At 47.9% G+C, this 57,671-nt stretch carries 44 protein-coding genes (2 of these 44 only partly in view); 23 read left to right on the top strand and 21 right to left on the bottom strand.

Annotation, left to right across the window (positions count from 1 at the left end; all coding sequences use genetic code 11):
- The 3 genes from BC343_RS05360 to BC343_RS05370 form a co-directional block, all read right to left on the bottom strand.
- Nucleotides 1-343, bottom strand: partial view of a hypothetical protein gene (locus BC343_RS05360; protein WP_143822069.1) — the 5' portion only. It extends 308 nt beyond the left edge of the window; only the first 343 of its 651 coding nucleotides appear in the window; its start codon is at nt 341-343; its stop codon lies beyond the left edge, outside the window.
- A gap of 17 nt (nt 344-360) precedes the next feature.
- A complete protein-coding gene (locus BC343_RS05365) occupies nt 361-3,972 on the bottom strand; it encodes an ABC transporter permease (protein WP_078346703.1) in 3,612 nt (1,203 codons plus the stop codon).
- Nucleotides 3,973-4,151: 179 nt separating this feature from the next.
- On the bottom strand, nt 4,152-4,559 hold the full coding sequence (locus BC343_RS05370; RefSeq protein ID WP_162276826.1) for a BLUF domain-containing protein: 408 nt from the start codon (nt 4,557-4,559) through the stop codon (nt 4,152-4,154).
- Nucleotides 4,560-4,778: 219 nt separating this feature from the next.
- Here BC343_RS05370 and BC343_RS05375 point away from each other — a divergent pair, with 219 nt between their 5' ends.
- Genes BC343_RS05375 through BC343_RS05385 form a run of 3 tightly spaced genes read left to right on the top strand, consistent with a single transcriptional unit; the run spans nt 4,779 to nt 9,734 of the window.
- On the top strand, nt 4,779-7,790 hold the full coding sequence (locus tag BC343_RS05375) for a hybrid sensor histidine kinase/response regulator (protein WP_078346705.1): 3,012 nt from the start codon (nt 4,779-4,781) through the stop codon (nt 7,788-7,790).
- A 1-nt stretch (nt 7,791) separates the two neighbouring features.
- Nucleotides 7,792-8,619 (top strand): CheR family methyltransferase, encoded by an 828-nt coding sequence (locus BC343_RS05380; protein WP_078346706.1) that lies wholly within the window; start codon nt 7,792-7,794, stop codon nt 8,617-8,619.
- A gap of 2 nt (nt 8,620-8,621) precedes the next feature.
- A complete protein-coding gene (locus tag BC343_RS05385; RefSeq protein WP_078346707.1) occupies nt 8,622-9,734 on the top strand; it encodes a sensor histidine kinase in 1,113 nt (370 codons plus the stop codon).
- Between the two features lie 4 nt (nt 9,735-9,738).
- Here BC343_RS05385 and BC343_RS05390 read toward each other — a convergent pair whose 3' ends face one another.
- Nucleotides 9,739-10,782 carry an NAD(P)H-dependent flavin oxidoreductase gene (locus tag BC343_RS05390; RefSeq protein ID WP_078346780.1) on the bottom strand — a complete coding sequence of 348 codons (1,044 nt, stop codon included), beginning with the start codon at nt 10,780-10,782 and terminating at the stop codon, nt 9,739-9,741.
- A gap of 155 nt (nt 10,783-10,937) precedes the next feature.
- Here BC343_RS05390 and BC343_RS05395 point away from each other — a divergent pair, with 155 nt between their 5' ends.
- Complete coding sequence (locus tag BC343_RS05395) at nt 10,938-12,479, top strand: M81 family metallopeptidase (RefSeq protein WP_078346708.1); 1,542 nt, start codon at nt 10,938-10,940, stop codon at nt 12,477-12,479.
- Between the two features lie 72 nt (nt 12,480-12,551).
- Nucleotides 12,552-13,121, top strand: coding sequence for a hypothetical protein (locus BC343_RS05400; protein ID WP_143822071.1), 570 nt, complete (start codon nt 12,552-12,554; stop codon nt 13,119-13,121).
- Between the two features lie 87 nt (nt 13,122-13,208).
- Here the strand turns inward: BC343_RS05400 and BC343_RS05405 are convergent, their stop codons facing one another.
- Both BC343_RS05405 and BC343_RS05410 read right to left on the bottom strand, forming a co-directional pair.
- A complete protein-coding gene (locus BC343_RS05405; protein ID WP_078346710.1) occupies nt 13,209-14,171 on the bottom strand; it encodes a sugar phosphate isomerase/epimerase family protein in 963 nt (320 codons plus the stop codon).
- A 19-nt stretch (nt 14,172-14,190) separates the two neighbouring features.
- On the bottom strand, nt 14,191-17,076 hold the full coding sequence (locus BC343_RS05410) for a PQQ-dependent sugar dehydrogenase (protein ID WP_078346711.1): 2,886 nt from the start codon (nt 17,074-17,076) through the stop codon (nt 14,191-14,193).
- Between the two features lie 147 nt (nt 17,077-17,223).
- Here BC343_RS05410 and BC343_RS05415 point away from each other — a divergent pair, with 147 nt between their 5' ends.
- Nucleotides 17,224-18,003, top strand: coding sequence for an NUDIX hydrolase (locus tag BC343_RS05415; protein WP_078346712.1), 780 nt, complete (start codon nt 17,224-17,226; stop codon nt 18,001-18,003).
- A gap of 3 nt (nt 18,004-18,006) precedes the next feature.
- On the opposite strand, the gene BC343_RS05420 is transcribed toward BC343_RS05415, so the two are convergent.
- The 3 genes from BC343_RS05420 to BC343_RS05430 all read right to left on the bottom strand — a co-directional run bounded on the left by BC343_RS05420 (nt 18,007) and on the right by BC343_RS05430 (nt 19,664).
- Nucleotides 18,007-18,621 carry a PAS domain-containing protein gene (locus BC343_RS05420; protein ID WP_078346713.1) on the bottom strand — a complete coding sequence of 205 codons (615 nt, stop codon included), beginning with the start codon at nt 18,619-18,621 and terminating at the stop codon, nt 18,007-18,009.
- 99 nt (nt 18,622-18,720) lie between these two features.
- Entirely contained in the window at nt 18,721-19,296 is a 576-nt protein-coding gene (locus BC343_RS05425; RefSeq protein ID WP_078346714.1) for a Crp/Fnr family transcriptional regulator, read from the bottom strand.
- Nucleotides 19,297-19,307: 11 nt separating this feature from the next.
- Nucleotides 19,308-19,664 (bottom strand): nuclear transport factor 2 family protein, encoded by a 357-nt coding sequence (locus BC343_RS05430; RefSeq protein WP_078346715.1) that lies wholly within the window; start codon nt 19,662-19,664, stop codon nt 19,308-19,310.
- A 181-nt stretch (nt 19,665-19,845) separates the two neighbouring features.
- Here BC343_RS05430 and BC343_RS05435 point away from each other — a divergent pair, with 181 nt between their 5' ends.
- A complete protein-coding gene (locus BC343_RS05435) occupies nt 19,846-20,076 on the top strand; it encodes a hypothetical protein (RefSeq protein ID WP_078346716.1) in 231 nt (76 codons plus the stop codon).
- An 85-nt stretch (nt 20,077-20,161) separates the two neighbouring features.
- Here BC343_RS05435 and BC343_RS05440 read toward each other — a convergent pair whose 3' ends face one another.
- The gene (locus tag BC343_RS05440; protein WP_078346717.1) at nt 20,162-21,052 is read right to left on the bottom strand and encodes a dienelactone hydrolase family protein; all 891 of its coding nucleotides are present in this window, start codon (nt 21,050-21,052) and stop codon (nt 20,162-20,164) included.
- 190 nt (nt 21,053-21,242) lie between these two features.
- Between BC343_RS05440 and BC343_RS05445 the strand changes: the two genes are divergently transcribed.
- A complete protein-coding gene (locus BC343_RS05445) occupies nt 21,243-21,926 on the top strand; it encodes a hypothetical protein (RefSeq protein WP_143822072.1) in 684 nt (227 codons plus the stop codon).
- A gap of 37 nt (nt 21,927-21,963) precedes the next feature.
- Here BC343_RS05445 and BC343_RS05450 read toward each other — a convergent pair whose 3' ends face one another.
- From BC343_RS05450 to xth, 3 genes are all read right to left on the bottom strand, one after another.
- Nucleotides 21,964-23,043 carry an acyltransferase family protein gene (locus BC343_RS05450; RefSeq protein ID WP_078346719.1) on the bottom strand — a complete coding sequence of 360 codons (1,080 nt, stop codon included), beginning with the start codon at nt 23,041-23,043 and terminating at the stop codon, nt 21,964-21,966.
- A 104-nt stretch (nt 23,044-23,147) separates the two neighbouring features.
- Nucleotides 23,148-23,627 (bottom strand): cupin domain-containing protein, encoded by a 480-nt coding sequence (locus BC343_RS05455; RefSeq protein ID WP_078346720.1) that lies wholly within the window; start codon nt 23,625-23,627, stop codon nt 23,148-23,150.
- A 70-nt stretch (nt 23,628-23,697) separates the two neighbouring features.
- A complete protein-coding gene (xth, locus tag BC343_RS05460; RefSeq protein ID WP_078346721.1) occupies nt 23,698-24,474 on the bottom strand; it encodes an exodeoxyribonuclease III in 777 nt (258 codons plus the stop codon).
- A 140-nt stretch (nt 24,475-24,614) separates the two neighbouring features.
- Between xth and BC343_RS31520 the strand changes: the two genes are divergently transcribed.
- The gene (locus tag BC343_RS31520) at nt 24,615-25,607 is read left to right on the top strand and encodes a tetratricopeptide repeat protein (protein WP_078346722.1); all 993 of its coding nucleotides are present in this window, start codon (nt 24,615-24,617) and stop codon (nt 25,605-25,607) included.
- Between the two features lie 467 nt (nt 25,608-26,074).
- Nucleotides 26,075-26,554, top strand: coding sequence for a sensor histidine kinase (locus tag BC343_RS31525; RefSeq protein WP_238381709.1), 480 nt, complete (start codon nt 26,075-26,077; stop codon nt 26,552-26,554).
- Between the two features lie 95 nt (nt 26,555-26,649).
- On the opposite strand, the gene BC343_RS30935 is transcribed toward BC343_RS31525, so the two are convergent.
- Nucleotides 26,650-26,796: a hypothetical protein gene (locus BC343_RS30935; protein WP_156088735.1), complete on the bottom strand. Its 147-nt coding sequence runs from the start codon at nt 26,794-26,796 to the stop codon at nt 26,650-26,652.
- 214 nt (nt 26,797-27,010) lie between these two features.
- Here BC343_RS30935 and BC343_RS05475 point away from each other — a divergent pair, with 214 nt between their 5' ends.
- On the top strand, nt 27,011-27,307 hold the full coding sequence (locus tag BC343_RS05475; protein ID WP_078346782.1) for a PH domain-containing protein: 297 nt from the start codon (nt 27,011-27,013) through the stop codon (nt 27,305-27,307).
- Between the two features lie 8 nt (nt 27,308-27,315).
- Here the strand turns inward: BC343_RS05475 and BC343_RS05480 are convergent, their stop codons facing one another.
- Nucleotides 27,316-27,990, bottom strand: coding sequence for a GNAT family N-acetyltransferase (locus tag BC343_RS05480; RefSeq protein ID WP_078346724.1), 675 nt, complete (start codon nt 27,988-27,990; stop codon nt 27,316-27,318).
- A gap of 153 nt (nt 27,991-28,143) precedes the next feature.
- Between BC343_RS05480 and BC343_RS05485 the strand changes: the two genes are divergently transcribed.
- Entirely contained in the window at nt 28,144-30,252 is a 2,109-nt protein-coding gene (locus BC343_RS05485; RefSeq protein WP_078346725.1) for an alpha-amylase family protein, read from the top strand.
- A gap of 179 nt (nt 30,253-30,431) precedes the next feature.
- Here BC343_RS05485 and BC343_RS05490 read toward each other — a convergent pair whose 3' ends face one another.
- Entirely contained in the window at nt 30,432-32,381 is a 1,950-nt protein-coding gene (locus BC343_RS05490) for an amylosucrase (RefSeq protein ID WP_078346726.1), read from the bottom strand.
- Between the two features lie 28 nt (nt 32,382-32,409).
- Nucleotides 32,410-33,768, bottom strand: a complete 1,359-nt coding sequence (locus BC343_RS05495; RefSeq protein ID WP_078346783.1) for an MFS transporter — start codon at nt 33,766-33,768, stop codon at nt 32,410-32,412.
- Nucleotides 33,769-34,027: 259 nt separating this feature from the next.
- On the opposite strand from BC343_RS05495, the gene BC343_RS05500 reads away from it, so the two are divergent.
- From BC343_RS05500 to BC343_RS05510, 3 genes are all read left to right on the top strand, one after another.
- Nucleotides 34,028-35,764: a glycoside hydrolase family 13 protein gene (locus BC343_RS05500; RefSeq protein WP_078346727.1), complete on the top strand. Its 1,737-nt coding sequence runs from the start codon at nt 34,028-34,030 to the stop codon at nt 35,762-35,764.
- Nucleotides 35,765-35,944: 180 nt separating this feature from the next.
- Nucleotides 35,945-36,265 carry a hypothetical protein gene (locus tag BC343_RS05505; RefSeq protein ID WP_078346728.1) on the top strand — a complete coding sequence of 107 codons (321 nt, stop codon included), beginning with the start codon at nt 35,945-35,947 and terminating at the stop codon, nt 36,263-36,265.
- 5 nt (nt 36,266-36,270) lie between these two features.
- On the top strand, nt 36,271-36,666 hold the full coding sequence (locus BC343_RS05510; protein WP_078346729.1) for an ACT domain-containing protein: 396 nt from the start codon (nt 36,271-36,273) through the stop codon (nt 36,664-36,666).
- 51 nt (nt 36,667-36,717) lie between these two features.
- Here BC343_RS05510 and BC343_RS05515 read toward each other — a convergent pair whose 3' ends face one another.
- From BC343_RS05515 to BC343_RS05525, 3 genes are all read right to left on the bottom strand, one after another.
- Nucleotides 36,718-38,145 carry a glucoamylase family protein gene (locus BC343_RS05515; protein WP_078346730.1) on the bottom strand — a complete coding sequence of 476 codons (1,428 nt, stop codon included), beginning with the start codon at nt 38,143-38,145 and terminating at the stop codon, nt 36,718-36,720.
- 68 nt (nt 38,146-38,213) lie between these two features.
- Nucleotides 38,214-39,818 (bottom strand): Na+/H+ antiporter, encoded by a 1,605-nt coding sequence (locus BC343_RS05520; protein WP_078346731.1) that lies wholly within the window; start codon nt 39,816-39,818, stop codon nt 38,214-38,216.
- A gap of 135 nt (nt 39,819-39,953) precedes the next feature.
- Complete coding sequence (locus BC343_RS05525) at nt 39,954-40,832, bottom strand: NAD(P)H-binding protein (RefSeq protein ID WP_078346732.1); 879 nt, start codon at nt 40,830-40,832, stop codon at nt 39,954-39,956.
- An 85-nt stretch (nt 40,833-40,917) separates the two neighbouring features.
- Between BC343_RS05525 and BC343_RS05530 the strand changes: the two genes are divergently transcribed.
- Together BC343_RS05530 and BC343_RS05535 are read left to right on the top strand one after the other, a co-directional pair.
- Entirely contained in the window at nt 40,918-41,319 is a 402-nt protein-coding gene (locus tag BC343_RS05530) for a winged helix-turn-helix transcriptional regulator (protein ID WP_078346785.1), read from the top strand.
- 121 nt (nt 41,320-41,440) lie between these two features.
- Entirely contained in the window at nt 41,441-42,289 is an 849-nt protein-coding gene (locus BC343_RS05535; protein WP_078346733.1) for a 3-keto-disaccharide hydrolase, read from the top strand.
- On the opposite strand, the gene BC343_RS05540 is transcribed toward BC343_RS05535, so the two are convergent.
- Nucleotides 42,279-44,879, bottom strand: coding sequence for a DUF3857 domain-containing protein (locus BC343_RS05540; protein WP_078346734.1), 2,601 nt, complete (start codon nt 44,877-44,879; stop codon nt 42,279-42,281). The genes BC343_RS05535 and BC343_RS05540 overlap by 11 nt on opposite strands.
- Nucleotides 44,880-45,083: 204 nt before the next feature.
- On the opposite strand from BC343_RS05540, the gene BC343_RS05545 reads away from it, so the two are divergent.
- The 6 genes from BC343_RS05545 to tkt form a co-directional block, all read left to right on the top strand.
- Complete coding sequence (locus BC343_RS05545; protein ID WP_078346735.1) at nt 45,084-47,300, top strand: ATP-binding protein; 2,217 nt, start codon at nt 45,084-45,086, stop codon at nt 47,298-47,300.
- Nucleotides 47,301-47,811: 511 nt separating this feature from the next.
- Nucleotides 47,812-50,142 (top strand): glycoside hydrolase family 3 protein, encoded by a 2,331-nt coding sequence (locus tag BC343_RS05550; protein ID WP_078346786.1) that lies wholly within the window; start codon nt 47,812-47,814, stop codon nt 50,140-50,142.
- A 171-nt stretch (nt 50,143-50,313) separates the two neighbouring features.
- Complete coding sequence (locus BC343_RS05555; RefSeq protein WP_078346736.1) at nt 50,314-51,846, top strand: carboxylesterase/lipase family protein; 1,533 nt, start codon at nt 50,314-50,316, stop codon at nt 51,844-51,846.
- A 182-nt stretch (nt 51,847-52,028) separates the two neighbouring features.
- The gene (locus BC343_RS05560) at nt 52,029-54,389 is read left to right on the top strand and encodes an alpha-L-rhamnosidase-related protein (protein WP_078346737.1); all 2,361 of its coding nucleotides are present in this window, start codon (nt 52,029-52,031) and stop codon (nt 54,387-54,389) included.
- Between the two features lie 542 nt (nt 54,390-54,931).
- Nucleotides 54,932-55,687, top strand: a complete 756-nt coding sequence (locus tag BC343_RS05565) for an ROK family protein (RefSeq protein WP_078346738.1) — start codon at nt 54,932-54,934, stop codon at nt 55,685-55,687.
- A gap of 30 nt (nt 55,688-55,717) precedes the next feature.
- Nucleotides 55,718-57,671, top strand: the 5' portion of a protein-coding gene (tkt, locus tag BC343_RS05570) for a transketolase (protein ID WP_078346739.1). 53 nt of this gene lie beyond the right edge of the window; the window shows 1,954 of its 2,007 coding nt (coding positions 1-1,954); its start codon is at nt 55,718-55,720; its stop codon lies beyond the right edge, outside the window.

The following is a 57,671-nucleotide window of genomic DNA, read 5'->3' on the forward strand; positions in this document are numbered from 1 at the left end:
TAGCCAAACGGGTAAAATAGCCCGTGCCCGGTTTTACGGTAATATCTATTTCGAACTCCCTGTTTTTTTTACTGAACAGGTTCATCACGCCTATGGGTACCACGGGTACGAACGGTGGACCCATCCACAAGGGCACCCCGATACCGTTGGCGGTAATTACCGAACCTATTTTACTCCCCGTGCTGTCGGTTAGGCCTATCTCGTTTTGTATGGTTTGCGCGCCCTTTGCTTTATCTGCCACGGCCACATGAGCCGCGGATGGTTCGTAATAATATTGCTTACTTACTACAGAGCAAGCCGAAAACAAAACCATAACTACTAAAAACAGAAAGCACTTTTTCATGGTGTCATTTTTAAGTTTTACTCACTCTTCAAACTCTTCACAGGGTTGGCTAATGCCGATTTTATTGCCTGGAAGCTGATAGTAGCCAATGCAATAATGATGGCGGCCAACCCTGCCGCAACGAATAGCCACCAGCTGATATTGATGCGATAAGCATAATCTTGCAGCCATTGGTGCATGTAGTACCAGGCAATGGGCGTTGCAATGGCAAAGGCGATACCGATGAGCACCACAAACTCCCGTGAAAACAAATAAACAATGCTCCCCGCCGAAGCGCCAAGCACTTTGCGTATGCCTACCTCTTTCACGCGTTGTACGGCCATGAACGATGCCAACCCGTATAGCCCGAGGCAACTCAGGAATATGGCAACGGCTGAGAATATCTTGTACAACTGCGATAGCTGGTTCTCCTGTTTGTAGAAGTTGCCTATCTTTTCATCCAGGAACTTGTACTCGAATACCATATCGGGGAAGGTTTGTTCCCACACTTCTTTTACCGCCTGCACCGTAGCGGGGAAGTTGCCTGTAGCCAGTTTGATGGCCGCCTGGTTGTACATGGTGTTGTTAGTGGTAATAAGCAGTGGGGCAAGCTTATCGCGAAAGGAGCGGTCGTTAAAATCTTTCACCACGCCAACTACCGGGCAGGTTATTTGTCCGTTCCAAATACTTATTTCTTTGTTCAATATATCTTCAGGCTTTTTAATGCCCAGGCTTTTCAGCAGGGCCTCGTTCACCAAAAACTCGCGCGTCATGCCCGAGGGTTTTAAGTCGCGACCGGCTATCAGTTTCAGTTGGTAGGTGCGTGCGTAATCGTCGTCGGCAAATTTGGTAATCGCTTTAAAGCCCGATTCTTTCTGTGCATGGTCGTACTTTAGGGCGCTCCAGGTATCGTCGCCATTCTCGATGGGGGTATTGGAACTAAAGGTTGCCGACTTCACATTATTCAGCGCCAGCAGCCTGTTCTTCACATATTCCATTTTACTCATGCTGGCGCTATCAACCCGGAAAGGGGCAGTAATGATGGCTTCCTTATCAAAACCAAGCGGCTGCTCCATAAAATAATTCATCTGCCTAACGATGATGAACGTGCCGATAATAAGCGCCTGCGCTATAATGAACTGAAATACTACCAATCCGCGTCGCAACGAAATTCCACCCGAGGGGCTGGCGCTGAGTTTACTTTTTAGCGCATTGACCGGGTTAAAACGCGAAAGAACAACCGACGGGTAAAAACCCGCCAGCGCAGTTACGATAACCACTACAGCGAACAAGAACAGGGCAATGGCTGGGTCGGTAAATAGGTTGAATGATAATGAAAGTTCCAGCAAGTTGCTAATTGAGGGCAGCGCAAAAAGGGTAATTAATACGGCCAGTAATACGGCACCGCTTACTATTAAAAAGGTTTCTGCAATAAACTGAGCTTGCAATTGCCCGCGGCTACTGCCCAATACTTTACGCACGCCAACTTCTTTGGCGCGTTTAACGGCCTGCGCGGTAGATAGATTGATAAAGTTTACGCAGGCGATTAGCAGGATGAACGCAGCAATAAGCCACAGCACATTAAGCAATTGCCGGCTGATGGTTTTATTACCGTAATTGCCCACCTGCGTATCGTAATGTACCGCGTTCAGGGGCTGTATCATGTGGCTATCGTTGTTGCCCGGCGATTCTACTTTTCGGGAATAGGCTTGCAATTGTTGATTAAAACTATCGGCATTGGTGCCCTCTGGAAGCATCACATAACATCCGTAATCTATCACAGTGCCATCCCAATCGGTGTTTTTAGATAAGTATTCGCCGGTGAAACCCGTGCCGTAACTCATTACTACTTTTAGCTGGAAATCGGAATTTACGGGAGGGTTTGCCAAAATGCCCGATACCTTCACTATATCCATCCCATGCTCGAACATGTAGCCGCCTATTTGCACCTTCAGCGTTTTGCCTATGGCGTTTTGCCAACCGCCAAAGTATTTCTCGGCGGTTTCTTTGCTTAGTAAAACGTTGTTAGGGTCTTGCAGCGAAGCATATGAACCTGCCAGCAGCGGAAAGTTGAACATTTTGAAGAAGGCCAGCGAGGTGATAAATACACCTCTCGTTTCCTTGAAAATTTTGGTGGGAGTGCCATTGCCATCCAGTACCGTCAGGTGGTCGTTCTTGCTGGCAAAAATAGGGGCTACCTCTGCCTGCGGAAACTCCGTTTGCAAGCCTTTTGGGAAGGGGAAGGCAACATCTTTGCCGTAAGTTACCGTCCCCGTTTCGGAGTGGTGATACTCGGTAAGTAAGCGGTATACGCGGTTTTTATTCGGGTGGAAATTATCAAAACTGCTTTGATATTGGATGATGATGAATATGGCCAAACAAACGGCAATGCCAACGGCCAGACCGGTAATATTAATAGCAGTGTACCCTTTATTGCGCATCAAATTGCGGCGGGCTATCTTGAAATAGTTCTTAAACATATAGTTTCGGTTGGTTTTTTCTTGCGCCCAATTGCTGCGGGCATTATGGTCCGAAACTACAGTGGTAAGCAATGGCGAACGCTCCATCTTATAAGTTGGGCGCTCTTTTTTCAGTAACTCTTTATATTCGGCAGGGTTGATGCCCGCCATTTGTTTAAAAATACGGTTGAAGGTGGTTTTTGAATTAAAGCCCGATTCGTAGGCTATGCCCAGCAGGGTAAGGTGAATATAGGCGGGGTCCTGCATTTTGCGGGCCACTTCCTGCACCCGGTACTCGTTCACAAAGTCGTTAAAGCTTTTCTTGAGCACAGTGTTCAGTACACGCGATAGCTCATGCGTATGCATCCCAAGCTTTTGGGCAAGTGAGGCAAGGCTCAATTCGGGGTCCTGGTAATAGCGGTTCTCTTTTACTTCTTTTTTCAGTAGCGTTGCCTTCTGTCGAAGTTCGGGTGATAGGAGCGGTTTTAAAACCGTTGCCATAGCCGGCGACACACCAATGTCTGGTGTCAACAAAGCGCGTGCAGCTAAGCGGATAAGCCAAGAGGTAAACATCAAGGGCATCATGAAACGGGCATCAGCAGATAACCGATGGGACAAATAAAATTCGTCAGCAATAACAACCATCAGGTAAAACGCCCACAACACACACCATCCCGCTAAAAAGTGTTGCAGCCAGCGCAATTTGTTCCGCCGGCGGTCGCCATCGTTGAATTTTTGTTGGTGGTAATAAGCTTCAGTTAGGCGATAACTCCAATACAAATACGCCAAAGCCACCGCAGATACCGGTGCAAAAAGCAGCCAGCCCGGTAATTGCGGAAATGCTGTCACTATGGCTGAAACACCCCAAAGGGGAATTAGATGCAAAACATCCTTCCAGCATAACGCATATTCGGGTTGTGTAACCTGCCGCGTATAAAAAAGGATAATTGGGCCCTGAGAAGCTAAAGCAAAAGCCAACAATACATTCGAAAGCGGAAATGTATAGACATCAGATACCAGTACGCTCCCCATCCACAAAGCGATAATACCAAGTAATACCGCCAAATACCGGTTCGCGTTTCTATTAGCCTTTGGTGCCAACCATAGCAACGCAGCAAGCGTAAGCCCAACGCAAATGGCGGCCAGCATAACAAGCCCGTAAAAGCCTATATGGATGGTATCGGGGTTCACTTAAAAATGAGGTCAATTGGTTTATCTCACTAAGTTAGCATTTTAACCAAATCCAAAAGCAACAAAAAAGCCTTCCCGGTTTCTCCGAAAAGGCTTATATATAAAGTCTGAGAAAGCCGCATGCAAAGCTCTCTGCGAACCTCCGCGTAACCTCTGTGTTCTCCGTGGTTAAATAGCCACTAACCTAAATTCGTTTTCACAAATGTTTTCAGGATAGAAAGCGCCGGGTGGCTGCCGCTTGCCTGCTCCAACTTTTGCGGGTCGGTGTAAGCTTCTATATCAGCCAACTCTTTAGCGGTTGCTTTTTGATACCCCATAGACCATGCACCAAAATTTCTTTCGTCCAGGTCTCCCTCATCTATTACAATAATGTTTTTGTGCGATGGGTCGCCGGCTATACGCTCCAGTGTTTCGTCAACTTTGGCTTGTTCGCCCTCCAGCAATTGTATAAAGTTGCCTTCGTGGTAAAGCAGTATACCGGTAATATCGTTAGAGGCATTGCGCGCGCGGCTTTTGGCCAATAGGTTGTGTATCTCCTGCTCATCAAGCAGGTCAACAGCGGTGCTTAGATAGATGAGGTATTTCATAGTATCACGAATATACATGGAGTAAATTAGGGATAAAAGGATTTTCTCACAACCAAAAGTTGTTCTTTTTTTAGGACAGGATTAGAAACCTTTAGCTGTAATCTGCGTATTTTCATCACTTTAGAAATGCCCGTTGTTAAAGTCGGGTTTTGGCTTTACAACACTGCTCCCCCCTAATAATACCCGATCTAATATCGGTGCTATTTCTATTGATATACGATGGCATTACACCCAATAGCCGGGGAATGCGCCGTTAATTATTTGCAGCTACTTTATTACAACATAGTACCGATCACCATGATCAACAAACGTTTTTTACCCTGGTTCGCCCTTGCCATTATCTTGGTTGCCGTTGTTGGCATTACCGCATATTCATCTTTAAAACAACAAGCTGCTCGGGATTTGCTGGCATCAAGCCAGTCGATCTTTACCGTTGGCATAGGTACTATTCTCATTCTGCTGGTGGTTATCGGACTCATGAGGGTGGTAATTGTTGAATCGCGCAATCGTGCTAAAGCCGAACAGGAATTAAACGAAAAGTACGATGAACTGAATCGGATAAACGATATCACCAGCGCTACCAATTGGCAGCTCGACGGCATCAGGCAGATAAAAAACAGCCTGATGGGTAACGATACTTTAGAAGAGCTGGTAAAAAGCACCCTGGATGCTTTGGCTGCCTATTTAGGTTTACCTTGCGCGGTTTGCTATACGCTGGATACAGAGCACCACACGCTGGTTTGCGCAGGAACAGTTGGTGTACCTATGGCTAACGTTCATAAAGTAAAGTTGGGCGAGGGGCTTGTTGGTGCCGCGGCCAACCGCAGGCAGCTTAGCGTGGTTGATAATGTGCCCGCCGGCTATTGGCAAATGGCATCGGGAAGCGGTGCGGCCCTGCCCGATACGCTGATATTTTTACCGCTCTGGAAAAAGGACGAATTGATAGGCCTTATTGAATTCGGCGGCTTTGGTGGCGAGGTGAAACGGGTAACCACGCTGCTGCAGGATATGGCCGTAAATATAGCATTGGGTATTTCAGCAGCCAGGTTGCAGGACATAACCGAAAGCCAGCGTAACGTATTGGAAGCGCAGCAGGAAGAATTGCGCCAAAGCAACGAAGAACTGGGCCTGCAGGCCGAGGAGCTAATGGCCTCGGAAGAGGACCTGAAAATTAAAGAGGAAGAACTTACCCGCATAAACCAGGTACTGGAAGAAAAGACCGAATCGTTAGAGGTTGCCGGTGTTGAAATGCAGCGCAAGAACGACGATTTGGAACGTTCGGGCAAATATAAATCAGAGTTTTTGGCCAATATGAGCCACGAATTGCGCACCCCGCTCAATAGCGTGCTGATACTAACTGCCCTAATGCAGGAGAATAAGGATAAAAACCTTACCGACCGCCAGTTGGATAACCTGCGCATCGTATACCAATCGGGCGCCGACCTGTTGAACCTTATTAATGATGTGCTCGACCTCTCGAAGATCGAGGCTGGTAAGGTAGAATTTAATATACTGGAAGTTGGCATTGAGACCATGGCTGCCGATATGAAGCAGGCCTTTACTGCCGTAGCGGCCAAAAAACACATCAATTTTGTTATAAATAATTCCACGCCGGCTCAGTTCAGCATACAAACCGATAAACAGCGTTTAGGCCAGGTGGTGAAGAACCTGCTTTCGAATGCGTTCAAATTCACGCCGGATAAGGGTAGGGTAGAGCTAAGTTTCTCTGCCACCGAAAATGCCCTGCAAATAAGCGTGAGCGATACAGGCGTAGGTATACCGCAAGAGAAACAACAACTGATATTCGAGGCCTTCCAGCAGGCCGACGGTGCCACTACACGCCGTTATGGCGGCACAGGGTTGGGGCTATCTATCAGTAAAGAACTGGTTGCCCGGTTGGGTGGCCGTATTGGTGTGGCAAGCACCCCCGGCAGCGGTAGTACCTTTACCGTTACATTGCCGCTGGTACAGCCCGATGGCGCTACCGGAACCATTGAACCGGAAGAAGGCATACACGAGCAAACTCAGTTAAAAGACGACCGCGAGGCCTTGTTACCCAGCCAGCGCAGTTTGCTTATTATAGAAGACGATGTGAACTTCGCCCGCACCGTAAGCGATTACGCAGCGGATAGGGGCTTTAAGACCATCATTGCCCTCACCGGTGACGAGGGGCTTTTTTATGCCCGTAAGTACCTGCCATCGGCCATCATCATTGATCTTAACCTGCCGGTGATAAGTGGCCAGCACATTCTGCGTACATTAAAGGCCGACTCCGAGCTGCAGCATATTCCCGTGCATGTGATATCGGCGCTTGATGGGTTGGATCTGCCCGCCCGCCATATCGAAGCTTTTGTGCAAAAGCCCGTGAGTGCCCAGGAACTTGCCTTTACCTTTAGCGGTATAGAAACTTACATACGCCAGCATTATAAAAAAGTGCTGCTGTTTAGTGCCGACGGTTCGGCCTTGCAGCCTTTTATGAAAACACTTTCGCAAACAAAATTTGCGGGCACCATATACGATGTTACGGCAGATATACAACAAGCATTGAAGCAGTTGGCCGCGGCCGATGTGGATTGCCTGATAGTAGATATAAATGCCGATCAGCAACTGGCCTTAGCGCAATTGCAGCAACTGCGCGCAGCGGCAAAACAGACGCACATCATCGCCTGCTTTGGGCAACAGTTGAGCGCTGCTGATACCAAGCAGTTTCAACCATATGCCGACGCACTCATTAGCCCTTCGGCGCAGGCAGGCAAGCGCTTGCTTGATGAGGTGGAACTTTTCCTGAACCATATGGCCGATAATAAGAAAGTGCAAGTGCCCGGCAAATTTGTGGGCGAGTCGGATTCGGTACTGATGGGCAAAACCATTTTGCTGGCCGATGATGATATGCGCAATATATACGCCCTCTCGGCACTATTGGAAGAGTATGGCATGCATGTGCTGACAGCAGAGCACGGGCGCGAGGCATTGGAACTTCTTGATAAGCACCGCGAAGTAAGCCTGGTATTAATGGATGTAATGATGCCCGAGATGGATGGTTACGAGGCCATGCAGGCCATCAGGGCAATACCCGCATTAGAAGAACTGCCGGTAATTGCATTAACCGCCAAAGCCATGCTCGGCGACCGCGAGAAATGCCTCGCCGCCGGTGCGTCAGATTACATTACCAAACCCGTAAACAATCAGCAACTGCTTTCCCTTCTAAGGGTTTGGCTATCGGCAAAATAATATGGAGAGCGAACTGGCAATAAGCGAAATGGCAGAGATCCTTGATGTGATCAGGGCTCGCTACAGCTACGATCTTGGCGGTTATGCCGAGGGTTCGTTGCGGCGCCGTTTTGTGCGCTTTGCCCAGATAGCTAACGTGCCGTTGGCCGACCTCAAATACCATATTACGAATGATGCTGCCTTTTTTTCGTGGCTGCTCGATTCGCTTACCGTTAACGTTACCGAGATGTTTCGCGACCCCGGCTTTTTCCGCGCCTTCCGCGAAACGGTTTTACCCGAGCTGGACAAGCATGCCGTGATACGCATTTGGCACGCGGGCTGCTCTACCGGCGAGGAAGCATTTTCGATGGCGATATTACTGCACGAGAACGGTTTGCTGCCCCGTTGCCGCATTTACGCTACCGATCTGAATGCAAGCAATGTGGAGAAAGCGGCTCAGGGTATACTGCCGCTTGCCAAAATGAAGCAATACACTACCAATTACCAGCAGGCCGGCGGTGCGCATGATTTTTCGGGCTATTATACTGCCCGGTACGATGGTGCCATAATAGACCGCGAATTGCGCCGCAACATCTATTGCTCGGTGCACAACCTGGCTACCGATGCCTCATTCAACCATTTCCAGTTGATATTGTGCCGCAATGTGCTTATCTACTTTAAACGGGCTCTACAAAACCGTGCGTTAGGCCTGTTCGCCGATAGCTTGGATGCAGGCGGCTACCTGGTGCTGGGTAATAACGAATCGATAAGTACATCGGCATTCGCTAAAAAATTTGCCGCTGTGGATAAACCATGGCGCATATATAAAACAGAACCCCTTCCCTCATAGATATGATAAATTCTGAAAAACAACCATTCACCATTTTATTGGTTGACGACCGCGACGAGAACCTGGTGTCGCTCGAGAACATCCTCGAAGCGCCCAACCGCATATTCCTTAAAGCACGCTCGGGTAACGAGGCACTTAAAGTAGCCCTTCGCAACGAGGATATTGGGTTGATAATGCTCGATGTGCAGATGCCAGATATCGATGGTTTCGAGGTAGCTAACATCCTGAAATCGAACCCCAAAACGCGCGATATATCCATCATTTTCGTGACCGCTATTAATACCGAGTTGGAGCATGTGCTGAAAGGTTACGCCGAAGGGGCGGTAGATTATTTGCAGAAACCGCTGCATATAGCGGTAACACAATCAAAGGTGAGGGTTTTTGAAGACCTGTACCTTTACCAGCGCGAACTAAGGAACACCATTGAACTGAAAGACAAGATAAATAAGCAACTGGAGCGCTTTATGTTCGTGGTGGCGCACGATCTGAAATCGCCCCTCGCCGGTGTGGTGAGCCTTTTACAATTCATGAAAGATGATGAACGTATCACTTCATCAGAAGAATTGCTCGATTACTTTAAGCTGATGCTGGATGCATCTACCCACTTGGTGCAAATGATAGGTTCGATATTGGAGTACAGCCGCGATTCGCATAGCAAACATAGCCTCGAGGAGTTCGACGTGGATGACCTGGTGCGTGAGATGGCTAAGTTGCTTTTCCCACCAAGCCACATATCTATCGAGGTAGATAACAAGCTGCCGACCATACAGACGCACAAACTGAAATTACAGCAGGTGTTTCAAAACCTGCTCACCAATGCCATAAAGTATAACGATAAGCCAAAAGGTGAAATTGCCGTTGGCCACCAGGAAGATGGTGAATTTTATAAGTTTTACGTGAAAGATAACGGTGCCGGCATAGCCAAAGAAGACCAGGAGCGTATCTTCAACCTGTTCGAAACCACTACCAACGCTTCCTCGCGCGATTCGAGCACGGGCGTGGGCCTCAACATCATGAAGATGCACGTGGAAGAGCAGGGCGGTAAGATCAGCGTAGATTCTGTTCCCGGCGAAGGCAGCACGTTCTATTTCCAGTGGTTGAAGCGGATGGTGTAACGCATTAAAGCATAGCTATCAATTCGGTAATGATCTGATAGGTGCATGCACGTTTACTTTTGCCCGCCGCTTGCCCGGCCCACAGGGCAATAAAATCTTTAATGCTGTGTTGTTGCGCATACGCACGAATGCCACTCATCAGTTGGTTTTGAATGGTGTAGTAGGGGATAGAAAGTCCCGATGCTTCCATCCTTGCCATAAACTCATTTTGTATACCTCGCGCCCACCTGCCCGAAAAGGCACGGGTGAGCGCAGTAGATGCATCCGTTGCGCTAAGCACCGCGTTTTTATAAGCTTCGCTGGCGGCACTCTCGTCGGCGGTGATGAACAAACTGCCCACCTGTATACCCGATGCACCGAGGGCAAAAGCCGCTTTTACGGTTGCTGCATTATAGATGCCGCCTGCTGCCAGTAATTGCAAGCTTACCGCATCTGCTATTTGAGGCAGTAGCGAGAACAAGCCAACCTGCGGTAACGGTTGGTCGGGCAAAAAACTACCCCGATGCCCGCCTGCCTCGATGCCCTGCACAGTAATGATATCTATGCCCGAATTTGTCAGTGCCACTGCTTCTGCAACACTGGTAGCTGTGCCGATGAGTATGGTGCCCTTCGCTTTTAAGGTACCGATAACTTCGGGCTTCAGGTTGCCGAATGTGAAGCTTACCATGCGGATGTTTTCTTCTAATAGAACCTCTACCAGGTCCTCGTAATAATAAAAACGAAAACTATCCGGATCCTGAGGCTGAAAGGGAATGCCAAATTCCTTGCATAATTCCGCCAAAAAAGCCTGCATCTTATCGATCTGCTGCTTATTAACTTCCGGTGCCGGTTGGTGTGCGAACAAGTTAACGGAGAAAGATTTGTTGGTTAGTGCTTTAGTGGCACGGATAAGCTCGCGGGTGCGATCGGGCGAAAGGCCGCCAACGGGTAACGAACCCAACGCACCGGTATTGACCGCGGCGGCTACCATGGCGGGCGTGGTTACTCCTAACATGGGTGCTTGTACAATAGGGTAGTCGATGTTAAGCAGTGTTTTTAGATCACGCATGGTTGTTTCGGGCTTGATGTGTTGCAAGGTAGCAATTGTTGGCCAAGCGCATGCGCCTTACCTAACTAAGCTGCATTTTGTTATATTTGAGCATCGCCCCTCGTTCGCCTGTGCAGAGCGGGCATTTACACATCGTTACCCCCACAAATATCTTTATGAAGAAAATTATTTTTGCTGCTGTATTTTCTCTTACTATTAGCACAGTTTTGGCCCAAAAGCTTCCCAAAATTGCCATAGCCGGTTTGGGCATCGAATCGAGCACCTTCTCGCCCGCGCTTACTGAGGAAGAAGCTTTTCACGCTACTTATGCCGCGGATGTTTTTTCGAGATACCCTTTTCTCGCTGCTGATTCTGCTTTGCGGAAACAGGCTAACTGGGTGCCTACGGTAGTTGGTAAATCGCTGCCCGGCGGTGCAGTTACCCGCGCGGCTTATGAGTCGCTGGTGGGTAAAACCCTCGATTCGCTTAAAAAGCACCTGCCTTACGATGGCTTGTATTTTGATATCCACGGCGCCATGAGCGTGGTGGGGTTGGACGACCCCGAGGGCGACATGATCCAACGCATACGCAAAGTGGTGGGTTTTAAAACCATCATCTCCACCTCAATGGATCTGCATGGCAATGTATCCGAACGCCTTGCCCAAAACTCCGATTTGATCACCTGCTACCGTATGGCCCCACACGAGGATGCCATGCAAACCAAAGCCAGGGCGGTAAAGAACCTGATCGACCGTATTAACAGCGGCAAGGGCAAACCGCTTTACAAAGCCTGGATACCCGTACCCGTATTGCTGCCCGGCGAAAAAACCAGTACCCGTATAGAACCCGGGAAGAGCATTTATGCTCAGGTGGCACCTGCATCGGTACAGCCCGGTATTGTTGATGCTGCTATTTGGATAGGCTATGCCTGGGCCGACGAACCGCGCAATCGTGCCGTAGTAATGGTTACCGGTGATGATAAACAAAAAGTAAAAATCACTGCCGAAAAACTGGCGCACTATTTTTGGGATAAACGCAACGAGTTCGCCTTTGTAGCGCCAACCGGAGACTTGAAATATTGTTTGGAAAAAGCATTGGCCAGCGCTAAACATCCTTTCTACATCAGCGACTCGGGCGATAACCCAACCGCCGGTGGTGCAGGTGATGCTACATGGACGCTGACCGAAATATTGAAACGCCCGGAGTTTAAAAGCGAAAGCGGCCCATCGTTGCTTTATGCCTCTATCCCCGGCCCCGAATTGGTTGCCAAAGCAATTGCCGCAGGTGTAGGCAAACCCGTTAGCGGAACAGCGGGTGCCGCAGTTGACGCAAGGTTCGCGCCGCCGGTGCAACTGAACGGAACGGTTGAATCTATTGTTTATGGCGATAAAGATGCCGAGGTGGAAGTTGTGGTGAAAGTGGGTAGCGTGCACGTCATCGTTACAAAAAAACGCAAGCCATACCATAAAGAGATCGATTTTACCCGCCTGGGCCTCAACCCCCGCACTGCTGACATTGTAGTAGTAAAAATTGGCTACCTTGAACCCGAACTATACGCCATGCGTGCCGACTGGCTGCTGGCCCTAACCCCCGGCGGCGTAGATCAGGATATTGAGCACCTGCCTTACAAGCGCATCGTTCGTCCCATGTTCCCCTTCGATAAAAACATGGCAGAACCCGATCTGTCGGCGAGGTTTATACCGTTGTCGGGGAAGTAAGGTTAGGTAAACTATCGTTTTGGGGCTGGTTAATAGCGAAATTATGTAACTTGCCCCAAAAACACCTAAACTATGCGCAAGTTCGTCCCTTTTTTAATTTTAATGCTTAGTGCAGCCATATCGCAAGCACAATATTTAAATTCCGGCTGGAAGCCCGGTAGCTATTATGACCTGGCCGGAAATAAAGTTTCGGGGCTGATCTCGTGGCAGCCGCCCGGTATGGGCACAACATGGGGCGACGATCACATTATCAGCTTCAAAAAAGAGAAAGCGGACAAAAAGATCAAGATAAGTACGTATGAGCTGAAGGCTTTTACAGTAGCTGCAGATAGCTTTGTAGTATCAAACGATACTACTTTGGATGAGAATGTTTTAAGGGTAGAGCTAAACACCCCGCTCAAAATTTACCGCTTATTTCAGGGCTATCCCGGAGGACCGCAACAGGGCCCTTCTACATCATCACACTATTACTATGGGGTTAACCCGGATTATGTAACCCGGCTAACCCGTAAAAATTTTATGGAAGTGATGGAAAACGTATTAGTAGATAAACCGGAGCTTTGGGCGCAGGTAAAAAATAAGGATTTGCGTTACGGCGATATGGAGGAGATTATACAAGCTTACCACGAAAAGCCTAAATAACCGTGGAGTGTAATTCCACCATGTATAAACACAAACGCCCCAGCCTTTCGGCCGGGGCGTTGTGCTTTTGAGAGATGGAACGGTTGATTATGCTAATAGTTTCTTTAAATAATTGTAGCTATTGGTAACGTTTTGCAGGGGCTGCGGGGCCTGGTCCTGCTCTACGAAGAAGTACTTCATGCCCGAATCTTTTGCATGGTCGAAGGCGTCTTTAAAATCAACAATGCCGGTGCCTACTTCGGCTGGGGCTTTGTTCACCTTATCCATATCCTTCGCATGCCATAGCGGGAAACGGCCCGGGTGCTGTTTGAACAACGCTTTAGGATCTTGCCCGGCTTTGGTTGCCCAGCCCAGGTCAAGCTCCATTTTTACCAGGTTCTTGTCGGTATTGGTCAGGATGTAATCGAACGGACGGTGCCCTTCAACCATATCAAACTCGGTGGCGTGATTGTGATAGGCAAACTGTACGCCATTCTTTTTGCAGGCCTCGCCGGCTTTATTGAATATCTCCACCGCTGCTTTCATTTGGTCCATAGTGTCCACAGGGATGCTGGCGCAAACCAGGTAACTTAAACCGCCTTCGGCTGCTTCATCAGCTAACTTTTGATAGTCGCTTTTCAGCGTAGGTATGGTACCGAAGAATTTGAAACGCTCCATCATTTGTTTGGCCTTGGCATCATCACCACCAAGGTTCTTCTTGATCATCTCCTCCAGCTTGGCCATATCAAAAGGCGCGCCCATTACGTGGTGCGAACGCCAGTGCATGCCCATATCTTTGGCCATGGCAGCAAACTCTTTCGGTTTCATGCCATAGTAGTAGCCTTTGGGCGTAGCCGCGGTTTCCAGCTCTTTAAAACCAATGCCGGCCACTTTCTCTAAAGTACCTTTGGTATCTGCCACCATCAGGTCTGATAGGGTGTAGAGTTGTATGCCAATATCGTCCCGGTATTTTGGTGCGGCCAAAAGGACCGCCTGGCTTAGTTTCGGTAAAAGCAGGCTGCCTAATGCAAGCGCGCCGGTATTTTTTAAAAACGATCTTCTGTTAGTCATTATCAGTTTTATTTAGTTTTTATTGTTTTACATCATTGAATTTCACGCTCGAAACCGACATCAGCGGCTCCAATGGTTTGGCCTTGGCATTCTTAAACACAAAATAAATATCGTGCTGGCCCGATGCCCCGTTGATATTGATCTTGGTGGCCATGCCGCCCATCAGTTTGGCAAAATCGGCCATGCTTGGTCCCTTTGTTTTTTTGGCGGGGCCTTTGGCCGTAGGGGCTGCCACTTTAGAGCCGCCCTTGGTTTGCGCCGCATTAGCTGCATTCATTAGGGCCGCGAATGGATTCACCGGCGCTACGTTAGCGGTGCCTAACAGTTGCCCGTCGGGTTTATCAAGGTGTATCTCTATGTTGCCACCTACAAAGCCTTGCGAGGGGTTGGCCGTTGCCATTAGTGCCACTTGCTGTACGCCGGTAAGATCGATGTTTTTGTAGGCGAAATAGCCGTCGTTTTTAGGGCGGATATTGGTGCTCACGGTAAACATCGCCTCGACTATCTTCTCGGCATTGTGCAGAATATTGGCATCGCCGCTGCTGTATTGCGAACTGTGTAGCTGGATAGTTTTTTCGGTAGTTAAAGCTGGTACCGCGCCTGCGCCTTTATCGGTATACGCCGCGCGGATGATCATGGTGCCGGTGCCGGCATCGCCTGCAGGCAATTGCTCGGTATAGCTGCCGGCCAGCGGCAGGGTGCTTATGTTTTTATCGTTAGAGCCAAGTATGTAGGCCGTAATAGTGCGTGCATCGGCAAGGCTCATGGCCGGGTGTGCAGGCATATTCACTTCGCCCCAAACACCACCACCGCCGCCGCGGATCTTTTTAGGCAGGCTATCAAGCGCCCAGGCGTATTTGGCTTTATATTTATCGGCTATAGCAGTAAACATTGGCCCAACCGACTTGCTGTTAACGTTATGGCATACTTTGCAATCGCTTTTGGCAATTAATGCAGCAGCCACCGCAAAACGCGTAGAGGCATCAACACTGCGTTGCTGTTGGTTCACTACCGCCATATCAAAGCCTTCAGATACATAGTCAACACTCACGGCAACTTGTTTAGGGTCAACCTTGCCGTCTTCTTTATCGGCAACCTTTACATCGTAAACTACCGGCTTGCCGGGGAAGAACATGGTTTTGTTGCTGCTCAGCGTTAGTGCAACTGCCGGTGGCTCGTTACCCGCTACAATTTTAAGCGATTTGCTGTTTTTAGCGCCCGATGGATCGGTAACGGTAAGCGATACGTTATAAACACCGGCTTTATCAAGCGTAAGATTTGAAGTTGAATCTTTCAGCGTTTCTACGGTTTTGCCCGAGGCATCTTTCACCGCCCACTCGTATTTCAATTCGTCGCCATCAAAATCTTTTGTACCGGCCGATGATAGGGTTACTTTCAAAGGCACAACACCGCCGCTAACATTTGCCGATGCATTTACTACCGGAACACGGTTGCCGCTGTTGTAAGTGATGCGCACCAGCTTGGCGTTCTCGCTTTTGCGGAACCAGTTGCTGCCATATTCCAGTACATATAAGTCGCCGTTCGAGGCAAATTTGATATCGATAGGCTCCACAGGGTGATAATCGGGCAGGAATTGCTCCATGCTATCGTAATCGCCATTCTCCTTCATTTTTATCGACATGATCCAGCCGCGTGTTAGGTCGGCAGCTATCCATTTGCCTTCGTAGTAAGATGGGAAAGTAGTTTTTGCATTCTTGAAATTATCCTTATGGAATACTGGCCCGCCCACAGCGCAGCGGCCGCCCGTACCCACTTTAGGGAATTTTTCGGATACGCCGTAAGGGTATGATATAAATGCCGGTTGCGCGGTAGGTAATTCGGTTAGCCCTGTATTGTTTACCGACTTGTTAACGGGGTGCGCGGGGTCTTGCGGAGCACCCACTTTATCGGTTTTATAATCGTACATGGGGTAGCCCACATTCTCGCCAATAAAATATGGCCAGCCGAAGAAACCTGCTTTTCGTGCCTGGTTCAGTTCATCCCTACCTGCCCGGGTAGTTTTGCTGTCCTCGCTGGCATCGGGGCCAACTTCGCCCCAGTATAAAAAGCCGGTTTTACTATCAACGGATGGCCGCCATGGGTTACGGTCGCCCATTACATAAATTTCGGGGCGGGTTTTTGGTGTACCTTTCGGGAACAGGTTACCTTCGGGGATGGTGTAAGTACCATTTTCTTCGGGGTGGATGCGGAGAATTTTACCGCGCAGGTCGTTGGTGTTGCCGGCTCCGCGCTGGTCGTCCCAGCTGGTACGGTTAGGGCGCTCATCGGTTTGCGATTTATCAGCCACGTTGCCCGTGTTGTTACCAACGGTAATATACAGGTTGTAGCTCGCGTCCCAGGTCATGCCGCCACCGGTGTGGCAGCAAACTTCGCGTTGCTTGGGTATCTCCAGCAGTACCTTTTCTGAACCTTCTATCAGTTTATCATCGCGCAGTTCCCAGCGGCTCAATACATCTTTCTTTTCGGTTGGGTGCGAGTAGAAGAGGTATGCCCAGTGGTTTTTGTCGAAATTAGGGTCGATGGTGAAACCGATGAAGCCCTCTTCGGCTTCGGTAACTACGCCCTCGGCACTGGTGTATTTTGTATTTACGGGGATGGTTGAAACAAGGGTGATGGAGTTGGTTGATGGGTCGAACAGTTTCAAACCGCCTTTGCGTTCGTTGATATAAACACGGCCATCGTTCAGTACCTCAAAGTTCATGGGCTCGTCTAAATCACCTGTTTTGGTGAGGGCGATGGGGGTAAAGCGGTTGTCGTCGGGTTTTTTGCCATCGTCGGCAGCCTGGTTGGGGGAGCAGGAGTACATGAGCAAACAAGCAGCCGAAACCATCAGCGCCTGCACGTACCCGCCGCGAAAGCGCAGCTTGCGTAAAAAATGTTGCATATGTTTGGTTAAATTGGTTTATTGGTACGCCGCCCGGGTGCTGAACAGGCTGGGCATCAACCGAATTTCATTTGTTGAAATTCAATTAATGAACGAATGTATAAAATTGTAATTACATTTGTTGAAATTCAATAAATAATTTTTTGCGTGCAGAGTATAGAAGATATCCGCAACTTCTTTTTAAAGGGGTATATCGACTACCGGCCCAACCTGGTGGTTGATTGCGCCATATTTGGCTACGATGGCGAACAGTTGCTGGTGCTGTTGGTGAAAGACAAGATCGTGACCAAATGGTGCCTTCCCGGCGGCTACATCCGTAAAGATGAAAGCCTGGAGCAAGCCGCTGCACGCGTAACCGCCGACCGCACGGGCATTGCCAATTTATTTCTGCAGCAGTTTAAAACCTTTGGCGATGTGGGGCGCAACTGCAACAAAGGATCGTGGGATGAAGATAAACTGGCCGAATTGATAGGTGTGAAAATAGATAACGATAACTGGCTGAGCGGCGAAACTGCATCGGTTGGTTATTACGCCGTAACCGATATGCTGAATGCCCAACCCAGCACCGATTTCCTTTCGAGCGAGTGTAAATGGTTCCCGGTAACCGAAGTACCCAGCCTGGGTTTCGACCATGATGAGATGTTTCGCGAAGCCCTGCTGGCCATGCGTATGCACCTTTACCATTACCCTATAGGCAAGGCGCTGCTGCAACAAAAATTTACGTTGAAAGAGATAAGGTTTTTATACGAAGCATTATCGGGTAAAAAGCTGAATGCAACCAATTTTCCTATCAAGCTACAATCGCTTGGCCTACTAACCAAGCTCGAGGAAAAGAAAAGCATAGGCGGGCACCGCTCGCCCACCTATTATAAATTCAATAGCGAGACTTATGAGAAGGCGCTGGATGAAGGGTTAGTGTTGGTATAGTAATCATTTTTCCCTCGCTTCATCATTTATCTCGCGGATAACATCATCAAGCTTAATAATGGTTTCTTTCAGGAATTGTAATATCTGCCGGTTATGCTCGCCGGTAATGGCCTGCTCTTCTACCAGACTTATTAAACCCATTATGCTGGCTACGGGGCTGCGTAGCAAGTGCGAATTTTTGAAGGATACCACGTTCAACTGCCGTACTTTTTCTTTTAACTCATTTTCCAAAGCTACCAGTTTGGTAACATCTTCTACCTCGCGGATGATGGTACAGGTTCCGCAGCCGGGTGTACGCTCGTATATCATCTGCCGCGAATGCAGCCAAATGTAGTCGCCATTTTTTTTGCGCAGGCGCAGCGTCATTTCAAATATCTGACCGTTCTCCGCAGCAAGTATTTGCTCAACCGTATGTTGCACTTTCTCAAAATCATCGGGGTGGATGATGCTTTGGTAGAAATTGGTGCTCAGCGCATCGTATTCTTCCTGCGAATAGCCCAACAAGCGGCGCACTACGCCGCTGGAAAAAACTACTTTTTGGGTAGAAAGGTCGAACGTTTGAAATTCGACGTGTGCAACTTCGAAAAGAGAGTGTAAGAATTTAGGCCCGGTTTCCATAACCTAAATATAATGAGGTTTTTAGGATATCGCACAAAAGGCAAGTTATTTATTGCGGCTATCGCCTGATAAGGGGAGTGCTTGACGATAAAGGCTTTTTCAGCGTACCGCCCTGTTACGCAGCATGCTTAAAAACACAGGTGTAATACCAAGGTAAGACGCGATGTGCTTTTGGGCAATGCGTTGCTCTAACCCTGGGTATTGTTTTTGGAAAAGCGCATATCGTTCTTCGGCTGTTTTAGATAGGTTGGCATTGAGGCGGTATTGGAACAGGCTAAGCCCGTTTTGCGACAGGATGCGAAAAAAGCGCTCGAGCTTAGGTACATCAACGTACAATTGCTCGAGCGCCTGGTAGGTAATGGCAAATACTTCGGTGGTTTCTAATGCGCTGATTCCATAATAGGCAGGCGCATGGTTGCTGAAACTGGCCATATCGCTGGCCCACCAATTTTCGGGGCAAAACAATACGTTGTGTTCTTCGCCATCCTTATCGCGGTTGAATACCCGCAGGCAGCCTTTGTTCACAAACCAAACGTGGCGGCAAACGCTACCCGGCTGTAGCAGGCTGTCGTTCTTCTCTACCACGTGGTGCTGCAAAACCGATACCAGCCGTGCTGTTTCGGCATCGTTCAGTTGCACGTGTATGGCAAAGTTGGCAAGGATGTAATGGAACATGAACGATGTTACTACAATGCAGGCAGAAATCCTACAATCTCCACTATTTTGTTTTCTTCGTTATACACCATATAATCTCTGCCCGCTACATCGCCGGTGCCGGGTAAGAACATCCCCCATGTATAATAGCAATTGCCCTCAAAGTATTCAGGGGAGGTTAGTACCGAAAACCCGATGCCCGGGAATTTTTCATGTGCGCTCAGTATAAGTGCCACTAAATCGTCTATCCCTGTAAACTTGGGTGTGTTTTTGTCGGTATAAGTTACCTGCGGATGGCAGCATGATGTTATTGCGGCTTTTATTTCATCAGCTGTTGTGGTGTTCCAGGCGCTTATGTAGCGCGTAATGGTTTCTGTCATGTTTTTCATAAACCAAAGGTCCGGGTATGCAGCGCCAAAAACGTTAAAGTAGTTTAATAAATGGCGGTTGGGAGCTAAAATTCATGGCTAATTAACCCATCGGTAAATTCGCGTAGAAATACGTGATTGCAAAATATTTCATAAAGGTTAACTGCATCGTATGTAATTTTATGATCTACATCCACAGGTTATGAATACGAACACCCCACAGTTGAACAACGCCGGGCATTTTTATATGGCCGATGTCGACACATTGCTGCACGGCCCCTACAACTCGGCGCGCATGGCTGAAGAACTAAAAAAGATAGATGCGCATGTTGTTGAAGACGATGCTTTGATGAAGAACGCGATAACTTCAATTGCTGTAACGCTTGTGCTGGCGGTTGTAGCCTACATGTTTTATTTCCCTGTGATGTTTTAAAACGCTGCACTCGCTGTGAACTTAAATAAAAAAGCCTCGGGTCCTGGCTGGGACCTGGGGCTTTGTTGTGTTCGGGAGGGGCTAATTACCCTTTCAAATTCTCGGTGAAGAACTCAATTGTGCGCTGCCAGGCCAAATCGGCGGCGGGTTTATCATACCTCGGCGTGGTGTTGTTATGAAAGCCATGGTTCACATTCTCGTAAATAAAAGCCCGGTATGTTTTGTTGTTGGCCTTTAAAGCTTCCTCGTAAGCGGGCCAGCCTCCGGTAATACGGGTATCTAACGATGCATAATGCAGCATCAGCGGTGCGTTAATTTTAGGAACATCGGCAGCTGCAGGTTGCCCGCCGTAGAACGGAACAGCGGCGGCCAGATCGGGCACGCGGGTGGCCATCATATTGGCAATGCCACCCCCGAAGCAAAAGCCAACTACACCTACTTTGCCATTACAATCTTTATGTTTTTTCAGGTATTCAAAGGCGGCAATAAAATCTTCTTCCATCTGGCCTTTATCGCGTTTGCTTTGCATTTCGCGGCCGGCATCGTCGTTGCCGGGGTAACCACCCAGTGGAGTAAGTGCATCTGGCGCCAGCGAAATAAAGCCAGCTAAAGCCGCACGGCGGCCAACATCTTCAATATATGGGTTCAGTCCGCGGTTCTCATGTACCACTATAATACCGCCCAGTTTCTTTTTGGCATCCTTTGGTTTAGATAGCAGGCCTTTAATAGTACCGCCACCTTTGGGTGATGAGTAGTTGATATAACCCGAGCTTAAAGCCGGATCATCAGCTTTAACTTCTGCCGTTGTCTTATAATCGGGCATTAAAAAACTCATTATTGCCGGCACGGTCAGCCCGCCCACAGCGTATAGCGAAAGTTTTTGAACGAAAGAGCGGCGATCCAGCCGGTTGTGCGCATAATCGTCGTACAGGTCAAATACTTCTTGTTTAATGTCTTCTTTATTTATCTGGCTCATAGTTAAGTGGTTTATTCAAATGTAACTAAATGCGGCGCGCGCATACAAGCACAAACTGTAACAGTATCGCTACGCTAATAGTTTGATAGCCCGGGTACTTAGCGCCATAAATTTTAATTTAATTTTTAGGCAATATGCTGTTACAGTTCAGGTACTTAATTCGTAATAGATACAAAACACCACCAACACTATGAAACGACTATTACCTATTCTATCTTTATTGATATTATCATTGGCGGCCTGCATAAAAGAAAACGGTCCGAAAAATGAAACCGGAGGGCCGGACCCTATTCCACCTAAAATACTATCGAGGGATACTCTTACAACAGGCGGGCTTTGGGGGATAAACATTGGCCAAAACAGTGCCGATATTTATACTAATTTGCAAGCCATGCGGGTTGACCGTAGCCTGGGCGGCATGGGTATAGTAAACAATGTTTACAGCAGCCTGGAAGGTCTGGAGAATACGCTACCCTTATATACTTCTGTTTTTTTGGATGAGGCAAAAGGTACCTCTACCGGCGTGCAGATAGGTTTTGCCGATGATAAAGTAAAAACGATATTTAACAACAATGGTGTTCAGTTTAGCCAGTGGCCACAAGGGAATAGTGCTGATGCGAGGGTTACGGTAGGAGACCCGGTGACTGCTGTATACCAAAAATTAGTGAAAATTAAAGCGCAAGGCACCTATGCCAACAAATTCGAGAGGATATCTATCTTTTTTAAAGATATGGCAAAGGCTTACGATCCGCAAATGAGTGCTTCGCCGCAGTGGTATTTCGTTTCTGCCATATCAGAAAAACGCCACCAGCAGTTAACGCTTAATTTTACGGCGGGCAAGCTGGTGTCTATCTATTCGGTAGTTTACGAGTAACAGCCGGTTATTCTAAAATAATGGGAGCGGGGAGGTGCTAAGCACTTGCCCGTTTTTTGTTTAGGTACCTCCTAACAGGCGTATCGTATGCCACCATTACCAGCCAGGCAATGCCAAGTAACAGCAACATACTTATGGGGATGATGTAGCTTAGTTGCGCTATTGTTGGTTTGAATTTGGCGTTGTAGTTGGCAAACATCCAGATAAAGGTGTAATGCGTCATGTAAAGCGGGTACGAAATATCGCCCGAGAAAATGCATATGTTGGTAAGCTTCGGGCTAAGTACAGCACCGGCTCCCAGGGCAACAATTAAAGGGAAATAGATGATTACGATAAATGGTTCGGTAAGCCAGTTCCAAGTGCTGAAGGGGGAAATAAATGCCAGCATCAACAATGCCGCCACGCCAATAAAACCCAGCTTGTTTTTGATGATGATATTATAGCGGAAGATAAGCATACCCGCCAAAAACGAATAAGCGATGCGGATACCGCCATCCCAAAAGGTGCCGCCGCTCCAGCCGCCCATTACATTGCCCGATACTTTGGCCATATAGCAGATACCCACAGCTGCCAGCAGGGTAGGGATGATAAGCCATTTGCGGTTTATCCGGTACAACACCAACGCGTAAATAATATTGGCAATATACTCCCAAAACAGCGACCATGCCGGCGCGTTCAAATTGAACAGGTTGAACCAGCGTTCTGCCACCACCGGGTAAGGTATCATCAAAATACCGCACAGAAATATCAATGCCGTTTTTCCGGCACCGTATACCCCGCCCAACGGTGCAATAGGATCGAAGATGAAACCGATAATGGCCAATACCGAACCCATTACCACCATAGGGTGCAGGCGAATAAGCCTTGCCTTAATGAAACTGCCGAGGCTCATTTTGCCAATGCGGCTATCATAGGCATATGCAATTACAAAGCCGGAGAGGCAAAAGAAAAAATCGACCGCCAAAAAACCATGGCCAATAAAATCCTTACTATAATCGCTATACACCACTTCCATAAAGTGGAAGCAAACCACCGACAGTGCGGCCACGCCACGTAAGCCATCGAGAATGTGAAAATGTTGTTTTGCGGTAGGTACTTGCGGGCTTAATGTGCTCATGTTTGGTTTTTGGGTGCAAAACCAAAAGTATCATTAAAAATTAAAACCCCCACAAGCTAAACGTTGCGAGGGTTTTAAAACTGCAAAATGCCTCCGGCTTCTGCCTAAACAAACATTACATTGTAACGGCTTTTTAAACGCGCGGCCATATACTCAATTGCTTCGGCAGGCGGCGGGCCTTGTGGCGGGGTAATTTGCGGCGCACCTTCTACCGGTGCGCTAAACTCCTTGAAGAAGTTAACGAAATCACCGGGCGTAATGGTAATTATTATTCGTGCTTCCGGGGTTAATACTTCAAAAGCGTGTTCGAGGCCTTTGGGGCCAAAGGCCGCCTGGCCGGCTTTTAAGTACGTCTGTTTGCCGGCAACGGTAACCACTACTTCGCCTTCCAGTATATAAAATGTTTCATCCTCGTGCAGGTGTATGTGAGGCGGTGGTTCCGAACCTTTAGGCAAGCGCATATCTACCATGCCCAGGTTGCCGGCCGACTCTTCGGGGCTTATTAAAATTTCAAAGTATCCGCCGTAATAGCTGCGGAAGGTGGGCACTACGGCCGCTTGGTTCTCTGTTTGAATGTTTTCCATTGTGATGTGTTTTATTTGAACACATGACCAAAGGAGAAACGCTGGTGTTACATCAGAAAAAAATAAATGCCTATTGGCCTTCCAGCTCTATCCACACCGGGCAATGGTCGCTGGTTTTTTCCCAACCACGCACATGGCGGTCAACCGCGGCGGCTTTTAACCTGCCTTCAATACTCGGGCTGAGCAAGAAGTGGTCTATACGCAGGCCGGCATTCCTGCCATAAGCGTTGCGGAAATAATCGAAAAAAGTATAAATAACCTCGTCGGGGTAAAGTTTGCGGATGGCATCTGTCCAGCCTTGGTCTACCAGATTTTTAAAAGCAAGGCGCGTTTCGGGGCGGAAGAGGGCGTCATCCAGCCAGCGTTCGGGTTTGTAAACGTCAAGCTCGGTGGGCATCACGTTGTAGTCGCCCAATAAAACGGCAGGCAAGCCGGATGCTATCAACCCCGATGCATGGCTGGTTAGGCGGTTGAACCAATCGAGCTTGTAATCAAATTTTGGCCCCGGTGCGGGGTTGCCATTGGGTAAATACAGGCAGCCTATTACCACATCATTCACCAAAGCTTCAATATAGCGGCTCTGGATATCCTCCGGGTCGCCGGGCAGGCCTGTACGCAGCTCTTTTATCTCCATGCCGCGCGCCAGTATGGCAACACCGTTCCAGCTTTTTTGGCCGTGCCATATAGCGTTGTAGCCGGCATCGTTAATAGCTTGCAGCGGGAAGTTCTCTTGCGGGGCCTTTAATTCTTGCAGGCAGGCAACATCGGGCTTGGTTTCTTCGAGCCAGCGCAGTAGTACCGGCAGACGGCCGTTTACGCCGTTAACGTTATAGGTGGCAATTTTCATAGGCTTGTTGGCTCCGCTTTGCGGGGACGTTCAAAGCTATCAAAACGTGTTTAAAGATAAAAGCGCCCTGCACAACAGCTATGTAAAAACATTAGGGTATTCTGGCTTTTTTACGCATATTAGGGGTACTCCTAATTGCTATGCGAAAACACCTCACAACATACCGGGTATTGCTGTGCTTTTTTCTTTTATGCCCGTTTGTAACCTTTGGGCAAACCGAAACAACGGCATTGCTTAACAAGCTAAACAAAGCCCGCCTGCAAAGTAATTTTAAAACAGATACCGCCAGCGTAATACTGCTCAACTCCCTTACCGAGAAGTACTTTTACAGCAGTACCGATACCGCACAGTTATTTGTAAAAGAAGCCCTTGCTTTGGCAAAAGCCCAAAAGTTTGAAAAAGGGGTGGCGCTATCATACAACAACACGGCCCGTGTTTATTATATTTTAGGTTCGTATTTCCCTTCGCTTACTGCTGCTGATGATGCCATGGCGGTAAGCCAAAAAATAGGATATAAAACAGGCATTGGCGCTGCCTACAACAACAAAGGGCTTATTTATTTGGCGCAGGATAGGATGCACGATGCTATTTATGAGTTCGGCAAATCATTAAATTATGCGCAACAACTGAAGGATAGCGCCAAATTAGCAGCCAATTATTTCAACATAGGGCTTTGTTACGACGAGATAAAGCAGGTTGATAAAGCCTTCGATTACCTTAAAAAAGGGATGGTAGTTGCCGAAAGAACGAAGAACTGGCATATGTACCAGATGACCCTTAACCGGATGGGCGAAACGTACTATCATGCTAAGAATTACCCGCAGGCATTAAAGCACTACAGCCAGGCCCTCAACTTTAAGCGCTATCAGGACAATTGGGAAAAAGGCTTTGCTTACTCGGGCTGGGGCAAACTTATTACGAATTGGGCCGATACAACGAGGCCATTAATAATACCGAGAAGGGTTTGGCTCTTTCGCTTAGCCTTGATGCCGGCTGGGATGTGCAACGTGCCTACAATATATTGGGGAAAAGCTATGCCGCCATACACGATTATAAAAATGCTTACACAAACCAGGTGCTGTCGAAAAAGTATGCCGATAGTTTGTTCTCTGCATCTAAAGAAATTGAAATAAACTACCTGCATTTACAGGAGAAAAAGGCAGAGAACGTGCAATTGGTTAAGCAGAACCAAATAAGCCGGCAGGCCATTAACCTAAACCGTATGCTTATTGCGCTGATATTGTTAGTGGTGGTATTTTTGGTAGTGGTGTTATTGCTTATCATTCGTAGCAATAAGCATAAATCGGCACTGAACCGCGATTTGCAGGCAAGCAATACTGCCATAGCCCGGCAAGCAGAAGAGATAACCAAACAACGCGAAGCACTTATAGTAACCAATCAGGCCAAAGACCAGGTATTCTCAGTGATAGGGCACGATCTGCGTAGCCCTTTTGCATCAATATTGCAGGCCCTGGAGCTGATCAGATATGGCGGGCTGGAAAAAGAGGAACAGGATATTGTTTTTGAAGGCTTTTATAAACAAGTTACGCTGGTTACCGATATGATAAACAACCTGCTGGTTTGGGCGAATAGCCAGCAAATGGGGCTTAAACTTAGTTTCGAAAAGATCGATCTGACCGAAGCGGTAGCAGAGGTTGTATCGGTGTTTGCCTATTTTTCTAAAAATAAGGATCAGCAAATAAACCACCTGCCGGCAGGCCCGGTATTTATACAGGCAGACCTGAGCCACGTGCGCATTATTTTGCAAAACATTATTGGCAACGCTATTAAATTTACGCAGCACAACGGCACAATAGATGTTTTTTATACCGAAGCAAGCGGTCTATATGCCGTTCATATAAAAGACAACGGCGTTGGGATGTCTGAAGAAAAGCTAAGCAAGTTGTTTAAGGTGAGTGGCAAAGCGATATCGGAACAAGGCACCGATAAAGAAGCCGGTACCGGGCTTGGGCTAATGCTGATAAAACAATTTACAGAAGAGAACGGCGGCCACATGGAAGTGAGAAGCGTGGAGGGCAAGGGCTCGGAATTTATTATTTATTTTAAAGCCGCTTTGTAACAAAAGCAAACACAAAAGCCTCAAATGTAACATCCGAGGCTTGCGTTGGCGGCCATTTGAGGGGGAGACCACCATATATATTGAACCGGTGCTTATTAGGCGGCCAGCAGTTGTTTAATAAACGACAAGTTTTTTTGACGTTGCTGCTCTGCACGGAATTTTTGCAGGTCAGCGTCTATGATCTTTTTCAATTCAAGGTCTAATGCTTTTAGCAGGATGGTGGTTTGTACTGAAGTTTTCATAATTGTTTGTCAGTTTTAGTTTTTCGTAGATACCTAACTATACTAATAACAATGCCAAATTTTAGAGAACGCAAACTACTGTTGAAAATCCCGGTAAGCGTGGACTTTCGTCATTTTAATGTCTGCTAAAACATACACAGGCGCGTGGCGTTTTAGAACAAATGAATATAAATTAAATCAGCCGCCTCCGGCTTTAAACATAGATAACTACATTATGAAATACACAGCATCGCGCCTTTCGGAAGGCAATAAAGTATTCCCTGCCGAGATATATACCGAAGAGAACGGCATCACCATAAAAATACCCGGCTTGTTCAGTGGCGACACTACCACCATTGCTTACGAAAGCATATCGGCCGTGGAGATAGATACGCCCATGATAGGCTATTCCACCATTCGCTTTTACCACAGCGGCAATAAGGTAGAGGCGCACGGCTTTACCAAGCACGATGTAGAAGAAATAAAGGATTACATAGAGAACGGCCGTAGAAGGGCAAGAAGCAACGGTTAAACCAACAGCTACTTTTTTATAATGTGGAAGTATATGAGTTTGCGGGTGGCAAAACCAAGGCTCTCGTAAACGGCTATGGCCCTTGCATTATCGTGCCGTACATGTAATATCGGCACCTCTTCGGCCGCTATAATGCGGTTCACATGGAATTGAAGCAGCTGCTTTGCATAGCCGCGGCCGAGGTAGTCGGGATGGGTGCAAACGGCGCTTATTTCGGCATAATTGAAAATGTGAAGGCGCTGGCCCGCCATGGCTACCAGCTTATCGCCATCGAATATCCCGTAGTAATGCCCGAATTCGATGGTGCGTTCGGCAAAGGGGCCGGGGGCGGTGAGTTTAGTGAGTGCCAGCATCTGCGGGATATCCGCATCGGTAAGTAGCCTAACATTATCCGTCAAAATATCTCCGGGCTTGCCATTGTGTATCATTTGCGGGCATGCTATCGATGCCAGCACCGTCCACGGGGCAGGGATAGCTGTTGCTACATCTGATATATAGCCGAACACCCTGCCTTGGGGTGCTAATTGATACAGCTCATCAAAATCTGCTTCGGCATTATTGCAGAACCCCATGAACGGCGAAACCTCCGGTTGAAAATATTTGATGCGGTTATCTCCTGTTGCCAGATCGCTATTGCCGGATATCAGGGCATTCCAGCCGGGGTTATCTAAAACGTGCTCCATAAAACAAAACTGGCTGCAATACTACCAAAAAGATAGTTAAGCGGGCGGCGTGTAATTAAATGGCGACATAGCGATGACGCGGGCATAAATGATTACATTAGCCACTCTTCGCCCGCTGCCCCCGCAGGCATCAAGAATATCAACCATAAAACCATGAAGAAACTTACCTGCATTATTTTATACCTGGTTTACGCTCTGCAATCGAATGCACAAACAAAAACCCTGCCTGCAAAGCTGGCCTGGTGGAAGCATAACAACCTGCGGGTGATACAAACCAACCTGCCCGATTACGAAGCAGCGACGCTGAACCCCGATTCGCTGGTGGCGGACCTGGTAAATTATTCCGCCAATACGCTTATCATCAATGCAGGTGGCATTATGGCTTTTTATCCTACCAAGCTCGATCTGCAATACACCAACCCCTACATGAAACCCAACACGCTGGGCGATGTAGTGAACAAATGCCACCAAAAAGGTATCAAGGTTATTGTTAGGTTTGATTTTAGCCGCGTGCACGAGAGTATTTTTAAGGCACATCCCGACTGGTGCTATATATCGCCCAAAGGCGAGCGCATCATTAATACCAATATGTATGCGGTATCTATCAATGCACCATACGTACAGGAGGGTGCGTTCCAAATTATGAACGAGGTGATGGATATGTACCCTATCGACGGGATATTTTTAAACATGCCCGGCTACCAGGTAAACAATGCTTACGAGGGCAAATACCTTGGCATCGACCAAAACGAAGCTGATAAAAAACGTTTCTACGAATACAGCAAGGGCCTAACGTTGCCAACAGAAGAAAACCCCGCCGACCCAACCTTTGCGAAGTACCTCGAGTTTAAAAAGTTTACCGGCGATGATTGGTCCAAAAAGCTTTATGACCTTGTGCGGTCGAAACACCGGGATATTGCAATTTGCACTTATACCGAAAAGTATGTGGACATCATCCGCCACGAATCGCAGGCGAATAATGGTGTACCCTATTGGCCGTATACCGCATCGGACAATGTGAATAACGCTACACATTCCTTCCCCAAGCATATCATCAGCAATGCCAGCATCCAGCAGATAGGGTTTCAATCGCGCTATAATGCGGTAGAACCGGGCGAGGTTGCCATTCGTTTGTACGAGAACATTGCCAATGGCTCAGGCTTAGACCTTAGTCTGATGGGCGATATGCGCGGCTACGAAGACGAGCGCAATTTTGAAGTGATAAAAAAGGTTTACGGCTTCCACAAAAAGCACGAAGCTTATTTCGGCAACTACTCGTCCATTGCCAAAGTGGCTTTGATAGCGCCGGGACTTTGGCCGGGTGGGTTAACAGCGCAGGAGTACCGTGGCGTACAACTGATGCTGAAAGAGGCGCATATCCCTTTTGATATTATTGTGAGCGAGCAAATAGAGAACCAGGCCGACAAAATAAAAGGTTATGGCTTGGTTATCCTGCCCGAAACTACCGGGCTTACTCCCGAAGCCTTAAAGGTGCTAAAAGAAGCATTAGCCAATGGCACCAACCTGATAGCTACCAATACCGCCATGAGCGATAACCCGCAAGCCTTGCTGGATATCTTTGGCGCGAAGGTTATTGCTAAAGAATACGATGGAGGCGGCAATTACCTGCAGCCCGATAATGCCGCCATATTTAAAAGGCTGAAACAACAGCGCATGCTGATGTTAAAATTCAACCTCGCGCAATACGACTTTACTGCTGCCGATAGCCATTACCTGCCCATCCTCAGCAAAGGCCGCCCCGGCCCGCCCGAAATTATTGGCGGGCACGAGCCTACGGGTTACTATGCCATGGCACTGAAGAAGACAGGCAAAGGAACGGCTGTGGTGTTACCCTTCAACATTGGCCGCTTGTATTACCAAAACGGTTACCAGGAGCACAAGAACATTTTGTTGGATGTGATAGAGCGCATTTACCCTAAAGCCATGCAGGACGTAGTTACCAACGCCCCAGAAAAGGTTGAAGTAATTGTGCAGCACTACGGCAAAAATACCGCCGGCATGGGCGCTACCAATGATGGTTTAATAACCCACCTCATCAACCTAACCGGTTTTAGTGGTGCCAGTTATTTTGAACCATTGCCGGTGTACGGTATCAAACTAAAAGTTCGCTGCGATTTTAAGCCACGCCAAGTGTTTTCGTTAGCTAACCGCAAGCCTGTAATGTTTAGCTGGCAAAACAGGGTGCTGAGTTTTACGGTTGATAAGCTTGGGGACTATGGAGCGGTTGTGGTGAATAGGTAAACAAAAAACGATGTCATATCGAGGAAAGCGAAGCGACGAGATATCTTGTTGGATGATGCATGAACTCCATGCATTATCGCTTTGCATAATGGCATTGCAAGATTAACAAGTTTTCTCTTCGCCCTCTCGCGCGTTCCTCCCCGCTGCTCATCGAAATGACAATTTTTTATAAACTTCGCTTACACCACCTCCAGCAAATGAAACCCGTAAGGCTTTATAACAAGGTATTCCTCGTTATTGCCAACGGTAAATTCCTGCACAGTCCAATGGTCGTAAAGCTTTTCTAAATCATTGCTGTGTTCTCTAAAGGCATACCATGTTAGAAATGCTTCCCCGGCGCTGAAGTTGAAAACGCAGAATAATTGCTGCCCGTTCAGTTTGCGCAGGTAGCCGGCTACGTGTGTGTTGTAGGGTGTTAGCCAGGTGAGGTTTTTATAGTCGGCAACTACGGGTAGCTTGCGGCGGATGCCGGTGAGTTTTTGCGTGCCGCTGAATATGCGCTGCTCGGGCGTGCCGGGTTTGTCGGCTTTTTTGTTTTTCTTCCAATCTATGACGGGGCGGTGCATCCAGCGGTTGTCGTAGCTTTTGCCGGGGTCGGTTAGGTACGAGTAATCGTTGGTGTAACCCAGTTCATCGCCATAAAAAAGCATCGGCACACCGCCTAAAAAGAAGCTGTGCGCCTGCATCAGCAATATTTTATCAATGGCGGTATCGGTGGCTGTTTTGTCTTTATCGTTAATAGCTTTCTCTAACCCGCAAAGCGAAGCCAGCGAGCCGCTTATCCGAGCATCGCCTGTTTTGGGGTTGATGGAGAATAAAGCGCCAGTGCTCGGGCTTCCCGGAAATTTACCGGAATAGTATTCCCACAAATATTTGCGGTGATGGTAAGGGTCGTAACCACCCGCCTCTATCATATCATTATCATAAGCCAGCCCAATATCATCATGACAGCGGGTGTAGGTTATCCACGATGCCCCTAAGGGTTTTTTAGAAAGCTCGTGTTGAGCCGCCAGCATTACGCGGGTATTGCCCGTTGCCAGCATATCCCATTGCAGCGCCATTTGCGTAGCATTGTAAGCAAAATCGCACTCTTTGGCAGTAAACAGGCCCGTGCCAAAGTATTTCATTATTTCGCGCGGGCCAACAATAGCTTCGCCCAATACCGCCATGCCAGGCGTGGCTACGGTTACGCATTGTTTTATCAGGCGCAACAGGCTGTGGGTTTGCGGAAGGTTTTGGCAACTAGTGCCTATCTGTTTCCACATAAAGGCCGGTGCATCTATACGGATGATATCGACCCCCAAATTGGCGTAGTATAGCACATTGCCCACCATCTCCACCAAAACAGCTGGGTTGGTATAATTCAGGTCCCACTGGTAGCTGTGGAACACATTCATTACCCATTTATCCAATTCGGGCACAAAGGTGAAATTGCCTGGCGAACTTTCGGGGAATATCTCGGGCATGTGCTGTTCAAAAGCCGCGGGGATAGGGCTGTCGGCATCGTACATGTAAAAATAATCCTGGTATTTGGCGTCGCCCTGTTTGGCTTTCTCCGCCCATTGGTGGCGGTGCGAGGTATGGTTCAGCACAATATCCAGCATCAGGTACATGCCGTTATCCATCATTTTTTGCTGCAGGCCCTGCAAATCTTTAGTGGTGCCGAAGCGCTTATCCACCTTGCGGAAATCAGACACAGCATAGCCGCCGTCGCTTTCGCCCTCGGGGCTTTCAAATATGGGCAGCAGGTGCAAAAAGTTTACGCCCAGTTTGTCAAAGTGGCCCAGCTTGTTGCCCAGGTTTTTCAGGGTGCCGCAAAAGCGGTCAACATATAGGCTCATGCCGGTAATATCGTTGCTCAAAAACCAATCGCCCAACGCGGCTTTCTCTTCGTCTTTTTGTTTCAGTTGGGGCGAACGCTCAAGGTGGGTTTTTATTAACCCGTCTATCAGCGCTTCGAACATGCTTTCGCCTGCGGGATGCTTGCTGTATAACTCGCTGTATAGTTCGTAAATGGTATCGGCACTGGTGAGCAGGCGTACGTAAAAGGCATTATCGGTACCGGCTATATCCAGCTTGTTTTTTTGTACGGCGGCGTTAATAAGCCGGTGTAAATGCGCGTTGTACATGGTAACGTATTTTGTTGAACCATTAAAATTAGTGCCCGCCGCCAACCGGTATGGCTACCTCATCGGTATCGTTCACCACATCTTTTTTAATGCGGGTGGTGGCCAGTGCGGCAAGCAGCAGCAATACGCCCGCAAAGCTAATGGCGTTTGCCGGGTTATCGCCAAGCAGGTGTTTGTAAACGTAGCCAAAGCTAAGCGTTTGCAATATCATCGGCACTACTATCATCATATTTATAATGCCCATGTAAACGCCGTAGCGCTCTTTGGGGATGCTGCCCACCACCATAATATAGGGTACACCCATCATGCTGGCCCAGGCAACGCCAAAACCCACCATAGGTGCAAATAAAAGTGTTTTATCGGTAATGTGTACAAAGGTCAACAGTGCCAAACCTGCCATGGTGAGGCAGGCGATGTGTACATATTTGGCGCTGAACTTACGTGCCAGCCACACCAGTGCGAAGGCCGAGCAAAAGGTTACGATATTGTAAAAGCCATTTACTTCTCCTGTTAAAACTACCGCTTGCTCGTACAGTTGCTTATCTCCATCTGGTGTGGTATGGAATACCGATTTGGCTATGCTGAGCGATACGAATTGCCAGTAACAAAACATGGCATACCATTGGAAAAGGTAAACCAGCGCCAGCTTCCACATCACACCGGGCATATCTTTAATAGCCGAGAAAATTTCTTTTGCAGGTTCGAATAACCCACGCTTGTGTGCTTTTAAAACGGCGAGTTCTTCGGCGGTAGGCGGTATCTCGGGCGTGGTTAAAACCGACCATACTACCGAAACAATAGAACAAACCCCACCCACAAAGAACGACCCAAATACCCAATAAGGGATGCCCGATTGACCATCAGCTGTGGTAGTTTCTCCCTTAATAATGCTCTGGAAAAAGCCCAATGACAGGTTAGCCAGTGTAATACCCAAGCCGGTGAAAAAGCTTTGGGTAAGGAAACCCATGGCACGTTGTTTCTCGGGCAGTTTATCCGCAATAAAAGCGCGGTAGGGTTCCATGGCGGTATTGTTGGCAGCATCTAATATCCACAGCAGGCCCGCAGCCATCCAAAGCGTTTTGCTGAAAGGGAAGGCAAACAAACAGAGGCTGCAAAATATAGCGCCTATTAAAAAGAAGGGCTTACGCCTGCCCCAACGCGGGTGCCAGGTTTTATCGCTCAGGGCACCAATAATGGGTTGGATGAGCAGGCCTGTCATCGGTCCCGCCAAATTCAATAGCGGCAGGTCCTCGGGTTTGGCGTGTAAGAAAGTGTAAAGGGGATTAATGGCGCTTTGCTGCAGCCCGAAACTATACTGAATGCCGAAGAAGCCAACATTCATATTGATAATTTGCCAGAAGCTAAGCCTGGGTTTAATAAATGCCATAATAGGGGTATGGTTGGTTTTAATTGGTTGGAACAATATACGAACAGCTTTTACAGGATAAAATATATCGGCATTAAAAAGTATGAATTATCGCAATGGTCAAATTGTGCAGCAAGTCTTTACCGAATAATTAAAAGTGTTTCGGGGAACGCGCGCACAAGCGGAAGAAAGCAGTGTGCAATTTTTGCATGTTGCTAATTCAGATAAATAATTGGCATTTAAATAAGTACATTGGTCATACCAATTTAAGACCAAGTTTATGAAAAAGCTATTCGCGCAAATAAGCTTTTGTGCTGTGACGTTATGCCTTGCGCTTCCCACCACCCACGCCCAACAAGTGGTAAGCAGCAACGATGCTATTGCCAAAAAATGGTGGAAAGAAGCCGTAGTTTACCAGGTTTACCCCCGCAGTTTTATGGATAGCGATGGCGACGGCATTGGCGACCTGAAGGGCATCATCTCTAAACTCGATTACATTAAAAGCCTTGGCGTAAATGTGATATGGCTGAACCCTATTTACAGTTCGCCTAATGATGATAATGGTTACGATGTGAGCGATTACCGCAACATTATGAAGGATTTTGGTACCATGGCCGATTTTGATGACCTGCTTAAAGGCATGCACCAGCGCGGGCTAAAACTGGTGATGGACCTGGTAGTGAACCACAGTAGCGACGAGCACGAATGGTTCAAGCAAAGCCGAAGCTCGCGCAACAGCCCCTACCGCAACTACTACCACTGGTGGAACGCCGAAGACGGCAAGCCGCCTTACCGCTACAGTTTGTTCGATGTGAACCACGATGCCTGGAAATATGATAGCCTCACCAATGCTTATTACCTGCACTACTTTTCGCGCAAACAGCCCGACCTGAACTGGGAGAACCCCAAACTGCGGCAGGAAGTATATGGCATTATGAAGTTTTGGGCAGATAAGGGAATAGATGGTTTCCGGTTAGATGCCTTCCAGTTCGCGGCGAAGGATACTACCTGGCCAATGTTCCCGAAGGGTTTCGAGAAAAACTTTGTTCCTTATTACGCCATGCAGGGCAACTTGCACGGCTACCTGCAGGAAATGAACCGTGAAGTGCTCAGCAAATACGATGTGATGAGCGTTGCTGAAGGCAGCGGCAGCACTTTTGAAGACGGGCATAATTTGGTTGATGCCCGCCGCCGCGAACTGAATATGGCTTACGCCTTTGATGCGGTTGACCTGGCCAAACCCGAAGGCTACAGCGTTTTAAAATTTAAACAAACCTTTACCAAATGGGACAGTGCCTTTGTTGATGATGGCTGGCTATCCATCTTTTTGGCCAATCACGACCAGGCTCGCCTGGTAAACCGGTACGGTAACGATAGCCCCGAGTTCCGCTCAGTATCCGCCAAAATGCTCATGACCTTTTTAATGACCATGCGCGGCACACCCTATTATTATTACGGCGACGAACTGGGCATGACCAACGCCGGCTTCACCAAAATTGAAGATTACCGCGATGTACAAACCCTGAACGAATACCAGCGCCAAAAAAGCATCGGCGGCGACTTACCCGCATACCTCAAACGCATCGGTTTCGAAAGCCGTGACAATGGGCGCACCCCTTTTCAGTGGAACACTAAAGCTAATGGCGGTTTCAGCACGGGCACGCCATGGATAAACGCCAACCCCAATTACAAAACCATTAACGCCGCCGCGCAGGAAAAAGATGCCAACAGTACGCTCAACTACTTCCGCAAAGCGGTAAAGCTGCGTAAAGCCAACGAGGCGTTGATTTATGGGAAGTACACGCTATTGGATGAAGATAACCCCGATGTATATGTCTACACCCGCGAACTAAATGGGAAGAAGCTATTGGTGCTGCTGAACTTTCGCGCTAAGGCGTCTGCCTACAATATTGGTATGGATATAAGCAAAGCTTCGGTTTTATTGAGTAACTATGCTAAGCCATCTGCAAGCGGTACTTTGCAGCCTTATGAGGCGGTGGTTTATGAGGTGAAGTAGCCAAGGCTGTAGACATATACGCTGGTGCGCGCGTGCAGCGCGTTCCATTTAAAGTTGCTATGGGGTATACAAGTCTCTTATCTTAGAGGTTATAGCGGAAATAATATATACTTATAGGGGAACGCGCGGCACGCGCGCACCAACGAAGGTACGGCAAGGCGTTAAGCCTACAAAAAAATTATGCAAATACTTCTTGAAGATATAATCGTTTATACATGGACCGGCAGAAAGCACCTGTATAAACTCAGAGACAATAGCTATGGGCAATGGCTTGTTTTTAAGGATGGTTTACCGGTTTATTACCTTGATGTTTTTGATGAGCTATATGCGGGTCTTGAAGATTCTTTAAGATACGGTGCATTTCGCTATTTAGAAGAAAAATTTAAAAGGTCTAAAGATGGTTATAGTATGGATGCGAATATTAATGGTATATGGTCGTCGACTATTAATGATAAATGGTTCGAATTGGAAATGCTTCCTCTAAGTTTTTTTGAGTACTAAACAGCATGAGCGGAATAACCGATATACAAATCCTCCTGAAAGCCATGACGCCCGAACTGCACGCCGGGGAATATGTGTTTTGCGCTGTGGCTGCTTTGGATGGCATTGCTATGGAAGATATTATCTGCTTTTTTAAAGAGGCAGAAGCGATAACGATCATAGTAAGCAAAACCACCGCCGACACTTTAGACTTGAAGTATGATTACGTGGCTGCGTGGATAACGCTCACGGTACATTCCTCGTTACAGGCAGTTGGTTTGACTGCGGCGTTTTCAGCAGTACTTGCTAAAGCGGGCATTAGCTGTAACGTGATTGCCGGCTATTACCACGACCATATTTTCGTGGCCCATGCAGATGCGGAAAAGGCGATGAAAACGTTATTGGAATTGCAACGGGGGTAAGGAACGCGCGGCACGCGCGCACCAGCCATGAAAATTACTCGTTCCAATAACCTACTCCTTCACCCACTTACTCTTAAACCCCAACTTTTTCAATCCCTTTTGCACATCGGGGTTGCTCATAAATAGTTTCCATAGCAGCCCGCTGCGGTAGTTCTCTATCATTACCACGATCGGCCCCTGGTCTATAGCCAAATGTGTTTTGGCGTACCAGTTGCGCTGTTCGCTGAAGCCATCTGCAAAACCGTATGGCCCCCATATTTTATCCCCCAATTTATAATAAAAATGCCGCAGGGCTTGCATGGAGTATTCGGACGTGTAGGGGAAGGAGGATAGGGCTGCGGTTGGTTGTATTACACCCAGATCTACTTCGGGGCAATGGGCTACGTAGCCTTTATAACTGTCGCCTGCGGTTAAGCCCCAGCACTCGGGGCCGTAGCCTTTGTAGTGTTTTGGGTTTTCGATGCAGTAGGCGCGATTAATGAGGGTATGATTGCGGGTTTGCTCGGCGTAATCGATACCGTTGTCGTCCGTTAGTCCGTTCGGGTCGATGCCCATGTAGGTGTATTGCTCAAAGAAAAGCGGCCCGCCTTTGTCGAAATTGCCCAGCGGCAATACGCTGCCGTAATAGGTTTTGCCATTCTTCCAACTGCTGCTTTTTACCCAGCTGTTTTCGTAAAGCTCTTTAGAGATAGCATGCGTTGGCGATGATGCCGACATGATATAGGTTATCAATGCCTCATCGTACCCGTACACCGGGAAGTTCATGTCAAAGCCATTGCTTGGGCTCCAGTGCCAGTACAAAAACTTGTCGCTGCCGTTGCTGTGCCAGGTCCAGTTGGCAGCATCCCACATTTGCTGCACCCGTTTCTGGAAGTAGCGTTCGGGCAGGCTTTTTCCATTGAAGTATGCCTTGGCCGTAAGCATCCCCATCATCAGGTACGATGTTTCTACAATATCGGCACCGTTATCTACACGGTCGAACGGAATAGTTTTGCCCGTGGCGCCGTTCATAAAATGCGGGTAAATGCCATGGTAGCAATCGGCTTTTATCAGGAAATCGGCAATTTTGATAAGGAGTTTCAGGGCGGTATCGCGCCCTACCCAGCCGCGGTTTACGGCGACTACTGTAGCCATAATGCCCATGCCCGTACCGCCAATGGCGCAGGCCTCGGGGCCGAAGGTATGTTTGCTTAGGTTTGGTTCGTCGTAAGCTTCGTTAATGTAATCCCAATAGTATTCGGCTTTTACCGTGTTATCCCGCTCGCGGGCAAGCCCGCTAACCGGGTGTGCATAATGCCAAAAGAAACGGAAGGTTTGCCGCTGCACCACATCCAGCAACGCCGAGTCGCTAAGTTTGGGGATGATGCCAAAAGGCGCAATAGATGTTTTTTCAGCAACAGCCGCCTTCTTTTTCTGTGCCGAGGCGGTAATAGCCAATAGCACGCAGCAGGCCATTGCGCAGCAAAATATCTTCTTCATGATGTGGGTAGCGGGGCTTGGTTTAAAAGGGCTAAAGTAGCGTTTATAAAACCGAATGCAAATGCCCGTTACTCCCCTTCTTCCTGCAAGCGCTCTTCCTCCAGGTCGAGCCGGTTCTCAATAATGTTTATCACATCATCGTCGTAGTCATCTTTGGCGCGGAAGGTGTGCAGGGCGCAGCGCTCATGTTCGGTTACGGCTATCATCACCTGCTTAAACTCGGCCATCATTTGGTAGGCTTCCTCGCGTTTTTGTTCGTCATCGGGTGTGCCTTCAAATATATCCAGCTTGCATTTCAGCATTTCGTAGCGGCTTTTCAGCATGCGGTTGGCGGCAATTTGGCTTTTGTAATCCTTACCCATTTTGGCTGCGGCCTCTTGGTAAAGTCTTAATTCAATTTCCAATATCTGCTGCTCGTCGGGTTTGGCATCGGGGAGTCCGTAGGGTTTTATCCACCTTATTACAAAGGGCAGTGTAAAACCCTGCACCACAAGGGTGATAATAATGAGCACAAAGGTGATGAACAGTATAAGGTCGCGGTTGGGGAAGGCTTGCCCGTTCAACATGAGGGGAATAGAAAGTGCCGAAGCCAGCGACACCACGCCGCGCATTCCCGCCCAGCCTAATACCACCGGGTTGCGCCAGCCCGGCCTTGCCTGGGCAACGGTAATATACCTGCTGATGAATACCGTAAACACGCCCGAAAACTGTGCAGCAAGCAGGCGAACCACAATAACCACAGCGGTAATTATGAGCGCAATTTTAAAAGCCTCGCCCATGGATATACCGCTAACGCCCTTAATAATATCGGGCAATTGCAAACCGATAAGAAAGAACACCACCGCGTTGAGAATAAACACCACCGACGGCCAAACGGCATTGGCCTTTAGCCGGCTGCTATGGTTGAGCACGTAATGGTTTTTGTAAGATATGAATAAACCGCCGCTCACTACCGCTAATACGCCCGATGAATGCACAGTTTCGGCAGCAAGGTAAATAATGTAGGGTAACACCATCGAAAAGGCAATATCCAGGTTACTATTGGTTGGCAGCCAGCGGTAAATGGCGTAGAGCACCAGCCCTAACAAAAGCCCGATGGCTAAACCTGATATAGTAACCAGCACAAAGCCGCCCACGGCATTATACCAGGTAAAGCTACTGCTAATAATAGCAGCCAAAGCAAAGCGGAATATCACCAAGCTGGAGGCATCGTTCAGCAAGCTTTCGCCCTCGAGGATGGAAACCATGCCTTTGGGAAGTTTTATAAATTGCAATACCGATGTGGCTGCAGCTGCATCGGGCGGGGAAACGATAGCGCCTAATAAAAAGCCCTGCGCTAAAGTAAAACCGGGGATAAGCAAAACGCTTACCCAGGCAACAGCGCCGGCAGTGAGTAGTACAAATCCCAGCGCCAGCACAATAACTATACGCCTCCATTTCCAAAGCGCTTTCCATGAGGTGTTTTGTGCAGCATCATACAAAACGGGAGGGAGGATAACCAGGAAAACCAGGTCGGGGTCGATATGCACTGGCGGGATACCGGGGATGAAACTGATACCCAAACCGGCTATCACCAGGAAAATGGGATATGCAACTTTTAGCTTTTTGGCAAGTACCACTAAAAAAGAAACGCTGAGTATTAGCCCGAGGCAAAGCAATAAAATTTCGTGCATGTGTAGGCGATGTTGATTCGCCTGTAAGATAAAAGTTTATGGGCTGAAAATAAAATAGTGGCCCTTGCGGTGGTTTTTAACCGCAAAGGCCACAAAGAATGCGCGAAGTAACGCAAAGGCAGAGTTGGCTATTTTTTAGAATCTTGATGCAAATTCTTCGGCGAAGGTTTCTAAGCTGATTGCGCTTTTTTGTGCGGGTTTGTGGGCATCAAAATCTTCCCATATAGCGCCGCTGCGTACTGCTGTACCCATCTCTACAAAGTTTTTGCTCATTTCTTCGGGGATGCCCGCCTGTAATAACCCGGCTAAGGCCTGCTCGTCGTTAAATTCTACCCAGGGCAGTTCGGGTTTGCCAATGGCTTGGCCTATGGCTTTGGCGGCACCGGCGGGGGTACTCTCGTCGCTATACAGGTAACGTATGCTTTTGCCCTCGAAGTTGTTTTGTAGTTCTTCAAAAATAACGTCGGCAATATCTTTGGGGTGCACCATTATCAGGCGGGCGTCTGCCGGGTAGTTATTGCCGAGGATACCGGCGTGTTTTATCATATCCACATTGCCGTAAAAGTTGGTGTAAAAGAAAGGCGCACGCACAAATTTGATGTTAACGCCGTCAAGTTTGCTTAGTATACCCTCCACATCGTGTATGCCTTTTATCGGCCCAACGCCTTCGCCAAGGTGCGCGCCAATGCTGCTTAGCTGTACCACCTTTTTAACGTCTGCGTTTTTAATGGCTTGTGCATAGGCCTCACCGGCCTGGTTCATATACGCACGCAGGTTAGTTGCGCCAAAGTTTGGCGGCACCATGGTGTATATGGCATCGGCGCCGCTAAAGGCGGTTGTTAAAAAATCAACATCGGTAATATTACCAATTGCAGGTATAGCGCCAAGGGCTTCTATTTCTGCTGCTTTATCGGCATTGCTGCTTACTACGGTTACGGTGTGCCCTGCGGCTATCAATTTTTGAGTTAGTGGTTTGCTTATGTTCCCGGTTGAACCTTTTACTGTAATTTTCATGGTATTAAATATTTTGTTTTTGTTGATGACAAAGGTATTTTTGTACTTACTTTTTTACAAGTACATACCCCAAAGTAAGTATACCATGACAGCGATAAAAGAAAGCTCGACCATACAGGAGAACAAGCAATTTGCTTTTAACCAATGCCCCGTAACCTATATAATGCAGCGCATAGGCGGGCATTGGAAGCCCATCATTTTATTCCACTTATTAACCGGGAGTAAAAGGTATAACGAATTGAAGCGCGCCATCCCCACCATTACCGAAAAGATGCTAATACAGCACCTGAAGCAGTTAGAGAACGATAACCTGGTAGTGCGGGTGGCCAAGCCCGTAGTGCCGCCTTATGTAACCTACAGCCTCAGCGAATCAGGCGAACGCCTGCGCCCTGTTTTGCATGCCATGGCCAACTGGGCCATTGAAGATGCCGAGGTAAACGCAGGGAATATTTACGCGGATAAACGGATGAGTAATTTTCCGGAGTAATAAGCCTGTTGCAGAAGGGCTCGAATAGCACACTAATTTGTAAAAAATGTTGGAGTGCTTTAAGCCGCGCGCTTGGTTGATATATAATTTAGTATATTAGGTACACTAAATCGCCACAACCATGAAACCCGCAAAGTTGATAGCCCCCATTGTGCTTTGTGTACTCACCCTTGGCTTTTCGCCGCCACCAAAAAACGATAAATGGGAAGTCTTATTCAACGGCAAAGACTTAACCGGCTGGGATACCTACATTGGCCCCGACCTTGACGATAAAGGCAAATTCATCAACCCTAACCCCATCGGTCTCAATACCGACCCTAAGCAGGTTTTCACCGTAATTAAACAAGATGGCGATAAGGTCATCCGCATATCCGGCGAAAAATGGGGAGCTATATCTACCAAAAAAGCGTACAGCAACTACCACCTGCAGCTACAGTTTAAATGGGGCCAGCTTACCTGGGGGCAAAAAAAGGGGCAGAAGATGGATAGCGGGCTACTTTACCATTCGGTTGGTGCCTACGGTGCCGATTATGGCGCCTGGATGCGTTCGCAGGAGTTCCAGATAGAGCAAACCAACTGCGGCGATTATTGGGGCGTTGCCGGCGGCATGGCCGATATACCGGTAATAAAGCGCTACGATAAAGATTACATTTATAACGTTGGCGGTTTAATGAACACCTTTGCCGAGGGCAGCAAAACCGGCCGCCATTGTATAAAAGGTAGCGATGCCGAAAACCCCAAAGGCGAATGGAATACCTTAGACCTTTACTGCAATGGCGACACCAGCATACATGTAATAAACGATAAGGTAATGATGGTTCTGTACCACGGCCGCCAGGCGGATGGCGGTCAAATGAAGCCGCTTACCAAAGGAAAAATTCAGATACAAAGCGAAGGTGCCGAGGTGTTTTATAAAGAGATAATGTTGCAAGCCATCACGCAATTGCCATCAGAACTCATCAGGCAATAGTGTTTTCTTCCGGCTGCCGGCTTTCTACTTTTTCATAGCTGTAATTATGCGGAGGGTAAGGAACTATAAAAGTTTGCTCCACCCTTACCGAACGTTTAAAGTAGGATATCACAATGGCGGCCTTGATAATATCGCGGATCGTGCCCGATACCATATGTTCGCCCACATTGTCGGTTATTGCGCCGATGGAAATGCAGTCGGCAATCGCGAACAGTGCAGCGTAAGCGTAAAAGCCGATGATATATTGGGGTGCGATATCGCGCTTGTTCATCAGCAGAATGAAACAGAAAGCAGCATAAGCTATGAGGAGCACATTGCCCGCGGCCTCGAGGCTGAATAATGTTTTGAAGGCAATATCGTTTACGCCGGCGGTGTGAGTATTCCAGGTCCGCAGGTTAAAGTAATCGCCATCTATCATGGTATAGCCTACTGCAAATGGGGTTAGTGCAAGCCCAAGTGCTACCAGCACCAGCCAGCCACCAATGGGTATAAAGGTTGCCCCCCGTTCAAAAACGATACCACGCGTTTGGGTACGATAAAGTTTTAGCCCTATCAATGCGAGTATGGTTCCGAAACCAACCACAAAGGCCAGCATCCAGTAATTGAACTTAAATGGCAGCTTACTCGCATCGGGCGTGTAGGTAAAACTAAAGCTCAGCTCTTCATCTGCCATGCGCTTGAAATCGGCACGGGCTTCATCCAGCTTATTAACTGCTATAAGATCTTTACGGCTGTTGAAGTTAAAATCGAGCGTAAGCGTATCTGCTAATGCCGATACCTGCGATTTGAAGATATAACTCTCACGGTCAATAGTGGTGCTGGTTTTATCAATATTCCAACCGTTATTCATCACCACGTTTACCTTGTATTCGATATTGGCAGGGAAGTTTAACGATACCGGGAGTTTGGCGTTATTGGCAATATCGGGTAGTTGGTTGTTAATATAAGAGGCAAAAAACGAAGCGTAATAGCGCCCCTGCTCTTCCTTATCGGGCTTAAAATAATTAGGGATGCGGTAATGCTCAATGGTGGTTACCTCGTTATTTTCAGTATCATCCTTCACCGTAACAGAATCTGCTGCGGCCTCTATTTTGGGATATGTTTTGGCGTAATACTCCAGGTAGCTTTTTTCGGTTTCGGCCATACTGCCCGATGCCAGCTTATCGCGTATCCTATCGGCCTCGTTGAGGGTGTAGGTTGATATTACTTCCAGCTGCGCGGTGCCTTTTTCGTCTTCGGGTACTTTAAAATTCTCGGTAAGCAGCATCCTGCCCACTTTAGATGGCGCAATGTTGGTAAGTGCCGTATTACCTGCTTTCAATACTAAGCCTTTAACATAATCCGGGAAGTAAATGTTAGTTCCCGCTCCGCGCTGGTTGGCAATGGTAGCATCAATATAAACGGTTTTGCCGTTCAAAACAGCCTGGCAGGTGGCATGGTCAAAAACGGTAGGCGAGGGGATGTAGTCGCCAAGTGTTTTACCCGCAGTGCTGTTTATGAGTACCATGTGTGCCTCAATATCATTAGCTGTTAAAACTGCGGCCAGCAGCATGGCTTTATCTTTGCAATCGCCATAGCGTTGGTTGTAAACCCGTTCGGGCGTATTGGCGCGGTGCGAATATTCGCCCAGTTCGATACCCATGTACCGCACTTCGTCCTGCACCATTTGCACCGCATTGCGGAAGTATTTTTCTTTATCATTTCCCGCCTCAGCCTTCAGTTTTGCCACACGCGCAGCCAGTTCGCCGTTTAGTTTGGTGGCTATGGGGTTAACGCCCATTGCCCAGTTAATAACTTCCTGCCAGTTGGCATAATCGCTTACCTGTATGTGCTGGTAATTATCGAACCATTCGGGCTGGTTATCGCTGTAGGATGGCACTTTGGTTTGGAGTACATTCCACTCGTAGCATGTAAGCCCGTTTTTTACAGACACGGTTGCCGCCGGCGCGTTGTTGAAAGCTTTAAAATAAAGCTTACGCTGCGGCGAGGCAAACAAAGCTTTGTATAGTTGTGCATAAGGCTGGCCCAATTGCAGGTAAACCTCGTCGGTAAACTTATTGCCGAAGATGGGGTTGCGGCCGGTAATGGTGAATGAGTATTCGATACGGTCGCCTTTGCGGATATCATCCAATATGCAGAAGGCCGAATAGCTGCCCTGGTAAACAAAGCGTGAAAGCTCCTCTTCATCGGCAATTACTTTAAAAGCTTTTGCATTGAGGCGGTTTTGTGGTTTTCCATCGCGCCAAACGGTAATATCGTGTATATCCAACCGCTCGTACGATGGGTCGAACGAGATATTTATTTGCGAGCCGTTTTGTATGCCCGTTGCCGAAACAATTTCGCGCACCACATGGCGGTAGTCGGCTTGTTGCTCAATGTTTATCTGCTGCTCGAACAATTGGTAAAAAAAACCGTTATCAACCTGCCGCAGCGGTATCTTTTTATCAGATAGCTTAATTTGGTTTATCCAATTGGGGCGTGCGGATATATGTACGGCAGGGTTGGCGGCGTTAGCAACAAGGTTGTTGCAAAACAGCAGCAATAAAGCGCCGTAAACGGCAATTAATAAGGGGCTAATTCGTGTACGCATACCAGCCCTGAAAATACTAAAAACCTAAATTATTTACCAATAGTTTAAAAATTATTTTCCTCGCGAAACTTGCAGGATGTATTTCTAACCCGCTTTTAATAAGAGCGGATAAGAGTGAAAAATAAAATGCAGAAAAGGTTGCGCGATGCAAGTAATGTTAAATAAATTTTCATATTTGTTTACACATTTGCCTAAAAATAAAATATGCAGCCAACAAATGCCGATTTAAGCAACTGCGACAAAGAGCCTATACACATCCCCGGTAAGGTTCAGTCGCACGGCTTTTTAATAGTTATTGATAAGCCCGGCGTTGTGCGTTTCCATAGCGATAACCTGGCCGCGTTTATGCCCGATATCCCCGCGAGTATATTAGGCAGCCACATTAATACCGTGGAGCCGTTGATAGGCAAAAACGAACCGCCCGATTTTATAGCGCAACTTATCAACTTCGGTAAGGCTAACGGTTTCGAGCAAACCAATCCCTTTAATACGGATATTAACGGCAAGCCTTTTCACCTCATTGTATCGCCCACGCAGGATTATTATTTGCTGGAGTTTGAGCCCGCACGGTCGGATAGCAATACCGATGTGCAGCGTATGATAGGCCGCTCGATATCAGAGATGCTGGCCGATAAAAACCTGCAAAACCTGCTTAACAACAGCGCCATACAGGTGAAGAACCTTATAGGTTACGATAGGGTGATGATATACCGCTTTGCCGAAGACGGGCACGGCGAGGTAGTTGCAGAAGCCAAAAACGACAACCTGCCCACCTGGCTGGGGCTGCACTACCCGGCATCAGACATACCTAAACAGGCCCGCGACCTCTATAAACTGAACCTGACCCGGCTGATTGCCAATGTGCATACCGAGCCTGCGGCCATAGTGCGCGAAGATAACGGAGACGAAACCCCGCTTGACCTTACGCCCTCGCAACTGCGCGCCGTATCGCCCATCCACATTCAGTATCTGAAGAATATGAAGGTGGATTCGAGTTTCAGTATATCGCTTATCTATAAAAAAGAGCTTTGGGGGCTTATTGCCTGCCATAATTATACCCCGCGCTTTATCGATTTCCGCTCGCGCGAATCGGCAAAGCTTATTGGGCAAATTGTATCGTCGGCACTGGAGTTTAGGCAGGACGAAGAGAACCAGCACCTGCAGGAACGGTATAAAGGCGCGGTTGACCAGCTGAGCCGGCTGATGTTAAAGGATAATGATATCGATTCGGCGCTAACCGCCCATCCCGTAACGCTGCTGAATACTGTTGATGCAGGCGGGGCTGCGCTTTTCTTCGAGAACGGGCTTAAGAAGTTGGGCAAAACCCCGAATGATGAACAACTGAGACAGTTGGCCAGTTGGATAAAAGAGAACGTAAACGAATCGTTATACTACACCAACACCCTCCCGGCAGTATTTGCGGATAGCGAGGCATACAAAAATGTGGCATCGGGGCTGATGGTATTGATACTATCGCGCGAGTTGGGCGAATACGTAATGTGGTTCAAGCCCGAGCAATTGCAAACCATTACCTGGGCCGGCAATCCCGAAAAACCGGTAGAAACAACATCCGACGGAATGCTGCGTATATCGCCGAGAACATCTTTTGAGGAATGGTCGCAGACGGTGGTGGGTACTTCTAAGAACTGGAATGCCGAGGAAGTAAAATCGGCCATACGTTTAAAAAGCGAAATTACCTACGCGCTGAACCAGAAGGCCGGTGCCATACGCCTGCTGAACGAGAAGCTGAAACAGGCCTACGAAGAGCTGGATACCTTTAGCTACACCATTTCGCACGATCTGAAGAACCCCATATCGGCCGTGAAAAGCTATGCGCAAATACTAATGCGCGACCAGGATATGAAGCCTAATGCTATACGCATGCTGGACCGTATCAACGCAGGTGCCGATAAAATGAACGGCATGATACAGGAAGTGCTGGAGTACTCGCGCATAAACCGCTCGGATCTTATCCTTTCGCCCATAGATACCAAAGCCATTATAGACGACCTGGTCGCCGACCTGATAGTTGCCTATAATGCTGATGGTACCAAAATAATAGTAGGCGAAACCCCTGCTATACAAGGCGACAGGGTAATGATATCGCAGGTGTTCGCCAACATCATCAGTAACGCTATCAAGTACTCTATTAAATCCGAACGCCCTGAGGTAAGTATACACGGGGTAGATAACGGGCACGAGGTAACTTACTCCATAACCGATAACGGGCTGGGTATAGATATTAAACAGCTGCCCCGCATATTCGAGCTATTTAAACGGATGGATAACGTGGGCGATATAGAAGGCACCGGCGTTGGACTGGCCATTGTAAAGCGCATTGTTGAGAAACACAACGGCAAAATATGGGTAGACAGCGAACTGGGCCGCGGCACAACTTTTAATATTGCGTTTAGTAAGTAGGCCGGATATTTTATAGCTGCATGCCTTAATTACCCCTTTGTCATCCTGAGCGGTAGCCAAGGATCTATAGCGCCTTGTGCATTACCGCTGTGCTTTGTGGCTATCATTGAATTACGCTCAAAGAAGTTCCCAAACTTCTAAAAACGTATCATTACAGGCGGCTACCTTATCAAAAGCACCACCCACTTTCGCGCCGTCCAAAAATATTTTATCGGTACAGCGTATAGCCCTTGCTATTTAAAAAATTAATATCTACCATTGTGTAGTGTTGACACATAGTCTCTTTTTGTGTTGATAGATAAACCAATAATAAGAACTTGAATTTCATTAAAGTGGTAATTTAACCGCAAAGGGCGCAAAGTTTTCGCAAAGAGCACAAAGCCATGCAAGTGGTACTTTTTTCAAAACTTATAAAGAGCGATGCATATCCTTTGTATGCTTTGCGCTTTTTTCTTTGCGCCCTTTGCGGTTAGATAAACACGATGTTACTAAACCAAATAAACCAACATATATGAACAAAAAATACCTTTTGCTGATGGGGCTTCTCCCGGCCATTGCATCGGCACAAAACAAATACACCGAGAGTAAGAACGGCGATGTGGTGACCGTTACCAATACCGGCGGGCAAAAGCTGGGCTATTCGGCATCATCAGGCGTAAAGGTTTTAACCGTTGACGGCTTAGCTTTTAAGGACTTGAACAAGAACGGCAAGCTGGATAAGTATGAAGACTGGCGCCTGCCCGTAGATGTACGAGCGAAAGATTTAGCCTCGAAAATGAGCGTGGAGCAAATTGCCGGGTTGATGCTGTACAGCCGCCACCAAATGATACCATCTATCCCCGTTGGTCCTTTTGCCGGTACCTACAACGGCAAAACCCTGCAGGAAAGCGGCCTGAACGCCTGGGACCTCTCTGATCAGCAAAAAACATTTTTAAAGAACGATAACGTACGCCACGTGCTCATTACATCGGTACAAAGCCCCGAGGTTGCTGCCAAATGGAACAACAATGCGCAGGCCTATGTAGAAGGCGTTGGGTTGGGTATACCGAACAACAACAGTTCCGATCCGCGCCATGGCACCGTAGCTACTGCCGAGTTTAATGCAGGAGCCGGTGGCACTATTTCCATGTGGCCCGGTTCTTTAGGTATGGCTGCCACCTTCGACCCATCGGCCACGCAAAACTTCGGGCATATCGCCGCGCAGGAATACCGTGCGCTGGGCATTGCTACTGCACTTTCGCCACAGGTTGATATTGCTACCGACCCACGCTGGAATCGCGTTAGCGGCACTTTTGGCGAAGACCCGCAATTGGCTGCTGATATGGCAAGGGCTTACATAGATGGTTTCCAAACCTCAATGGGCGATAAAGAAATCAAGAACGGTTGGGGCTATAATAGCGTTAATGCCATGGTGAAACACTGGCCCGGCGGTGGTGCCGGCGAGGGTGGGCGCGATGCGCATTATGCTTTCGGTAAATATGCCGTATACCCGGGCAACAATTTTCAGCAACATTTTATACCCTTCACCGAGGGCGCCTTCAAGCTGAAAGGCAAAACCGGTATGGCAGCAGCCGTAATGCCTTACTATACCATCAGCTGGAAACAGGATACCAAAAACCACGAGAACGTAGCTAATAATTACAACAAGTACATTATTAACGACCTGCTGCGCACCAAATATAAATACGACGGCGTAGTATGTACCGACTGGCTGGTTACCGGCGACGAAACCGTGCTGAATAGTTTCCTCTCGGGCAAATCCTGGGGGATGGAGAAAGCTACGCTTGCCGAACGCCACTATAAAATTTTGATGGCAGGTGTTGACCAGTTTGGCGGCAATAACGATATGGTGCCCGTGCTGGATGCTTACAAAATGGGCGTGAAAGAACACGGCGAGGCATTTATGCGCGCAAGGTTCGAGCAGTCGGCTGTGCGCTTGTTGAGGGGCAGCTTCCGTACAGGGTTGTTCGAGAATCCTTATTTAGATGTAGAGGCTACTAAAGCAACCGTTGGCAAGGCTGATTTTATGGCGGCAGGTTACGCAGCGCAGTTAAAGTCGATAGTAATGCTGAAGAACAAAGGCGGCGCTTTGCCGTTGCAAACCGGTAAAACTGTTTATGTGCCTAAGCGTTTCACCCCGGCCGGCAAAAACTTTTTGGGCATACCATACCCTGAAAAAAATGAATACCCGGTAAATATGGAGACCGTGAAGAAGTACTTTAAAGTAACCGAAAACCCCGACGAGGCAGATTACGCGCTGGTGTTCATAGCCAGCCCTATAGGCCACGGCGGTTACGATGCTGATGATGCTAAGAATGGCGGCAACGGCTACCTGCCCGTATCATTACAATATGGTAAGTACACTGCCGAAACCGCCCGCGATACCAGTATTGCCGGCGGCGACCCATTGGAGAAATTTACGAACCGTGGCTATAAAGGCAAATCGGAAACATCTTCAAACGTAACCGACCTGGCAATGGTAAACGATACTTATGCCAAAATGAAGGGCAAACCGGTTATTGTATCTATCAACCTGAGCAACCCCATGGTGTTTAGCGAGTTCGAAAAACAGGCAAGCGCCATATTGGTAGATTTTGGCGTACAGGGCCAGGCGAGCCTCGATATCATGACCGGCAAAGCAGAACCATCGGCACTATTGCCGCTGCAAATGCCCGCCGATATGAAAACCGTAGAAGCCCAATACGAAGACGTTCCGCACGATCTGAAAGTATTTACTGACAGTGAAGGCAACGCCTATGATTTTGGTTACGGCTTGAACTGGAAAGGTGTAATAAAAGATGCACGTACAGCGAAGTATGTGAAAGCGGTGGCAAAACCATAAAGCTCTTTAATTAACCACGGAGTAAAAGGAGGCTTCGCGGAGGTTCGCAGAGAGAAATAGCAAACTCATAATATTTTGCAAAGCTCTGTGAACCTCCGCGCCACCTCTGTTAACTCCGTGGTTTATAAGCATCGATGCTTAATCATTATATTTACCTAACCAAAATTATAAATGAAGAACCTCCTAACCTTTCCCTTTGCACTACTATGCACCATTGCATTAGCGCAAGCGCCGTTTAAAACCGTAAAAACCGATGCCGGGCAAATTTCGGGTACCGAAAGCAGCGATGGTGTTGTGCATAGTTACAAGGGCATTCCCTTTGCAGCGCCGCCTCTTGGCAATTTGCGCTGGAAGGCACCGCAGCCTGTTAAACCCTGGACTGGCGTAAAAGTCTGTACCGATTTTTCTAAAATGCCGATGCAGGGTAAGCCCAACGAATTTGGCGTTTACACCCGGGAATTTTTGATAAAGGATGAACCGCTGAGCGAAGACTGCCTTTACCTGAATGTATGGACGGGCGCCAAAACCCCGACAGAAAAACGCCCCGTACTGGTGTGGATATACGGTGGGGGCTTTGTGAGCGGCGGCACCAATGTACCTATTTACGATGGCGAAGCTTTGGCGCGCAAAGGTGTGATATTAGTGAGCTTGAATTACCGCGTGGGTATCTTCGGTTTCTTCGCGCACCCCGAATTAACAAAGGAGTCGCCCAATAAAGCGTCGGGCAATTATGGTTTAATGGATCAGCTGGCTGCCTTAAAATGGGTGAAGAAGAACATAGCCGCCTTTGGCGGCGACCCTAATAATGTTACCATAGCCGGGCAATCGGCAGGTTCGTTCGGCGTAAATTATTTGGTGGCATCCCCGTTGGGCAAAGGTTTGTTCAACAAAGCTATTGCCGAAAGCGGTGCTGCGTTTTTAACCGGTCCCATCAGCGCAAGCGGCTTAAAACAAGCGGAAGAAGCTGGCGTAAAAGCGGCCGAGGCGCTGGGCGCACATTCGCTCGCTGAAATGCGCGCGCTACCAGCCGAAACCTTACTGAAACAAATGAACGCCCGCCCCATTGTGGATGGTTACGTATTACCCGAGCCTGTTGCCGCCATTTTTGCGGCTAATAAAGAGAACCAGGTACCGGTACTAACCGGCTGGAACGAGGATGATGCCTTCATTGGCAAGCTAAAGAACGCTGCAGACTACAAAGCGGATATCGAAAAAAGGTATGCATCAAACGCAGCTGAATTTTTAAAACACTATCCCGGCAATACCGATGCAGAGGCTGAGCGCTCGCAAATAAACATATCGCGCGACATGACCTTCGGCGTGCAGAATTATATCTGGGCCAACGTGCAAAGCGCTAAGAACAAAGCAAAAGTTTACCTCTACCGCTTTACCCGCCGCATGCCCGCTACCGAAGCATTTAAGCAATATGGCGCATTCCACACCGGCGAGGTGGGTTATGCTTTCAACAACTTTAAATTCCTGAACCGCCCCTTTGAGCCGGTAGACCAGCAGTTGGCTGATGCAATGTCGGGCTATTGGGTAAACTTCGCGAAAACGGGCAACCCTAATGGCGCGGGCCTACCCGTGTGGCCGGCGTATAATACCACCGGCAGGGAAACCATGTATTTGGGTGAGAAACCTGTTGCCAAACAATTGCCCGATGCTGCGGCTTTGGACTTTATGGTGATGGAAATGAAGAAGTAATTCTCCCGCCTTGTCATTCTGAGCGATAGCGAAGAATCTAATAACCACAATGCATTAACGCTATGCAAGTCGGCTAACAGATGCTTCGTCCCTCAGCATGACAAAAGCTCGCAACCAGCACAGTAAAGGACAGTATTTCCGAAAGCGAATTATATATTTAAGCCATCCAATTTTTACCTCCTATGAAGTTTTATGCTATTGCCGCTGCGGTGTTGTTAAGCCTTGGCTTATCATTAAGTGCATCTGCCCAAAACAGTAACCCCGACTTGCTATCCCAACCCTGGAAAGCACTTTGGGTAACTGTGCCGAAACAGCCTCAACATGGTTATGGGATTTACCACTTCGCAAAATCTGTCGACCTGCCCACCAAGCCAGCGCGATTTGTGGTGCACGTATCGGCAGATAACAGGTATAAATTATATGTGAACCATACGCTGGTATCGCTTGGCCCGGCCCGTGGTGATATCTATTATTGGAACTACGAAACGATCGATATTGCGCCTTACCTCATCGGCGGAAAAAACACCATCACTGCTTTAGTTTGGAACGATGGCGACGACCGCCCCGAGGCACAGATAAGCCACCGGACCGCATTTATCCTGCAGGGCGATACACCAATAGAAGAGGTTTTTAATACCGGTAATAGCTGGAAGAGTATCCGTAACGATGCTTATCAGCCTACACTTGGTGTTGGCTACGGCACCTACTACGTTGCTGGTCCCGGCGAATTGGTGGATATGCACAAAAGCGTAAAAAACTGGCAGGATAACGATAGCGGCTGGCAAAACGCTCAGCCAATAGATAGAGGTAAACCAAAGGGTATAACAGATGCTTTCGGCTGGATGCTGGTACCATCATCATTGCCGCAAATGGAAATGAAAATGCAGCGCATCGCTTCGGTGCGGAAATCGGCTGGTGTAAATATTCCGGCTGGCTTCCCTGTTACCAAGGCAAGCTTTACTGTGCCTGCCAATACTAAAGCATCCTTCCTGCTCGATCAATCTTTCCTTACCAACGCTTACCTCACCGCCAATTTTAGTGGCGGCGATAACGCCGGCATATCCTTCACTTACTGCGAATCGCCCATGAAGCCCGGCAGCTCCGCCAAACCCAACCGTAACGAGGTAGAGGGCTACCGTTTTGTGGGCCGTAAGGATAGCGTTATTTCCGATGGCTCGGCCAACCAAAGCTTCACCACCCTGGCTTTCCGCAGTTACAGGTATATATTGGTAAATATTTCTACAAAAGACGAACCGCTTACCATTGATGATATTTACGGCACCTTTACAGGCTATCCGTTTAAATTCAACGCCAAACTAACAACAGGCAACCCGGAGTTACAACAGATGCTGGATATCGGTTTCCGTACTGCACGCTCATGTGCTGTGGAAACCTATTTCGATTGCCCGTATTACGAGCAATTGCAATACATAGGCGACGGGCGTATACAAGCGCTGGTATCGTACTTCAACACCGGCGATGACCGCCTTGCCCGCAATGCCCTCAACCAAATGGACCACTCGCGTATAGCAGAAGGGCTTACGCTGAGCAGGCACCCATCATACAGTCCGCAAATTATTTCTACCTTCTCGCTTTGGTACATCAGTATGCTGCACGATTATTGGATGTACCGCAACGATGCCAACTTTGTGAAAGAGAAACTGGACGGGGCACGACAAGTGCTTGCCTTCTTCGCCAAATACCAGCAGGCAGATGGCTCACTGAAAAACACGCCCTACTGGAAGTTTGCCGATTGGGTGAGCACCAAAGGCTGGGATTACGGGCAGCCACCAAAAGATGCGCAGGGTAACAGCGCCCTGCTGGATATGCAATTGCTGTGGACGCTGCAGCAAGCCACAGAAATGGAAACCAAAATGGGCTCTCCTTTTTATGCCGATATGTATCGCGCACGTGCTGCCAAACTCAAAGCAACCATCCAAAAGAAATATTGGGATGCTGCTAAAGGCTTTTATGCTGATGCCGGCGACAAGCAAACGTATTCGCAACATACCAATGCGTTGGCCATACTAAGCGGCGTCGCGGGCACAAATGCAACTGCCCTGGCAAAAAAATTAGAGAAAGATAGTACACTGGTACAATGCACCATCTATTTTAAATACTACCTGCACCAGGCGCTGGTGAAAGGCGGCCTGGGTAACGATTACATCAACTGGCTTGATATCTGGCGCAACAACATCAAAATGGGCCTAACCACCTGGGCTGAAATAAGCGACCTGGAGCACGACCGCAGCGACTGCCACGCCTGGGGAGCCAGCCCCAATATTGAATTCTTCCGTACTGTGCTGGGTATAGATAGCTATGCTCCCGGCTTCAGCAAAATAAAAATAGAACCGCATTTAGGCACCATGGACAAAGCAAGCGGCGAAATACCGCACCCCAACGGCGTAGTAGCCGTAAACTATGCCAAAACCGGCAGCAAGTGGGCCATCAACATCACTCTGCCCATGCGTACCGATGGGGTACTGGTGTGGAAGGGGAAAAGCTACCCGTTAAAGGGCGGGAAGAATACGTTGAATATCTGAACCATCATTCGCTTGATCTGAGGATTTTCAGATGCTGGATTTCCAGTTGCGGCCATAACACGTTAGCAACATAGGAAATCAAAGAATCATTAAATCAAGCGAACAGCGAAGCCCTCTTGAGTGCCGATAAAGAACAATTACCCTACGAAAAATCACGGTTCAGAACTAATCGGTGTGATCATCTTCCAATCGGTGAAATCTCCTACAAAAAAAATCCTGCTTGATCTTTTAATCTTGAAATCCTGTTAAATAGCCCACACTGGTAAATCGTGTCACTTTTTCCACCAACATTCGTGTCTTGTTTACACAATGTCATAATGCCTTGTTAAAATATAGCAAGGCAAACCTTTTTAAAAATAAAGCGGTTAATTAGCCAGCACATTTATTATGCGCGAAAGTTTTGTGCTTTGTAGTATTAATGCAGGGTTAAGATTTAATAAAGTATAGTGTTTTAATATACATTTATACTTATTTATTATTAAAAATGTGATATTTACAAACTCTAAAACCAAATAACGAACTACCGTTAATATTACCTGTTAATGAAAACAACACCCTCGGCTATAAAGATCCTTTCCATCGATATCGGCGGCTCGAGCATCAAAGGAACTATACTGGATAGTAAAGGCAACCTGAAGATGGACTATAAAAAAGTGGTTACGCCATCGCCTGCCAATCCCGAAAATGTTATCAAGTCTATAAAAACACTGGTGCAAAATTTCCCGGCCTATGATAAAGTATCGGTGGGTTTTCCCGGTTATGTGCGTAATGGCATCGTGAAAACAGCCCCGAATTTGGGCAATGAGTTTTGGAAAGATGTAAACTTTTGTTCAAAGCTTGTAGAGGCCCTTGGTAAAGATACGCAAGTAGTGAACGATGCCGATATGCAGGGCCTTGGTGTAGTTAGCGGCAAGGGACTGGAGATGGTGATCACTCTGGGCACCGGTTTCGGCACGGCTTTATTAATGGACGGGCATTTGCTCCCTCACCTGGAAATTGCGCACCACCCGGTATCAAAAGGCCGCGACTATGACGAGTACATAGGCGACCGCGCACTTGACAAAGAGGGCGTAAAAAAATGGAACAGCCGTATTAAGAAGGTTTTCAAGATAATGAAGACCGTTTTCAACTACGACTACCTGTATATAGGTGGCGGCAATTCCGACAAGCTTAATTTTAAGCTGGATAAAAACATGAAAATTGTTACCAATGCCGATGGCATTAAGGGCGGGGCGAGATTGTGGCAGGAAGATAAACACCCGGTTACACACGTTGCCATGGCAACGCCTACTAAATAATTACCTTTTCTCTTTTTTAAATACATTACGATGGAAAAACCAAACGCAGCGCTTGAAACACTAGCGATCGATACCGTAAGGATCCTATCTGCAGATGCAGTACAAAAAGCAAATTCGGGCCACCCCGGCACAGCAATGGCGCTGGCACCTATGGGCCATGTTTTATGGACCAAGTTTTTGAACTATAACCCCAAGAACCCCGATTTTGCTAACCGCGACAGGTTTATCCTTTCGGCCGGCCACGCTTGTATTTTACAGTACAACTTTTTGTATTTAACCGGTTACGATCTTTCGTTAGATGATATCAAGGCTTTCCGTCAGCTAAACAGCAAAACCGCCGGCCACCCCGAATACGGTTTGGCCCCGGGTGTTGATGTTACCACCGGCCCGCTTGGCCAGGGTTTTGCCAACGGTGTTGGTTTTGCTATTGCACAAAAATATTTAGCTGCCCGCTACAACAAACCGGGTTTCGACCTTTTCAATTATAAAGTATACTCTATTGTGAGCGATGGCGACATGATGGAAGGTGTAACTTCTGAAGCAGCTTCTTTAGCAGGCCACTTGGAGTTGGGTAACCTGATCTACTTGTACGATGATAACCACATCTCTATCGAGGGCAGCACCAACATCGCCTTCAACGAAGATGTAAGCGCACGTTTCCGCTCATACGGCTGGCATGTACAGGAAATTGCCGACGTAAACGATACACATGCGTTAGAACTGGCATTGATCAATGCAAAATCTGAAACACAAAAACCATCGCTTATCCGCGTTCGCTCGCTGATAGCTTACGGTAGCCCTAACAAATCGGGTACTGCAGGTTCGCACGGTTCGCCACTGGGTGCCGATGAGATAAAACTGGTAAAAGAGTTCTTCGGTTTCGACCCTGAGAAATCGTTCAATGTGCCTGCCGAAGTATTGGAATATTACCATGCAAAAGGCGCACGCGGCGAAAAAACCGAAGCCAAATGGAACGAGCTTTTTGCTAAATACAAAGAGAAATATCCTGAACTGGCAGCTGAGTACGAAACCGCAGTAGCTGGTGGATTGCCAGAAGGCTGGGCTGATAAATTGCCGGTATTTAAAGGTACCGACCCTAAAATGGCTACCCGCCAGGCATCGGGCAAAGTACTTAACGCCGTTGCAGCAAGCCTGCCAACTTTGTTAGGTGGCGCAGCTGACTTAGCACCATCTACCGAAACCAACCTGAAAGAGTTCGACTCGTTCACATCTGAGAACCGTGCCGGCCGCAACTTCCACTTCGGTATCCGCGAGCATGCTATGGGTTCGGCCCTTAACGGTATGGCCTTAACAAAAGGTTTATTGCCGTTCGGCGCTACCTTCCTGCAGTTTGCTGATTATATGCGCCCGCCGATCCGTTTGGCGGCCATCATGAAGATAAGCCCGATATTTGTTTACACCCACGATAGTATTGGTTTGGGCGAGGATGGTACTACTCACCAGCCTATTGAGCACCTGGCAACCCTTCGCGCTATCCCTAACGTAACTGTTTTACGCCCGGCTGATGCCAACGAAACTTCATACGCCTGGAAAGTGGCCATCGAGAAAAAAGGCGGCCCAACTGTATTGATATTCACCCGCCAAGCATTGCCTATCCTCGATCAGGATAAATACGGTAAAGCAAGCGGTGTGGAAAAAGGTGCTTATGTAGTATCTGAAGCCAGCAAAGCTATCGACCTGATATTATTGGCAACAGGCTCGGAAGTGGCCCTGGCCATGCAGGCGCAAGAAAAACTGGAAGCCGAAGGCATATCTACCCGCGTAGTAAGTATGCCATCTTGGGAGCTTTTCGAAGCACAGGATGCTGCTTACAAAGAATCGGTATTGCCAAAAGCAAGCCGTAAACGTTTGGCCATTGAAATGGCATCGCCGCAAGGCTGGCACAAATACACCACCGACGAAGGCGATGTATTAGCCATGACCACCTTTGGCGAATCGGCCCCTGCAGACGAATTGTACAAAC

The organism is Mucilaginibacter pedocola, from assembly GCF_002013915.1.
Classification (GTDB): domain Bacteria; phylum Bacteroidota; class Bacteroidia; order Sphingobacteriales; family Sphingobacteriaceae; genus Mucilaginibacter; species Mucilaginibacter pedocola.

Bases quoted from the DNA above. Each gene is read 5' to 3' on its own strand.
- BC343_RS05370 (WP_162276826.1), bottom strand. From the start codon at position 4,559: ATGAAATACCTCATCTATCTAAGCACCGCTGTTGACCTGCTTGATGAG.
- BC343_RS05375 (WP_078346705.1), top strand. From the start codon at position 4,779: ATGGCATTACACCCAATAGCCGGGGAATGCGCCGTTAATTATTTGCAG.
- BC343_RS05380 (WP_078346706.1), top strand. From the start codon at position 7,792: ATGGAGAGCGAACTGGCAATAAGCGAAATGGCAGAGATCCTTGATGTG.
- BC343_RS05385 (WP_078346707.1), top strand. From the start codon at position 8,622: ATGATAAATTCTGAAAAACAACCATTCACCATTTTATTGGTTGACGAC.
- BC343_RS05390 (WP_078346780.1), bottom strand. From the start codon at position 10,782: ATGCGTGATCTAAAAACACTGCTTAACATCGACTACCCTATTGTACAA.
- BC343_RS05395 (WP_078346708.1), top strand. From the start codon at position 10,938: ATGAAGAAAATTATTTTTGCTGCTGTATTTTCTCTTACTATTAGCACA.
- BC343_RS05400 (WP_143822071.1), top strand. From the start codon at position 12,552: ATGCGCAAGTTCGTCCCTTTTTTAATTTTAATGCTTAGTGCAGCCATA.
- BC343_RS05405 (WP_078346710.1), bottom strand. From the start codon at position 14,171: ATGACTAACAGAAGATCGTTTTTAAAAAATACCGGCGCGCTTGCATTA.
- BC343_RS05410 (WP_078346711.1), bottom strand. From the start codon at position 17,076: ATGCAACATTTTTTACGCAAGCTGCGCTTTCGCGGCGGGTACGTGCAG.
- BC343_RS05420 (WP_078346713.1), bottom strand. From the start codon at position 18,621: ATGGAAACCGGGCCTAAATTCTTACACTCTCTTTTCGAAGTTGCACAC.
- BC343_RS05425 (WP_078346714.1), bottom strand. From the start codon at position 19,296: ATGTTCCATTACATCCTTGCCAACTTTGCCATACACGTGCAACTGAAC.
- BC343_RS05430 (WP_078346715.1), bottom strand. From the start codon at position 19,664: ATGAAAAACATGACAGAAACCATTACGCGCTACATAAGCGCCTGGAAC.
- BC343_RS05435 (WP_078346716.1), top strand. From the start codon at position 19,846: ATGAATACGAACACCCCACAGTTGAACAACGCCGGGCATTTTTATATG.
- BC343_RS05440 (WP_078346717.1), bottom strand. From the start codon at position 21,052: ATGAGCCAGATAAATAAAGAAGACATTAAACAAGAAGTATTTGACCTG.
- BC343_RS05445 (WP_143822072.1), top strand. From the start codon at position 21,243: ATGAAACGACTATTACCTATTCTATCTTTATTGATATTATCATTGGCG.
- BC343_RS05450 (WP_078346719.1), bottom strand. From the start codon at position 23,043: ATGAGCACATTAAGCCCGCAAGTACCTACCGCAAAACAACATTTTCAC.
- BC343_RS05455 (WP_078346720.1), bottom strand. From the start codon at position 23,627: ATGGAAAACATTCAAACAGAGAACCAAGCGGCCGTAGTGCCCACCTTC.
- xth (WP_078346721.1), bottom strand. From the start codon at position 24,474: ATGAAAATTGCCACCTATAACGTTAACGGCGTAAACGGCCGTCTGCCG.
- BC343_RS31520 (WP_078346722.1), top strand. From the start codon at position 24,615: ATGCGAAAACACCTCACAACATACCGGGTATTGCTGTGCTTTTTTCTT.
- BC343_RS31525 (WP_238381709.1), top strand. From the start codon at position 26,075: ATGGGGCTTAAACTTAGTTTCGAAAAGATCGATCTGACCGAAGCGGTA.
- BC343_RS30935 (WP_156088735.1), bottom strand. From the start codon at position 26,796: ATGAAAACTTCAGTACAAACCACCATCCTGCTAAAAGCATTAGACCTT.
- BC343_RS05475 (WP_078346782.1), top strand. From the start codon at position 27,011: ATGAAATACACAGCATCGCGCCTTTCGGAAGGCAATAAAGTATTCCCT.
- BC343_RS05480 (WP_078346724.1), bottom strand. From the start codon at position 27,990: ATGGAGCACGTTTTAGATAACCCCGGCTGGAATGCCCTGATATCCGGC.
- BC343_RS05485 (WP_078346725.1), top strand. From the start codon at position 28,144: ATGAAGAAACTTACCTGCATTATTTTATACCTGGTTTACGCTCTGCAA.
- BC343_RS05490 (WP_078346726.1), bottom strand. From the start codon at position 32,381: ATGTACAACGCGCATTTACACCGGCTTATTAACGCCGCCGTACAAAAA.
- BC343_RS05495 (WP_078346783.1), bottom strand. From the start codon at position 33,768: ATGGCATTTATTAAACCCAGGCTTAGCTTCTGGCAAATTATCAATATG.
- BC343_RS05500 (WP_078346727.1), top strand. From the start codon at position 34,028: ATGAAAAAGCTATTCGCGCAAATAAGCTTTTGTGCTGTGACGTTATGC.
- BC343_RS05505 (WP_078346728.1), top strand. From the start codon at position 35,945: ATGCAAATACTTCTTGAAGATATAATCGTTTATACATGGACCGGCAGA.
- BC343_RS05510 (WP_078346729.1), top strand. From the start codon at position 36,271: ATGAGCGGAATAACCGATATACAAATCCTCCTGAAAGCCATGACGCCC.
- BC343_RS05515 (WP_078346730.1), bottom strand. From the start codon at position 38,145: ATGAAGAAGATATTTTGCTGCGCAATGGCCTGCTGCGTGCTATTGGCT.
- BC343_RS05520 (WP_078346731.1), bottom strand. From the start codon at position 39,818: ATGCACGAAATTTTATTGCTTTGCCTCGGGCTAATACTCAGCGTTTCT.
- BC343_RS05525 (WP_078346732.1), bottom strand. From the start codon at position 40,832: ATGAAAATTACAGTAAAAGGTTCAACCGGGAACATAAGCAAACCACTA.
- BC343_RS05530 (WP_078346785.1), top strand. From the start codon at position 40,918: ATGACAGCGATAAAAGAAAGCTCGACCATACAGGAGAACAAGCAATTT.
- BC343_RS05535 (WP_078346733.1), top strand. From the start codon at position 41,441: ATGAAACCCGCAAAGTTGATAGCCCCCATTGTGCTTTGTGTACTCACC.
- BC343_RS05540 (WP_078346734.1), bottom strand. From the start codon at position 44,879: ATGCGTACACGAATTAGCCCCTTATTAATTGCCGTTTACGGCGCTTTA.
- BC343_RS05545 (WP_078346735.1), top strand. From the start codon at position 45,084: ATGCAGCCAACAAATGCCGATTTAAGCAACTGCGACAAAGAGCCTATA.
- BC343_RS05550 (WP_078346786.1), top strand. From the start codon at position 47,812: ATGAACAAAAAATACCTTTTGCTGATGGGGCTTCTCCCGGCCATTGCA.
- BC343_RS05555 (WP_078346736.1), top strand. From the start codon at position 50,314: ATGAAGAACCTCCTAACCTTTCCCTTTGCACTACTATGCACCATTGCA.
- BC343_RS05560 (WP_078346737.1), top strand. From the start codon at position 52,029: ATGAAGTTTTATGCTATTGCCGCTGCGGTGTTGTTAAGCCTTGGCTTA.
- BC343_RS05565 (WP_078346738.1), top strand. From the start codon at position 54,932: ATGAAAACAACACCCTCGGCTATAAAGATCCTTTCCATCGATATCGGC.